This is a genomic window from Phaeobacter sp. JH20_34 (assembly GCF_048056095.1).
In the GTDB taxonomy this organism is placed as follows: domain Bacteria; phylum Pseudomonadota; class Alphaproteobacteria; order Rhodobacterales; family Rhodobacteraceae; genus Phaeobacter; species Phaeobacter bryozoorum.
In genome coordinates, this window is the sequence record NZ_JAYMWT010000021.1 from 1 (window position 1) to 57,671 (window position 57,671).

Here is a 57,671-nt window from a genome sequence, read left to right on the forward strand (position 1 = left end):
TACTGGCTGAACAGTTTTGCGACAGAAATGACCCTAGATTGCAGTAAACGATAACCACCGGTGTAGCCTTCATGAGTTTTCGGCCCAAAGCATGGATCCAGGCGCTGAACAATCGGACCTATCTTCCGACCCTGGTCGCCTTTGTGGTGATCGTGGCGGCCGGGCTGTCTGCCGAGTCCCAGAATGACACAATCTATGAACAGAAGTTGCGCGCGGATGTTCAATATGAAGCGGGGCTGATCCGCGCCCGGATCGAGGGAAACCTGTCAGCCGATATCCAGCTGGTGCGCGGGCTGCAGGCGGTCCTCTCGACCGAACCCGACATGACGCAGCGGCGCTTTGCCGAGCTGGCGTCACAACTGATTGCTGATGAAGCAAGTCTGCGCAACATCGCCGCGGCGCCGGATCTGGTGATCCGCCTGATGTATCCGATTGCGGGTAACGAGGCTGCAATTGGCTTGGACTACCGCAAGAACGAAGCCCAGCGTGCTGCGGCGCTCCGCGCACGCGACAGCGGCGACCTTGTCCTTGCCGGACCGGTCAATCTGCTGCAGGGCGGTCGCGGTATGATCGCCCGCTTTCCGATCTTCGCGGGCCCGCAAGCGACCAGATCATTCTGGGGCATTCTCTCGGCGGTGATTGATGTCGATGCCATCTATACCCAAGGGGGGCTCAACAACCCGGATCTTATGATCGACGTGGCGCTGGTCGGCAAAGACGGCAGGGGCGCCGAGGGCGAGCAGTTCTACGGTGACCCGAGCATACTGAAGGACAACCCGGTCCTGATGGACATTGTCCTGCCCGTAGGCACCTGGCAGCTGGCTGCCCGGCCCAAAGGTGGCTGGCCCGCCCATGCAGACAACCAGTGGCAACTGCGGTTCACCGTTCTGCTGGCTGGCGCCTTCATTCTGTTTCCAACCGCGCTCGCCGGTCGCCTGTCCGCAGCGCGGCGTTCGGTGATCCAGACACTCAAACGGCGCGAACGTGATCTGGAGGCGCTCTCGCGCCGTCTCGAAATGGCTGTTGAAACCTCGAAAATCGGCATCTGGGAAATAGACGAGACTTCTGACAACGCCCTCTGGGACCGCCGGATGCGTGAACTCTACGGGGACCCTGCCGAAGCCGGTGAAGTGCCTTTGTCGCTCTGGCGATCGTTTCTGCACGCCAAGGATCGCGATCGCGTTATTAGCGGCTTCCAGGAGGCGCTACGCAATGGCAACAACCACTCGGTCGATTTCTGCATCGAGCTGAAAGATGGCACTCATAAGAATATCCGGGCCATGGGCTGTTCGTTCCGTGATCGACGGGGGCGCAACCGGATGATCGGTGTCGAATGGGATGTCACCCGCGATGTTGAGTTGAACAACGAGTTGAAGCGCGCGAACCAGCAGCTGACCCATCGCAACACCCAGCTCACCCAGGCCAAACAATCCGCCGAAAAGGCCGATCAGGCAAAAACCGAATTCCTCGCCAATATGAGCCACGAGATCCGCACGCCGATGAATGGGATCATCGGCATGTCCGACATCCTCGCTGAGAGCCCGCTGTCGGAGGAACAGGAGCAATGTGTCGAAACCATCCGTGATTCCTCAGTCGCGCTGTTGAAAATCATCAACGACATCCTGGATCTGTCCCGGCTCGAGGCCGGAAAGATGGAAATCAGCACGGTCGATTTCAACCTGCGCAAATGCGTCGACGGCGCCGTCGACGTGCTCAGGCCGAAGCTGCGCGAAAAGGGGCTATCCTTTACCCTGAGCTTTGCCCATGACCTGCCCGAACAGGTCCATGGCGATGACGGTCGGCTGCGCCAGATCCTGGTCAACCTGCTGAGCAATGCGGTGAAATTCACCCACGATGGCAGTGTCGCCCTGCACGTCAGTCGCGGAGCAAAGGATCCCTATCATCTTTTTATCGACGTGGTGGACACCGGCATTGGCATCTCCGAAGATCAGGCCAAACACGTATTTGAGCGGTTTTCGCAGGCCGATGCCGCAACCACACGCCACTATGGCGGAACCGGTCTGGGGCTGACCATCTCCAATATCCTCGCACAGCGCATGGGCGGCGGTATCAGCCTGCAATCCAGCGCCGGCAACGGCGCCTGCTTCCGCTTGGAAATCCGCCTTTCAGCTGCCCGCACGGCCCCCATCGCCCCGACCCAGATCAGCCGGGAAACCTCCCAGCCGCAGCTTGGTCCGGGGGTATTGCTGCTGGCTGATGACAACCGCACCAACCGCCTGCTGATCCTGAAATTCCTGGCCGACACGCCGCTGAAGGTGATCGAAGCCGAAAATGGACGCGAAGCGGTAGATATGTGCCGCGACCATCAACCCGCCATCATCCTGATGGATATGTCGATGCCCGAGGTCGATGGCCTGACTGCAACCCGCCAGATCCGCGCCAGCGACATGGCCCAGCCCGCGATCATCGCATTGACGGCCAATGCGTTTGACAGCGATCGCCGCGCCTGCCTGGATGCCGGGATGGACCGTTTTCTGCAAAAACCGATCCGCAAGCCGCTGCTGCTGGAAACCATCGCCGCCGTGCAAGCCGAACGCGCGGCACCGCAGGATCAGACCAAGGACGGCACCAACTCCTGACGCCAGCCTCGGCTTACGCCCTCATCCAACCACTCCGCAACACCACGGCCGACGCCCTCCTGCGGCCTTGGGGTTGATAATCCATCCGGCGAATGGGCAGCAGAACGATCGGATCTAGGGGAGACCTCAACGGTCAGCCGCCTGTCGGCAGCATCTGATTTTCCAGACAGAACTCATAGAGTTCGCGATAGGCGGCCTCTTTCATCAACGCCTCAAACCGGGCGCGATGCAGCGCGATGGCCTTGCTGCGCAGGTCAAACAACCGCCCGCCCGACGCCACATCCAATGCGGCCATACCCGCCCTGATTCTATCAGCCTTGGCCGCAAGCCGTGTATCGGCCTGAACATTGTGATTGCGGCGCAGCCAGTATTTGCGATCAATCAGCCGGTTCGCCTGATGGGCACTGCCGCGGTGCGACTTCAGAACAAAACTCGCCGCATCCTTGGTGATGTAGTGGTTGATCTGGGCCAGCGCGCGCAGGCTGGGGTCCTTGGCCCTGAAATTGCGATGTTCGTAGGCGCTGCTCGGCAGGCCGGATCCATTGCAAATTCTGATCTGATCATCGGGAAGCTTCGCGCCATTTGGCCTGTGGATGCCGCACCGCTCATGGGCAGCAGGATCAAACATCGTCTTGAACGGTGTCAGATGCGTAGCAACCCGTTCGTCATCCTCGGCCAGCAAAAAGGTCTCCACCACCAGCTGCTCCGACAGGGTTGCACTGCCTGCGCTGCCAAACTTCTTCCAGTTCACCATGATCTGGTCGCAGTCCGGCACGGCATCAATGAGATCGCCGACGGTTCCCGCGCCGGTGTGAACGACGAGAAACTCGTCAAGATCAAGCGCAAGGACCCATCGCGCATCCCGGAACTCCGGCTGGCGCGCGGCACGTTTGTAGGCTTTGACCTGATGTCGCCCGCGTTCAGCCCGATTGTAGAAATAGGAAATTTCACCGAGATCACGCAGAGTTTTCAGAATTTCATCTGTAAAATCATCAGAGTCGTTCTGATAGATGATGATGTTCTGAAACCCGATCATCTTGTGGTAGGCGACCCATTCCAGGATCGAGGGCCCCTCATTCTTGGCAGTCGCAACCAGCGTAAAAGACAACTGAGGCTCCTGATCTCAAACTGAGGAAACTGGTGCGGACGGCGGGACTCGAACCCGCACGGCCATACGGCCAGGAGATTTTAAGTCTCCGGTGTCTACCATTCCACCACGTCCGCACAGCGGGCTTGGCCCGTTGCAATCACAGACCTAGCGAGGACGCCGCAGCGGCACAATGGGATATCTCACGGATCATGGAATTTTTCCCGCATCGGTGTTTCGGACGCCGCGTCATGCGAAACAGGGGTCTCAATGCCCACAGATCACAGGTCCACTTCGGGCGCCGTCGGGCCTGCCCCTTCCGGTGCCAATGGACCACCCGGCGCGACCAGATGCCGCTCCGGCAGCCAAGGATTGAGCGCCAGCGCCTGCTCCAGCGCCTGGCGCGCCTCCGTCAGGCGCGACAACCCGTAAAGCGACAGCGCCCGACCACTCAGCGCCGCAACATGACGCGGCGACAGGGCGATTGCGCGATCCAGATCCGTTAGCGCCGCGCCAAAATCCCGCCGCAGATAATGGACAAAAGCGCGCTGATTGTAGCCCTCGGCGTAATCCGGGCAGTAGGCGACCAACCTGTCAAATGCCTCCAGTGCACCGAGAAAGTCAAAGGCCGAGCGCCGGGTCATCCCCCGATCCAGCAGCGCCTGCGCCTGAGCATTGGGTGCATCTGCCCAATATTGCCAGAACTGGTTGGAAATGGCCTGCGCCGTCATCTCATCGCTTGCCGCCTGCACGCGGCGGATCAGCCCTTCGACCGCATTACGGTGATCCGGTGCGGCAGGACAGGCCCCGGCCGCCTCGGCTTCTCTCGCCTGGCCCGCCCCCTCGGCCAGAGCAAAGGGTGCAGCGGCCGCGAGGCCAAGAGCTAGAAACGGGGCAATCCAAGACTGTCGCATCCCCCTATTCTGCCGCAAAGCGATCGCCGGACAAGTCACGATTTCGCGTGGACGTCACGACTTGGGGGGTCACGGCAGCAGCGCGCTATCCTCAATTACTGCCTGCATGGCGACATAGGTGGAAGTCGACGCGACATGCGGCAGCGCCGAAATCTTCTCGCCCAGCACCGCACGATAAGCCGACATCGACCGCGTCCGCACCTTTAGCAGATAGTCGAAATGCGAGGCCATCAGATGGGCCTGTTCGATCTCGGGCACCCGCGCCAGCGCCGCATTGAATTTCGCCAGCGCCTCCTCTCGGGTATCGGTCAGCTTCACCTCGACAAAGGCGACGTGATCCAGGCCCAGCCGGATCGGATCGATCAGCGCCCGATAGCCTGTAATGAAGCCCTCGGTCTCCAACCGCCGCAGCCGCGCCTGTGTCGGCGTTTTGGACAGGCCGATCCGCCGCGCCAGATCCGCGATGGACATGCGGCCATCCTCTCCAAGCGCCTCCAGAATCGCCTGATCGAACCGATCCATGCCCGGAAAGTCTATTTGCATTGTCCTGAGATCCTTTTTTGGGCGTTATGCCTATTGATTGCACAACATAGGGCGATTGTCCCGGCAATTTCGCGATATCATATGCGGATAGACCAACCACGGCACGACCTGTGGTTCCTTCGGAGAGTTCCCTAAAATGACAGCGACCCAATCCCGGCCCACGCCCCCCCTGTCCTCCGCACAGACTGCGGACCACGCGGAGGCGCTGCGCTACCGCATCGACGCGGGCACCTATGTTGATCAGGCTCAGATGCGCGACCGGCTGTTTGCGCTGGCCGATCTCAGCGCTGCGGACCGTCGCACCATCTGCGCCAATGCCGCCGCCCTGGTGCGCGACATCCGGGGCCATTCCTCGCCCGGCCTGATGGAAGTATTTCTCGCCGAATACGGTCTTTCCACCGACGAGGGCGTTGCCCTGATGTGCCTGGCCGAGGCGCTCTTGCGGGTGCCCGACGCCGACACCATCGACGCGCTGATCGAGGATAAGATCGCGCCGTCGGAATGGGGCAAGCATCTGGGCAAATCCACCTCCTCTTTGGTCAATGCGTCGACCTGGGCCCTCATGCTGACCGGCAAGGTGCTTGACGAAAAACGCAGCCCGGTCTCGGCGCTGCGCGGCGCCATCAAACGTCTGGGCGAACCGGTGATCCGCACCGCCGTCAGCCGCGCGATGAAGGAAATGGGTCGCCAGTTCGTGCTGGGCGAGACCATTGAAGGGGCCATGAAACGCGCCGCCGGGATGGAAGCCAAAGGCTACACCTATTCCTACGACATGCTGGGAGAGGCCGCCCGCACCGAAGCGGATGCCGCCCGCTATCACCTGGCCTATTCCCGCGCGATTTCGGCCATCGCCGCCGCCTGCGACAGCGAGGATATCCGCCAGAACCCCGGTATCTCGGTCAAACTCTCGGCGCTGCATCCGCGCTACGAACTGGCGCAGGAAACCCGCGTCATGGAGGAACTGGTGCCGCGCCTGCAGGCGCTGGCGCTGCTGGCCAAGGCCGCCGGCATGGGGCTGAACGTCGACGCCGAAGAGGCCGACCGCCTGTCCCTGTCGCTTGAGGTGATCGAAGAGGTGATCTCCGATCCCGCGCTTGCTGGCTGGGATGGGTTTGGTGTGGTGGTGCAGGCCTATGGACCGCGCACCGGAGTGGCGCTGGATGCCCTCTATGATATGGCCAACCGCTATGACCGCCGCCTGATGGTCCGCCTTGTCAAAGGCGCCTATTGGGACACCGAGGTAAAGCGCGCCCAGGTCGAGGGCGTCGATGGGTTCCCCGTCTACACCCATAAATCGCTGACCGATGTGTCCTACATCGCCAACGCCCGCAAACTGTTGTCGATGACTGACCGGATCTACCCGCAGTTTGCCACCCATAACGCCCATACCGTCGCAGCCATTCTGCATATGGCCAAGGACACCGACAAAGGCGCCTATGAGTTTCAGCGCCTGCATGGCATGGGCGAGACCCTGCATCAGATGGTGCTGGAACAGAACCGCACCCACTGCCGGATCTATGCGCCGGTTGGCGCCCATCGCGACCTGCTGGCCTATCTGGTCCGCCGTCTGCTGGAGAATGGCGCCAACAGCTCCTTTGTGAACCAGATCGTTGATGAAAACGTGCCTCCCGAAGTGGTCGCCGCCGATCCCTTCGATCAGGTCGAGGATCTGACTGCGAACCTGCGCAGCGGACCGGAGCTGTTCCAGCCGGAGCGGCCGAACTCCACCGGGTTCGATCTGGGCCACGCCCCCACCCTTGCGGCGATCGACGCCGCCCGCGCGCCTTGGAAGAGCCACAGCTGGACCGCAGCGCCCCTGCTGGCCAAGGCGCCCGCGAGCCCCAGCACCACCGAAGACGCAGTACGCAACCCGGCTGATCTCACCACGGTAGGCCAGGTGCACAGCGCCGGTCAGGCCGAAATCGAGGCGGCCCTCGGCGCCGCAGCCCCGTGGCAAGCCAGCGCCGACATCCGCGCCGAAGTGCTGAACCGGGCCGCCGACCTCTACGAGGCCAATTATGGCGAACTGTTTGCGCTGCTGACGCGCGAAGCGGGCAAGACGCTGCCCGACTGTGTGGCCGAGCTGCGCGAAGCGGTGGATTTCCTGCGCTACTACGCCGCCCGCATTCCAGCAGAGCCGCCGGTCGGCGTGTTCACCTGCATCTCGCCCTGGAACTTCCCGCTGGCGATTTTCTCCGGCCAGATTGCAGCCGCCCTGGCAACCGGCAATGCAGTGCTCGCGAAACCGGCCGAGCAGACCCCGCTGATCGCCCATCGCGCCATCGCGCTGCTGCATGAGGCAGGCGTCCCGAAAGAGGCGTTGCAGCTGCTGCCCGGCGGCGGCGCTGTTGGCGGCGCGCTGACCTCAGATCCGCGCGTCGGCGGCGTCGCTTTCACCGGCTCCACTGCAACCGCACTGAAAATCCGCGCTGCCATGGCCGAGCACCTGCGTCCCGGCGCGCCGCTGATTGCCGAGACCGGTGGTCTCAACGCGATGATCGTGGACAGCACCGCGCTGCCGGAACAGGCCGTTCAGGCCGTCATCGAAAGCGCCTTTCAGTCGGCAGGTCAGCGCTGCTCGGCCCTGCGTTGCCTCTACCTCCAGGAAGATATCGCCGATAACGTGTTGAAAATGCTCAAAGGCGCGATGGATGCCCTGCGGCTTGGCGATCCCTGGCACCTGGCAACCGACAGCGGACCGGTGATCGACGAGGCCGCCCGCGCCGGTATTCTCGCCCATATCGACACCGCCCGCGCCGAGGGCCGGGTGCTGAAGGAACTGACCGCACCGCAGGGCGGCACCTTCGTGGCGCCAACCCTGATCGAAGTCTCCGGCATCAGCGCGCTGGAACAGGAGATCTTTGGCCCGGTCCTGCATGTCGCCCGCTTCAGATCGCAGGATCTCGACCGGATCATCAACGATATAAATGCCACCGGCTATGGGCTGACCTTTGGCCTGCACACGCGGATCGACGACCGGGTGCAATATGTCTGCGACCGTATTCACGCAGGCAACCTCTATGTGAACCGCAACCAGATCGGTGCCATCGTCGGCAGCCAGCCATTTGGGGGCGAAGGCCTGTCCGGCACCGGTCCCAAGGCCGGCGGCCCCTTCTACATGACGCGTTTCTGTGCGCCTGACCGTCAGCAGAGCACCGACAGCTGGCCCGCCGATACCGCAGCGATGGTGTCCCTGCCAGCACCAACAGGTCAGCCAATGCAGCAGACCACAACCAGCCTGCCCGGCCCGACCGGCGAATCGAACCGCCTGTCGCAGCAGGCCCGCCCACCGCTGCTCTGCTTGGGACCGGGACCACAGGCCGTGGCGGCCCAGGCCCGCGCCGTTCACGCGCTCGGCGGCACCGCGATCGAAGCGACCGGCCCCTGCGATATGCCCCTGCTTCTGACCGCAGAGGGCATCTCCGGGGTGATCTGGTGGGGTGATGAGGCAACCGCGCGCGAGATTGAAACTGGGCTGGCGCGACGCAACGGGCCAATCCTGCCGCTGATCCCCGGCCTGCCGGATGTGGCACGGGTACAGGCCGAACGGCATGTCTGCGTCGACACCACCGCCGCAGGCGGCAACGCAGCCCTGCTTGGCGGCATGTCCTGACCGCGAGCGTCAGGCCAATGCGCACAATATCCGGCTAAACTCTTGACGCTGGGCCATATCCGGCCCAGCGTTCCCCCATGTTTCCAATCCGTGACCACAACCCCTCCGGGCGCACGCCCTATGTGACCTATGCGCTCATGGTTGCGAATATCGCGATCTTTGCGCTGACCTACTTTGGCTATGACAGCCCGCGCCGCCTGACCGCGCTCTACAACGCCTATGCGTTGCTGCCGGCGGAGATCATGGCAGGCTATGACTGGAAAACCCTGCTCACCTCGACCTTTCTGCATGGCAGCTGGATGCACCTAGGCGGCAACATGCTGTTTTTATGGATCTTTGGCGACAACATGGAGGACGAGATGGGGCATTTCACCTTTCTCGCCTTCTACCTTGTTTCCGGTATCGGCGCCGGGCTGGTCCATGTCGCAAGTGCCCCGGACTCGCTGGTGCCGCTGGTCGGGGCCTCCGGCGCCATTGCCGGTGTCATGGGCGGCTACCTACTGCTGTTCCCACGGGCGCGCGTCGATATCCTGTTGATCCTGATCATCTATTTCCGCGTCTTCTCGATCCCTGCCTTCGTCATGCTGGGCGTCTGGCTGGGCATGCAGTTCCTCGGCGGGATTGGCTCTGACCCTCAGGCAGGCGGCGTCGCCTATTGGGCGCATGCCGGCGGTTTCGGCGTCGGGCTGGTATTGACACTACCGCTCTGGCTCAGGCGCGGCGGGCCGGTGTACTGGGGCAAGACCCACGGCCATCCACCTCATCCCGAGGTCAGCTATACCGACAGCCGCATCCCACGCGTGCAGCGCAGGCCATCCGCCCCCAACCGGCGCAACACCCCCTGGGGCAAGTAGCCGTCCAGATATCGCAATCTCAAACAAAGGGCCGCAGCAGATGTCCGCATCCACCTCCGCCACGCCGCAGAACGGCGCCCAGCCCTGGCAGGCAAGCTGTCATTGCGGCGCCGTTGTAATCAGAGCCGAGCTGCCTGACGGGCTCGCCTCAGCCAGCCGTTGCAATTGCTCCTTCTGCATCCGTCGCGGGGCCGCGGCAGTGACCGCGCGTACCGCCAGCCTGACCATTCTCAAAGGCGCCGAAAATCTCAGCCTCTACACCTGGGGCAGCCATACGGCGAAACACTATTTCTGCAAGACATGCGGCATCTACGTCTATCACCAGCGCCGTTCCGATCCGGCAGAATGCGGGATCAATCTGGGCTGCATCGACGGTGGCAACCCGCGCACCCACGCCGAAACCTATGGTGACATTCCCTGGCACGACGGGGTGAATCACCCCTCTGACCGCTAGGCAGACGCCGCAAATCAGCCGCAAAACAAAAACGCGACCCGAGGGGCCGCGTTTAAATACGTCAAATCCAGCGAAAAAACCGGGGCGGCATCAGCCCCGGATCACCTTGGCAAAGCTGTCGTAAATCGACTCATTGGCGCAGAGCACATCCCCGGAGGTAAGGATATCATCCTCGGGGTTCACCGCTTCGATAAGGCCGCCTGCCTCCTGCACGATGATCACACCCGCAGCCAGATCCCAGGCATTCAGGCGGCGCTCCCAGTAGCCCTCGTAGCGGCCCGCCGCCACATAGGCCAGATCCAGCGCAGCCGCGCCCCAGCGACGCACACCGGCGCAGGCAGGCATCAGACGCGCCAGATCCTGCAGGGTTGCAGGCAGGTCGGAACGACCGGCAAACGGCAGCCCCGTCGCAAAGATCGACTCGATCATGCGATGACGGCCCGAGACCCGGATCCGGGTGTCATTCATCCAGGCGCCAGCACCTTTTTCGGCAAAGAACATCTCGTCCTTGGCGGCATCATACACAACACCGGCGACAACCTTGCCCTTATGCTCCAGCGCGATGGAAATCGCCCAATGCGGCAGACCGTGCAGGAAGTTGGTGGTGCCATCCAGCGGGTCGACGATCCAGCGGCGGGTCGGATCTGCGCCTTCTTCTTCGCCACCCTCTTCGGCCAGCCAGCCGTAAGTGGGGCGGGCGCCCATCAGCTCTTCTTTCAGGATCTTCTCGGCAGCGATATCGGCCTTGGAGACAAAATCGCCTGCCCCCTTTCTCGACACCTGAAGGTTTTCAACTTCGCGAAAATCCTTGACCAGCGACCGCCCCGCCTTGCGGGCAGCTTTGATCATGATGTTGAGGTTTGCGCTGCCAATCATGCGAAAGACTCCTGAGCGAAAAGGGGGAGATGTCGGTCAAACCGTGCCTATACGCGCCTGATTGCCGCTTGCCAAGGCCCAATAGGGGCCTGAACGCACCAGCACGACACATGAGAGCTATGCCTCTGGCGCATGGGTATGCCCTGCTCTGCCCCCTGCGCCACCGCCAGTGTTCGCGCACTACTGCTGTTGCAGCCTGCGCGCCTCCACCTTGGCCAGTCGGATCAGCTCCTGCATATAGGGTTTTTCACGATCTTCACTGCGGATCGCCGCATAAAGCCTGCGGGTGATCCCTTTGGAAGTCAGCGGCCGGGTCACATAGTCGGAGGAATATTTGACCTCCCGCACCACCCAGTCCGGCAGCACCGAAACACCCCGGTTCGACGCCACCAAGAGCAGGATCACCGCCGTCAGCTCCACCTGCCGGATGCCGGCAGGTTCCACGCCCGCAGGCGTCAGCAGCTGGCTGAAGATATCCAGCCGTGCCTTGTCCACCGGATAGGTGATCAGGGTCTCGCCGCGAAAATCCTCGGCCTCAACATAGGGTTTCTCAGCCAGCGGATGCAGCGCCGAGGCAACAAAAACCGGTTTATAGTCAAACAACTCGATAAATTCGATTCCCGGCAGCACCTCTGGATCGGAGGACACCACCAGATCGACCTCCTCCTTTTGCAATGCAGGCAGCGCGTCAAAGGCAAGGCCGGGGCGAATATCGACATCGACATCGGCCCAGTTCTTGCGCAGCCCCTCCAGCACGGGGAACAGCCATTCAAAACAGGCGTGGCATTCGATGGCGATATACATCCGCCCGGTGTTTCCGTCACGCAGGGCCGAGAATTCCGCCTGCATCGCCTCCACCTGTGGCAGCACCTGATCCGCCAGCCGCAGCAGCCGCAGCCCCGCCGCCGACAGTTTCATCGGCTTGGAGCGGCGCAGGAACAGTTCGACCCCCGCCTGATCCTCCAGCCCCTTGATCTGATGGCTCAGCGCACTCTGAGTGATATTCAGCTGATCGGCCGCCCGCGCCAACCCGCCTTCCTGATGTATGGCCTTGATGGTGCGCAGGTGACGAAATTCGATGTGCATCTATCGTGTCGCTCATGTTGTTCTTGAGTATTATGAAATTGTTTCACAATAGACGCTATGCAACAAGAGATGAAATCATGCGGAGCGCTTTTGAAAATGACGACCCCTGACATCTCTTTTGAATTCTTCCCGCCGCAGTCGCTGGAGGCCTCTTTCCGGCTCTGGGATACGGTTCAGACACTGGCGCCGCTGGCGCCCCGCTTTGTCTCCGTCACCTATGGGGCCGGCGGCACCACCCGCGACCTGACCCGCGATGCGGTGGCAACGCTGCATAAATCCTCCGGTCTCAATGTGGCTGCGCATCTGACCTGCGTGAACGCCAGCAAATCCGAGACCATGGAGATTGCCGACCAGTTTGCCGAGGCCGGCGTGCGCGAAATCGTTGCCCTGCGTGGCGATCCGCCAAAAGGCTCCGCCGGGTTTGAACCCCACCCCGAGGGTTTTGCCAATTCGGTCGAGCTGATCTCGGCGCTGGCAGAGCGCGATCAGTTCTCGATCCGCGTCGGCGCCTATCCCGACCGCCACCCGGAGGCCACTAGCGCGCGTGCGGATGTCGACTGGCTGAAGCGCAAACTGGACGCTGGCGCCGATGAGGCGCTGACCCAGTTCTTCTTTGAAGCCGATACATTCCTGCGCTTTCGCGATGACTGCGCCAAGGCCGGGATCGACACCAGCCGCATCACGCCCGGTATCCTACCCATCGAAAACTGGAAGGGCGCGCGCAATTTTGCCAAACGCTGTGGCACCAATATTCCGGCCTGGATCGACGATGCGTTTGACAAGGCGATCCGCGATGGGCGCGAGGACCTGCTTGCCACGGCGCTGTGCACCGAGCTCTGCTCCGATCTGATGGACAACGGCGTTGACAAGCTGCATTTCTACACGCTGAACCGGCCCGAGCTGACCCGCGATGTCTGCTTTGCGCTTGGCATCACACCAACGGTCTCGCTGGAGAACGTGGCGTAGCGCTTGTCCTGCCACCGCTGTCCTCCTAGCCTTTGATCTGGTCGCCCCTGCCGCTGTCGGCGGGGGCATCGTCTTTGCCGACCGGATCAGGATTTCTGCATGACCTCACCCATAAGTTCGCCCGAAACGTCGGCCAAGACGTCCTCCACCACCGCCGCAGCCGCTTCCCCTCTGCGCCGCGCGACCGGCCCGGACGACCTGCTGCGCCCCGAGGACATCACCGGCATGTCCGGGCTGGACTTCATGCAGGGCATTCTCGCAGGTCGCCTGCCCGGTCCGCCCATTGGCGAGAGACTGGGCTACCACCTGCACAGCGTCGAGGCAGGCAAAGTCGTGTTTCGCGGCACCCCGGAATTTGCTGTGACCAATCCAATGGGCACGGTCCACGGCGGCTGGTACGGCACCCTGCTGGACAGCGCCATGGCCTGCGCAGTGATGACCCGCGTGCCGAAGGGAGCAGCCTATACCACGCTGGAATTCAAGGTAAATATCCTGCGTTCCATCCCACTCGGCACTGAAATCGAATGTATCGGGATGACCGACCATGTCGGGCGCTCGACCGGTGTCGCCCATGGTGAGTTGCGCGGGCTTGCGGATGGCCGCCTCTATGCCACCGGCTCCACCACCTGCATCGTGATGCAGATCACCGCCGGCTAAGCGCCGAAGCGCTTCCCCTCCGGTGCAGGCGCTGCTTGGAGTTCGGAAACTCCCCCAAAGATCGCTCCCAGAGGGAGCGCGCCGGGCTCTTTTGGCCAACGCATAAAAAATCAAGCCAGAACCGCTTCTCCCGCATCTGGTGCGATGAGAACGACAGCGTTCGTTGATGGAAGACGCCGCGAAAGCGGGCATTGAGACCAGACCAGCGGATGCTGGGCCTAGGCTCTGTGACAGAGCTTCGCAGCAAAGCGCCCCTTGCAACTCGGCTGCTTGACGCAACCAGCCGAGGGTTTCTGCTGCGGTGCGGCCCGCAGTTCCTGCCGTTCGCTGCGCCTGCGAGGCTATAGAGCCGGTGAGCTGACACAATGCGGACAAACCCGCCTTTTGTCCGTGCGGCCAGTGCTCATGCAGACAACCGTTGCGCTTGCGACGTGGCGTTTGCGACGGTGCAGCGGATTATCTCAAAGCAGCCGCTCACACATTGCTCAGGTTGTCAGCTGATTGGTGTCCGGATCACGAACGAGTAGGGCCAGATTTTAAGGAAGGCGTTCGGAGCTGAGCGACCCGAACTCTGTTTCTGATGATCAGGCTTGATCAGACTTTTTAAGTTGTAAGAAACTCATCGCCGCAAGAAATACAAAGAAGGCGGAGTCCGACCAGCCAAAGCCGGTAAAGACACCAATCATGGCGGCATATAGCGTTACGATAAACCCAAGCGCATTGGTTGCCATCATCCCGGTCAGCAGCCTCCGGAGGGTTGTCCCATCGGTCACATCCCGAAGCAGGAATCCGAGAATAGCAATCCCTCCAAAGAAAATGCTGTTGTGCTGGGACAGGAACCAAGCATAGCGGTCAGGACTCATAGCCAGTAAGTGACAGTTGCAGCCAAAGCGATTGCTGAGAGGAAGACCTTGGGGCAACGGTGATAGCGGGTTGCGATACGTCGCCAGCCCTTGAGCCTGCCGAACATGATCTCGATCCGGTTGCGGCGGTTGTAGCGCCGCTTGTCGTACTTGACGGGCTTTTTGCGCTGTTTTCGGCCTGGGATACATGCGCGTATCCCTTTGTCTTTCAACACATCTCTGAATCAATCAGCGTCATATCCGCGGTCCCCAAGCAGCCGGTCGGCATCAGGCAGGCTGCTCAGCGATGCCCGTGCGCCAATGTAGTCGCTGACCTGACCGGCCGTGACGAACAGGCTGAGCGGGCGCCCCTAGCTGTCGCAAATGGCATGCAGTTTGGTATTCATGCCGCCCTTGGTGCGACCGATCAGACTACCGCGCCTCCCTTTTTCGCGGCCATGCTGGTCGCAGTGCGATGCACCTTCAAATAGGTCGCGTCCACTGCCCGGCAGTTGATTACGCAGCAATCAATGAGAGGGGATCATCACGGTCTTCTGTTCGCCATCCTCGGCGGCCAGGCCGATCATCATCCGAGCGAAAATGCCTTTGTCGCTCCACCGCTTCCAACGGTTGTATAGGGTGTTCTGCGGGCCATATGCTATAGGCGCATCGCGCCAACGTAAGATACTGATATTAATGAAGATAATCCCACCCAGCACCCGCCCGTCATCAACGCGTGGTTCGCCGTGGGACTTCGGAAAATAAGGCTCACGGCGCGCCACCTGCGCGTCCCTCAGCCAGAAAAGATCAGACATGTTCACCGCTCGTTTTCGAACCGTGAACCATCCAGCCAAGCGGAAATCAATGGGGCCTGACCCTAGCTAGCGGATACCATTTGCTTCCTGCAGTTCCCGCACATAGCGGATGATGCCACTGACGTCGCCATCGGTAAGCCCCTGCTGCGGCGGCATGCTGCCAAAATCCCAGTGGTGTGCCCGCACTCCGTTGCGGACGGCGAGCAGGAAAGCAGCGTCACCATGGTGAGATGGTTCATAGATGTTATGAACCAGCGGCGGCCCAATCCCGTTTCGTCCTGCGGCATTCGTACCATGGCACTCGGCGCAGACCGCATCAAAGGCGCGTTTGCCGATTGCTGCAGTCTGGCTCAAGTCGTGCGGCAGCTGAACGTCCGTAAGGGGGGCACCGTATTCCAAAACGGAACCCTGCAGGGCCGCTTCGTTTCCGCCAGCGCTGCGAAGTACGAAATAGGTCGCTCCCGCTGAAAAGGTCGCAGCAGCAATGATCGTGGTGATTTTGTTCATGAGAAGTTCTTTCATCTTTGGAAGTCAGGCGCTGGTCTCAGTATCCCGCCGGAAAGCGCCGCGAAGGCGCGAATTTCCTGGTAGCGGATCCGCACATCCTCGCTTTGCTGGTAGAAACGGAACAGATCCTTCAGCGGTGAGGAAAACTCCTTGTGTGCCGATAGCATCGCCACAAGCGCACCCAGCGAGACGCGCTCCTGCAAAACAAAATAGCCGCCCAGGGAATAGAACAGGAACGGGGTCAAGGCTGTCAGGAAGTTGTTGATGGCCTTGGCAAGGAATTTCAGCCGGTGGATCTGCAGTCGCAGATCCTGCAGTTGGCGGAAGCTCTGCGCAACCGGCAGAACGCCGGAGCCCAACTCCCGCAGTTGCAAGTCCAGATGGCCACCAAGCAGGCGCATCTCGCGGATACGTTTGCGGGATACCGCATTTACCCGCCGCTGCAGTCGCGGCACGATGATCAGTTGCAAAGGGAGCACTGTGAGCGCAGCAGCCGCAAGGATCGGATCCTGCACGAACATGAACAGAAGGATTGTCGCGAGGGTTCCGCCTTGAAGCAGCGGGACTGCCAGCAGTTCGGAGGCAAAGCCGCCGACAGGCTCAACCTCGGGACCAAGTACTGGCATGATGGCAGCCTGGCGCTGCGCGGGGTGCTTTCGTCGCCACTGGCGGTAGACTGCAAGGCGGAGCCGGCGCACGAAGCTCTCGGCGACCCGACCCTTGCAGATGTTCAGCCAGTATTTATTGAGGCCGTTGAGCGATATAACCGCCAGATAGGCGCCGCAAAGCACAAACAGCAGCGAGATTTGCGGGAGGTCATATCCCAGGACCGCAACCGTCCCGTCTTGGCTTTCAAAAACACGGTTCACGATCTGCTTGGGCAGTTCAAGTGTCAGGTAGAGGGTGGGCATGGCGGTCAGGCTCAGCACAACCAGGACTGCCTGCTGCCGTCCGGTGGCGGTCAGGATATGGCGCGGAAGACTGGCCCGAATTCCGGCTGCCTGCCCCGGTATCGCTTCATCAGGTGACACGACGGTCCGAAGATGCCTGCGCAGCAGCAAGGCCGCCTGAACCGCCAAGGTTGCTGCCAGCAGTGCCGGGGCGAGAACCAGCACCAGATGCATCACCGGATGCAGCCAGGCCGGCGCGCTGCTGTCATAGCTGAAGCCAAGTGCCGCCGCTGCATCATGCGCTAGACTGTGAAATTTGGGCATCGAATTCTCTGCTGGAAAACACGGGAAGCGGGATGGCCCGCCTCCCGCCTAACTTAGTTCAGGGCCGTCACGGTAAGCTTGCCCTGGATCCGCTCGGCAACGAACTCGATGGCATCGCCAACCTCGAGCTGGTCCAGCATCGCGTGATCCGCTACCCGAAACACCATGGTCATCGCGGGCATCTCCAGGTTCACCAGTTCCTCATGGATGATGGTAACCTTGCCAGATTTGGTATCGAGCTTTTTTACCGTGCCCTTGGTGAAGCTATCAGCCAGCACGGCAACCGGCCCGTGCATGCCCGATTCATAATGACCAGGGATCAGGCATGCGAACTCGAATGTGCCTGCATTGGAGAAGGTCCAGATGACCTCTCCGCTTGCACCCGGATCTAGGCGCACCGAGTTCGGATCATCATGTTCCATCTCCATTTCGGCCATCATCGCCTTGTGCCGAATATTACGCTCTGCTGTATCCAGCACAAACTCATGCTCCAGCTCACCGGCGTTGGTAATCACAAATTTCACCGTCTCATTCTTAACAAAAGAAAAGCTGGAAGGCTCAAACAGCATCTCCCCGTCATCGGTTTCCATCATGGTGACGGCGACCTCGCGGTCCGTGCGGGACAGGTCGCCGGGCTTGCCAACTTCCATGCCGCCATCATGGCCGCCGCCGTGTGTTCCATCGGCAAAGACCGGAGCTGCGGGAAGTAGGCAAAGAAGGGCGGTGTAAAGAGCTTTGTTCATGTTTGTTTCCTTATTAGGTTTGGTTGAGGTCAAGGGCTGGTCAGCCCTTGACGGGTGGTTTGGGGGTAATGCGCGTCTGCGCGTCTTCGACGCGGGCAGTCTCCGGGAGCTGTCCGGTCCACTCATAGGCCTGGGTGCCGGGCGGGTTCTCGTACCAGCCGGGATCGCTGTAGTCGTCTGCGCCGATGCCCTCGCGCACCTTCACGACCGAGAACATGCCGCCCATTTCCAGCGGCCCGTAAGGCCCCCAACCGGCCATCATCGGCACGGTGTTGTCGGGCAGCGGCATCGACATCTCACCCATATCCGCCATGCCTGAGGTGCCCATCGGCATGTATTCTGGCTGCAGCTTGCGGATCTGACCGGTCAGCTTGCGCTTGTCGGCCCCGATGAAGGTCGGAATGTCGTGGCCCATGGCGTTCATCGTGTGGTGGGACTTGTGGCAGTGGATCGCCCAGTCACCCGGATGCACCGCGTCGAACTCATAGGCACGCATGGCGCCGACGGGAATGTCGATCGACACCTCCGGCCAGCGGGCGCTTTCCGGAACCCAGCCGCCGTCGGTACAAGTGACCTCAAAGTCGTAGCCGTGCATGTGGATCGGATGGTTGGTCATGGTCAGGTTGCCGGTCCTGACCCGCACCCGGTCGCCCTGATTGACCACCAGCGGGTCGATGTCCGGGAAGATCCGGCTGTTCCAGCACCACAGGTTGAAGTCTGTCATCTCCATCACCCGCGGCACATAAGAGCCGGGGTCGATGTCGAAGGCGTTCAGCATGATCAGGAAATCCCGGTCGACGGGCATGAAGGAGGGGTCCTTGGGATGCACGATGAACATCCCCATCATGCCCATCGCCATCTGCACCATCTCATCCCCGTGCGGGTGGTACATGAAGGTGCCGGATTTGATCAGGTCGAACTCATACACAAAGGTCTTGCCGGGCGGGATGCCGGGATGGCTGAGGCCGGCAACCCCGTCCATACCGGAAGGCAGGATCAGCCCGTGCCAATGTACCGTGGTATGCTCCGGCAGCTTGTTGGTGACGAAGATCCGCACCCGGTCGCCCTCCACCGCCTCGATGGTGGGACCGGTGGACTGGCCGTTGTAACCCCACAGATGGGCGGTCATGCCGTCGGCCAGCTCGCGCTCGACCGGCTCGGCCACCAGGTGGAATTCCTTCACCCCGTTGTTCATCCGGAACGGCAGCGTCCAGCCGTTCAGGGTGACCACAGGGTTGTAGTCCGGCCCGGTGGTAGGGGCCAGCGGCGGCTGGGTCGCCGCGCTGTTCATGCTGGCGGCCTCGGGCAGCCCCATGTTCGCGGTCTTGCCCCAGGCCTGGCTGGACACCAGCGCAGCCCCCGCCGCGCCGGCCCCAAGCATTTGACGTCTGTTCATCATGTCATTTGATCCTTTCAATGGCCTTCGCCGCCGCCAGCAGCGATCTCGGCGCTGCCGCCCTGCGGAGCGGACCCCGTGCCGCCGCCATAGATCGCGGCACCTACATTGGCCTGCGCCAGCCAGAAATCGCGCTTGGCGTTGGCCGCTTCCAGCGAGCCCGCCAGCTTTTCGCGCACGTCTGTCAGCAGTTCGAAGGTGCTGGTGATCATGCCGTTGTAACTCAGCAGCCCTTCCTCCTCGATTGTCCGGCGCAGCGGCAGCAGCACGTCGCGGTAGTGGCGCGCAATCTCGTAAGAGGAGTGATAGGCCAGCTCTGCGCTGCGGGCTTCTGAGCGGACAGTGACCGCCCGTTCCGCCAGCGCATTGGCCGCCTGCATGTAGGACAGCTCCGCCTTGCGCATCCGCGCCTTGCCGGTGTCGAACACCGGGATGGCGAACTCCAGTTCCAGCTGCGGCAGGGTTTCGGTGTCTGTCACCCCGTCCTCCCGCTCGCGCTCGGACTCGGCCCCAGCGATCAGTTCCAGGTCGGTGACCAGCCGGGTCCGGTCTGCCAGGCCAAAAGCCCGAGCCTGCGCTTCCAGCCCCAGCTTGGCCACCTGCAGGTCTACCCGGTTCTGCAGCGCCGCCTTTTCGATGGCCGACACTTTGCTCAGCGATTTGGGCAGCGGCGGCAGCGCGTCGGGCACATAGTAATTGGCATCGCTGCCCCACAGCCCCATCAGCCGGGTCAGCTCCTCCTTGGCGAGCTTTGCTTCCAGCTGCGCCCGGGCCACCTGCCCTGCAAGCTCCGCGTTAAAGGCGAACTCCCGCGCTTGGCTCGCCTTGTTCAGCGCGCCGGTCCTACCCAGCTGGCTGGCCAGCTCTGCCCCCGCCGCTGCTGTCTCGCCAGCCTGGCGCAGATAGCTCAGCCGCTCAAAGGCCGCCACGGCATTGATCCAGGCCAGCCGGGTCTGCCCCGCCAATGCCAGCGTATCGTTCACCGCATTCAGCTGCGCCTGCTGAAACTGCGTCTCAGCCACGGCGATGCGCTGCTTGCGGGTCTTCACGTCCAGCAGGTTCACGGCGATGGTGGATTCCAGAGCCCGGTACAGGCCCAGTTCCGGCGCGCCGATCCCCATCAGGCCGATCGAGACCACCGGGTTCTCCGGCGTCATCTGCTGCCAGGCCTCCGCCGCCGACAGCCCGACTGCGGCATAAGACGCCTGCAGGCCTTTATTGTTCAAAAGCGCCGCCTGCACCGCGGTATCGGCAGAGATTGTCTTGCCCTGCACCAACTGCCGGACTTCTTTCGCCAGCGCCTCGTTCTGGGCCTGTGTCCGCGCAAAGGCCGTGCGCTTGCCGATTGCGGCCGCGGTTTGGCTGGCGACCTCCTGAAACCCGGCCTGCGGGCTGGTGTATTTCTCCGGCACCGCCGCCGAACAGGCGGCCAGCACCAGGGGCGACGCCAAAAGAACGCGCCAAGTTTTCGCTGTCATCAGTGGTTCTCCTGCTGCTGCCCGTTGACACCGCGCCAGGACGCAGGGCCGCGGGGCGTGTGGTTTTCAAATCCCCTGAAAGGGGACTGGTAATTCAGGGACCGGTAGGGGCCGGAGGGCGCGGCGGCACGTTGCAAGTCTGCGGTATCGGGCAGCGCCGCCGGTGACTTGGCGCACGCCCCCAGCAGCAGGGCGCCCGCCCCGGCCAGTAAGAGAGATTTCATGTGTTTTTCCTGAGAAATATCTGCGCGGCTCCTGCATGGATGTGCAGGAGTGATTAGCGGCCGTTAAAAACGGTTCAGATGTTTCAGGCTTTCGGAGGACGCAGCAGGGAGTTCAGTTGCTGGGACGGCAGCTGCGAAGCTGCTTGCCGCCAGCGCACTGGGCGCTTGAGGGCGATTTCCGCCGACTCCAGGGAGATCACGCCAACCGCCATACAGGCGCCTAGGCAACAGTTTCCAGTGTCGGCAGCATTTTGCGACGCCTCCTGGGGATCATGCGCCCCGGCCGTGGAAACGTCTTGCGCAGCGGCGATCACGGCAACGTCGCCGTGGTTGCTAGCACTTTGCGCAGTCAGCGTATTGCCGTGGTGCCCCGCGACAGTATGCGCGGCGGATGGCAGCGAAAAACCCAGCACAATGATCACTGCACATGTAGCAGTCACCCTGATCAGCCGAAGAATATGTGCCATAAACGCCATGCGGTTATTTCTTCCGAAAGGACCCGACCGCGTCAAGGCGGCAATCATGCGTCGAGAGCACAAATCAGCGCTTTTAAGAGGTCTTTTCCGTCAATCCTGGGGATGGAGCCCCGAGCCTCGGAAAAAGCCACAAACCTTCCAGCGCAGGAAGGGCGCTGCAGTTCACGGTGATGATTCGGTCTCTGAATTAGTCGATAAAGTCACAATCCAGTACCCCAATGGATACTCAGCTAAGGGAAGGACACAGCCCAAAGCTGTCGTAGATAAGTGGTGCCGCGCCAATGATGCTGCTGGTGCGAAACTCCATGGTCATTTCCCCGGAAGCGGACGCTCGCCAGGGCCAAGTTGCTTCATGGGATGCTGCGGGTTGCACCGGAGGCAGCGGAGCGCAAAACCAGCCGTTCGCGAAAGGTGCTCCAGACGAACAGTTTGAGCCCAACGTGTAGGGATGCTGCGGGGCGACGAATGACAGGTTGGCCGTCGGCAGCCTAAAACATGCTAAAACCAAACGAGGTTTTGCCACAGGGTTGTGGCGCGAGATTTTCCCGAGACTTCGGGCTTCAGGCTGTGCGTGGCAAAAGGGCCGTTTCTTGCGCCTGGCGGCTTGCAGGGGGATAATGTTCAAACGCTTACCGGTTCAAACACCTTTGCCCGCGTCGAAAATCCGCGCCACATTTGCAGATGGTTGCACTCCGCGTTTCCATTGGCTCGGCGGAACGCCGGTCTCTCGTACAAATTCCCGATTGAAGTTCGATTTGGTGTTGAAACCGCTGTCCAGCATCGCATCGGTGACGGTTGCACCATCCTCGATAAGCTTGCAGGCATGACGAATGCGCCAGCTATTGATGTAGCGAGAGACATTGGCACCGGTCGCGCGGTTGACGGCCATCGAAAGGCGCTTCTCCGGCAGATGCAAGCGGCGCGAAAGCCGCGACAAGCTCAGGTTGGGATCAAGATGCATGGGCTCGCGCCTCAAAAACGTCTCAAGCACTTCCAGGATTTCGATGTCCTCTTTACTCGTCTCTCTGGGGCGTGGAGCTGGCTCATCTGGGTCTTCGCCAACCACACCCGCTGCAGAGGGGCTGCCACTGAGCAACCCCAAAAGCACAAGCACCAGAGACGAAGAGAAGGTGATCAGCCATCCAGCCCATTTTTCGTTGCCCGTCATGAAGGCGACCGCGATGAGAACGTCGCTGAGGGCGGAAGCAATCAACGCCCAGCCCAGGACCTGCCAAAGAACCTTAGGGACTCGCCCGGCGTCCAGCCGGGCAAGGGGCATGTCTGTGGCGCTGTGCAACAGATATAGGATCGCGCAGCCATAGCCAGTAAAGACTAGCGGCACGACGATATCCGTCGTCTCGGGCGCGAAGACACGACAGAACAGTGTAAATGACGGGGCCGCGCCGTGCAGCACGGTTTGACGCAGCGATATCCGGCTGATCAGGGCATCCTGCAATGTGATCCAGGCGAGCGGCGGGATGACCGTGGCACTGACTGGCAAAATGGGTCTGAGCCACGCAATATCGTAGCCCAGAACCAGAGCGACCAGAAGAGATTGAACCGCGCAGGCGGTAAGGAAGGCGACAAGCAGCGGCCTGCCCTCTGACATAAAGGTGCGAGCGGCAAGATACGCGAGGACAATGGCTGCAAAAGCAGGGATCGGGAGCATGGGCATGCCACGACTATTGTCCAAAATCCGGATTGTGACGACCTGAATCCCGAAAATAGGACGCGATAAACTGCCTTTATCCGCACATCAATTGGCATGCGTTCAAAAACGGAGGTTCCCATGAAACGCCTTGCCCTTCTCACCATGCTTGGATTGCCAATCGCGGCTCCGGTTGCGGCGGATATGCTGCCCGGTTATGACCGGTTCGATCTGACGGCCGACCACCGCGCCAGCCCCATCGCCGCCTCGATTTGGTATCCGGCAGCGAACCCCACATATCGCGCGCCTGTCGGCGATGGTCCGATCTTCGACCCGACCTTCGCGTTCATTGGCCCCGCCATTGCACAGGGAGAGCATCCGCTTGTACTTTTGTCCCATGGATCAGGCGGTAATTCCGATAGCCTGGGATGGCTGACAAGCGGCCTTGTCGCGAACGGGGCGATTGTTTTGGCGGTGAACCATCCGGGATCCACAAGCGGCGATAGTTCCCCTCGCCGATCGGTTGATCTGGGCGCGCGCGCAAATGACCTGACGGCCGCGCTCGACATGATCCTCGCTGACCCTGCTTTTGCGCCATTCATCGATCCAGATCGGATTGGCGTCGTCGGATTCTCCTTGGGCGGGACCACCGCTCTCGGAATGGCCGGCGTCCGCTTCGATGGTGCTGCGCAAGACACGAATTGCAGCACTGGTCCCGATGCTGCTGATTGCGTTTTCTTCCGCCGTGGCGGAGTACGGTTTGCCGACTACCCCGGTTTCGAAGCGGATGCACGCGACCCGCGCATCTCACGGGCCGTGATTGTCGACCCCGGCTTTGGCGGTGCCGCTGATCCAGGGACGCTCCAGGGCGCTTTGGCGGGGATTACTCTCATCAACCTGGGTGATGCAGACAGACTCGGAGCTGTTGACGTGGGACCGGATGGAAATGACCTCGCGAACAGGTTGCCCGATGCAACATACGTTGAGATTGCAGCGGCAAACCACTTCACGTTCCTCGGCACCTGCAAATCTGGTGCCGCCGCGTTGCTTGAAGAGGAGCAGGACGACCCGATCTGCACGGACCCGAAAGGCGCGGATCGCACCACTGCGCACTTGCAGCTGATTGACGCAATTACGTTTGGTCTTGAGCTCTAAGAGAGGCTCTCGCTCGATCCACCAATAAAAAAGAGTGCGGCTTCCAGTTAACAGCGCCGAAGGCAGCACTCTTTGCCAAGACTCAACAGTTTCTAACACCGGCGGAAAGGACCGGTTTTGACGCCGCTAAATCATCAAAAATGATCTTGGCGCAGCCGCAGCGGAAGCCCGTTCTATCTAATATTTTTCCATTTATATCAGTTGGTTAGGCTCGTGTCATGCGTGTGGACCGCGTTAACCAATCTGACAAGGTGGAAGCCACGGGATGGAAGCGCCGTGCTATGGGGAAAGCGCAGACATCGGTCCATAATATCGGTTAGAGTTTCGCGGTTTTTCTGAGTTTGTAGGCTCCGCGCAGGTGCCTTTGGCATGGGGTTGGTCTCGTTTATCGGCCTTACTGCGTCGGTTTGGCCCCCGTTGCGACGCATGGATTGGATTGGGGCAAAGCCTCTTTGCGACCGGCACCTGCCAGGAAGCCGTAATGGCGCATGCGATGGAACCGGTTTGGCAGGACGTGCATCAGGAAGCGGCGGATGAACTCATACGTATTGAGCCGCATTGTCTTCATGCGATCCCCACTTTTGATCCGGTAGTCTTTCCATTTGAAGGCAACGGTGTTTGCATCAGCGCTGACCAGGCGGTGGTTGGAGATGGCGATGCGGCGGGTGTAGTGGGACAGGTATGCCAGTAAGGTGAGATCACCAGAGAACCTCAGTTGTCCTGTGCGGTGCAGCGCCATCAGCCCGTCCAGAAACACCAGCCGGGACAGCCGCGACAGCAGGCGACATGCAGAAAGAATCCGGGCTTGCACGCGACCCACCGGGTGCCGTCCGGCGGCAGGCCGCCACCCGGGACGATCATGTGGATGTGGGGATGATGGGGCCACGCCGGAGGCGTGCTTTCAGCAAGACGCCGAGCCCCAGGTATGCAGCACGCTGGTCAAGCCGACACGGGCGCCGAGCGCTTCCGTGCGACGGATCTCGATGGCCGACGTGAGGCGCAGTTGGCTGCGCTGAAGGCGCGATGCAATTGCCGCGGTGAGAGCGGGTTGACCCGGGGCTTTCCGGGAAAGAGCCAGCCATCCGGTGGAGCCTCACGCCAGGAGTCACGCAGAAGGTCCAGCAATCCGGGCGACAGCATCACCTTGCGATCCTTACCGCCTTTGCCCTTCTCGACGTGGACCAACATCCGATCGCTGTCGATATCCGTGACCTTGAGATTGCAAATCTTCCCACGCGCGCACCCCTGTACCGTAGGAAATACTGAGCGCCGCTCGATACTTAAGCCGAGGGCCGGGCGCGACCCTGAGGATCTCGAACACCTCTTCGGCGCTGAACACCACCGGAAGCTTGCGCGGTTCCGTGCGAAAGTGCAGGCAATCCTTCATCTCGGGCTGTTTACACGTCGTCTCGAAAAAGAACCGCAGCCCGACAAGCCGCGCATTGTTGGTCGACGGGGTGACGTTCGTGTTCACCATATGCAGCTGGTAAGCGCGCAGGTCTTCGGGCGTTGCAGTATCCGGCGATCGGCCAATAAACTCGGCAAAATATCGAACGGCCCGGATGTGCGCCTTCTGCGAACTCTCCCCGAGCCCTTTGATCCGCATATCTTCGATCATCCGCTCTCGAAGCGGTGTCAACTTCATGTCCGCCATGGGAAACTCCTGTCTGTTGATTGAGAGACCCCAATCGTCAGACAGACACGCCCATTCCCAAAATCTCAGTCGTCAGATCATCCCGCAACGGTATCACCGAGCGCCCCTGCCGCCGTCGCGGCTTCGTCCCCGTCCCGCGCTCCGGACCGTTGCACGCTCGTGGTGAAGGGCCGGACTGGGTCCGAAATCCTGGGTGTTTGGGCGGTCGAGCCTGACGCGCTTTTCTTGAGGACGCGGAGAACGCACCGCATCTGGTCAAAGAGGCGTAACTGTCGGCATCTCTATGACTTTCGCGGCCACGCAATATGTCACAGAAAATTGCCGCAGGATATGATGAACCAGGAACATACATCTCCCTGCCCTCACACCTCCTCCAGCGCGGCGAATAACTTCAGCCGCAACCTGCCCTCAGGCCTGCCCCCTTTCGGACCAACGACTATGAGTGTTCTTCCCGCAGCCGCCAGGTTTTGCCCGCAGCTGTGTGCTCGTCATCAGCGCATCCACCATCCCGGCCCCCACAGCCGCTCACAGACAATGGCGCGCCCTACTGCGCGCCTAGCGGGCTGCCTTCGACATCTCTGATTGCCAATGCGCCAGACGTTTGTCGGTGGCATTGGCGCCAACGCTGCTGTGCAGCCTCTCGCTGCTGTCCAGCCCGACCCGCCGCTTGCCGCGCAGCAGGAAAATCTTGCCCCAGCCGCGCCAGGTCCCGACGGAGGGCGCCGTCGGATCAACCGGAAACCGCATCCGCCAGTCGCGCGGCAGCGGTAGGCCACAGTTTTCTGCCCGTTCCAGCATCCACACCAGCGAGACATTTGACAGCGGCCGCGCCGCTTCGAACCCGCCCAGCTGCCCGCCGACATCGCCATGGCTGCCGCGAAACCAGACCTGCTCAACCTTGCCGTCGTGACCATCCGGGCATTCCCAGAGAACCGGCTCAAACACCCGGCGGGTTTCGTCCAGCGCAAGCGCGTGAAAGCCGTTCTTCACATGTCGGCCCAGCTGATGGTTGTGAAATCCGTGTCGCCGCTCCGCCCAGCGCCATAGCAGCGGCAGGCGCAGACCCAGCGCCTTCACCGTATCCCAGACCCCCACCATTTCGATCTCCACATTTCGGTGGCAATACCGCTCGCTGAAGGTGGAGGCGACACAGGCTCCGGTCTGCGCCATTGCCTGCCCATGACCGGTCGCATCGGGTTCAGGGGCCGTCTCTGCGCCCGTCTCTGCCACGGGCGGCAGGCTGGTGGCGGTATGATCACGCATCCCGCTGGCCGAGGCCCCGCCGCATTGATAATGCCGGTAGGCGGTGCGGATATTGCGCACCGTGGCATGTTCGGCCTTCAGCAGCCCCACCTCGTCAATGACCCCCGCAAGGGAGCGCACCGCATAGGCCCCCCGCGAATAGCCCATCAGGTAGATCCGGTCGCCAGGACGATAGCGCGAGGCAAGATAGCCATAGGCTCGGCGGATCTGACGGTTGATGCCGCGCCCGATCATCACATCCGTCGTCTTGCGCCAGCTCTGCCATTGCACACCGGCCTCATAGAACACCGAAACCTGCGGGCCGACCTCGCGGCACAGCCGGTAGACCATGCCCGCATGGGTCTCATGTCCGGGTTCCAGCGTCGACATGGTGCCATCCAGGATGATCACATGCGCCTGCGGCCCACGCAGCTTGGTCTCGGCGGAATGCTCGGAGCGCAAAGGCCGCCCAAGCCATCCCAGGATCCTCTTACTCAGCTGCGTCAGCGACATTCCTCAATGCTTCCCATAGTCTAAGTGGTGTAAACGGCATCTCTATCTGCTGAACGCCGCGCTCCCGGACCGCGTCCTGCACCGCATTGGCAACCGCCGCCAGCGCCCCCACGGTTCCGGCCTCGCCGCAACCTTTCATACCCATCGGGTTCTGGGTCGATGGCACCGGCGCAAAGCCTACCTCAATCATCGGCACATCGGCGGCACGCGGCAAGGCATAGTCCATAAACGATGCTGTGAGCAGCTGCCCGTCGGCATCGTAGACGACACGCTCCAGAATCGCCTGCCCCAGCCCCTGCACCACCCCGCCATGAACCTGACCTTCAGCCAGCAACGGGTTGATGAGATTGCCAAAGTCATCAACCACCGTGTAGCGATCGACATGGCTCAGCCCGGTTTCCGGGTCGATCACGATCTCGGCAACATGGGCTCCGTTTGGAAACGAACGCCCCGGCAGTTTGGCCCGTGCCGCGTGACGCAGCAACTCGTGGCGGCCTTGCGCACGGGCCATCTCTGCGGCCTCCACCAGGCTTGGCCGCTGGTTGCTGCCCGGGGCAGTGAACCGTTCCCCGTCAAAGGTGACGGAGCCATGGGCGACGCCCAGCTCCTCCTCGAGGAAGGGGGTAAAGGCGGCGATCATCACATCGACGGCTGCAAGCGTGGCATTGGCCTGGGTGGTCACCGAACGCGATCCGCCGGTGCCGCCGCCCTGGGCAATCCTGTCGCTGTCGCCCTGCACCACGGTGATATCGGCGGCAGGGATTCCGGTCTGATCCGCAAGAAACTGCGCATAGACCGTTTCATGGCCCTGCCCGTTGCTCTGCGTTCCGACATAGATGCTCACCCGACCCTCCGCTTCAAAGGCGACCTCCGCGCTTTCAGAAGGATCGCCCAAAATACTTTCGATATAGTAACACAGCCCAACGCCCCGTAAATTTCCGCGTTCCGCATCAGCGGCCTTGCGCCCAGCGAATCCCGCCAGATCTGCCGCCTCTTCGGTGCGCGCCAGCAGCTGGTGGAAATCGCCGAGGTCATAGATCTCATCCGTTGCGGTCTGGTAGGGAAACTGGTCGGCGCGGATAAAATTGCGTCGCCGCAACTCCCATGGGTTGACGCCCAGCGCGTGAGCGGCGTGATCCATCACCCGCTCCAGCACATAGATCGCCTCCGGCCGACCGGCCCCGCGATAGGCATCGACCTGAGCGGTATTGGTATAGATCCCCTCAACCCGCAGCCAGGTGGCGCGGATGTCATAGACCCCGGCCAGCACCCGGCTGAACAGCTGCGTCTGCACCGGCTGGCCGAAATGTGAATTATAGGCGCCAAGGTTGCAGTGACTGTGGACCCGGTAGCCGGTAATGCGCAGATCCGCATCAAAGGCCAGCTCCGCCAGAGAGGTCAGATCGCGCCCGGCATTATCGCTCAGCATCGCCTCGGTACGGTCCGAGACCCACAGAACCGGCCGACCCAGCAACCGCGCGGCATGGGCAACCGCGAAATACTCAGGATACGGCATCGCCTTCATGCCAAAGCCGCCACCGACATCCGGTGTGGTGACATGCACCGCCTCGGGCGCCAGTCCCAGCTTCTCGCTGAGCTGCTTTTTCATCGCCCAGACGCCCTGACCGCCATAGGTGAACTGCAACCGGCCATCGGCCCAGCGCGCAAAACAGCCGCGCGGCTCCATCGTGTTGACAATGATCCGGTTGTCTTCGACCTGTAGCGCCACCCGGTGGGCGGCAGCGGCGAATGCGGCGTCCGTCGCGGCCTCATCGCCCATGCCCCAGTCAAAGGCCCGGTTGTCAGGCGCCTCCGGGTGCAGCTGCTCGCCCCCTGCGACCAGATCCAGTTTCGCGGGCAGATCGTCGATATCAAGCTCGATCATCTCACCTGCGTCGCGCGCCTGATCCAGCGTCTCGGCAATCACCACCGCAATCGGCTCACCGACAAATCGAACCCGCTCGCGCGCCAGCATTGGCCGTTCAGGCGCAGCTGCCTTGCTGCCATCGCGGTTGGTCACCACGGCACCGTCCATGCCCACGATCAGTCCAGCTGCCTCAAGATCAGCCAACGCCAGCACCGCCGCGACGCCGTCGGCCTCGCGCGCCATGTCGAGATCCAGATGGGTGATGGTGCCATGGGCGACAGGGCTGCGCAGCACCCAGGCCCTCAGCGCCCCGGCTGGCGCGATATCTTCCAGATAGCGCCCCTGCCCGGTCAGAAACCGCACATCCTCGACCCGTCTCACGGGTTGGCTCTTGCCGAATTTATCCATCACTGCCCCTGACCTGCCTTGCGTGTCGGATCGCGTTTCAGCTGCAAAACGTCCACAGCGGCGCCGGGTCCGCCCCGCGCCGCCGTGTTGATCCTGTCAAAAGCGAGACTAGCCTCAGGGGCGCGCTTGTCCAGACAGCTCGATCACTGTCGCCACGTCCGACAGCCCATAACCGTTGAACTGCGTGCTCATGGCCGAGGAATAGGCACCAAGCCCCGGAAACAGCACATAGTCACCGATCCGGGTGTCGCTTGGCAGCGGCAGCCCATCCGGCAGCCGGTCCAGGCTGTCGCAGGTCGGCCCGAAGACCACCCGCGGCTGGCAGTCCGCCACCCGGCGGGTGCCATCGGCGGCCACCACCTCGACCCGGCCCGGCAGGCCCATGTCGCGGATATCGACCAGCCCGCCATAGATCCCGTCGTTCAGGAACACCACCGCGCCCTGCTTGCGCATCCCCTTGACGCGCGCCGCCAGGGTAAAGCTTTCAGAGACCATCGCGCGCCCCGGCTCGCAGATCAGCTGCGGCCTCTCCGCACCAAAAGCCTCATCGGCGGCAGCTGAAATCGCCGCAAAAACCTTTTCCAGGTCCGGCGCCACCCCGTCACGGTTGGCAGCAAACCCCCCGCCGACATTGAGCCGGGCAATGCGGACACCGGCGGCATCCACGATCCGTTTGGCGGCATGAACATATTCGACCCAGGCGCTCTCATCCTCGCATTGGGTACCGGGGTGAAAACACAAGGCCGGGGTCCAGCCCTCAGCTGCCACCCGTTTCAGCAGCTCAATCGCTAGCTCGGGTTCGGCCCCGAATTTACTGCCGAAATCATAGGCGGCACCGGCCACCGGCAGCGCAAAGCGCACGGCGATTTCGCAGGTCTTGGGCACCTCGGCCAGCTTGTCCAGCTCGCTGGCCTCATCCACAGACCAGCTGGCAACGCCATGGGCGATCCCTGCAGCGATCTCCACCTCCGACCGCACCGGGTTGTTGTAATGCATCACCGCATCGGGGCTTGCCGCGCGCACCGCATCCATTTCCGCAGGCGACGCCACATCAAAACCGGTGATCCCCGCCGCCACCAGATTGGACAGCACAGCAGGATGCGGGTTGGCCTTCACCGCATAGGTCACCAGCCCCGGAAAGCCTTTTTGAAAGCGGTTGGCCACATCATGCAGCACCCGCGGCGAGAAGTAGAGGATCGGATGATCCGGGGTGCTGCGCGCCAGATGGGTTTCAGGGGAAAGCCAGAGGGGTGGGATCTGCTGCATGGGGAACGGCCCTAATTGGAATATTCGGTGGTGTTTTTATCAGTTTCCGCCGAAACCCCGTCGATTTCGCTCGTCACATTGACTATAGTGACGAAAATCACCGTCATATCGCAGGTCAAACATGCAAACCGACGAAACCGACCAACATCTGCTGACGCTCCTGCGCGAGAACGCCCGCCGCCCTGTGGCGGATCTGGCCCGGCGTCTGGGGCTGGCGCGCACGACGGTGCAGGCACGGATCGAGCGGCTGGAGACCTCAGGCGTGATCAGCGGCTACACGCTGCGCACCTCGTCGCAGGCGCGTCCGCCGCTTCAGGCGACGGTGCTGATCTCGATTGAACCCCGCTCCGGCCCCGAGGTGCTGGCCCGGCTGCGCGGCTTACCCGGCGTCGAGGTGGTCCATACCACCTCGGGGCGCTTTGACCTTCTGGCACAGGTGGTGGCGCAGACCACGGCGGAGCTGGACGAAACCATTGACCGCATCGGCGAGGCACGCGGCGTGCGCTCTTCCGAAAGCCTGATCCATCTCGCAACCAAACTGGACCGCACCGGCCAATAGTGTTCCAACGCGCCGCAACACGTGCCAAAGCCTCCCACCACATCCAAACCCTGGAAAACGTGAACAGTCGTGCGCCCGGCCGCCCCTGCGGTATCCGCATCAAGGGCGCCCGGGCGGCTTGAAACCATAGACATCGGCAATCAGGATCCGAGGGAGATCCCTGTGGACAAAGGCGGCTTGGAACTCCACCTCGGTGACCCGGGCGCGACATCACTCACTGTCATCTGCATCCCGATATCCCCACCACCAACCGTGCCGGATTAAGCTTAAAACGCCGTTATCACCGCGATCGTTCCAAATTAATTTTGGTTTTTCAAAAATCATCCGCCAACACCGCCCCGCCAGCACCGCCGCCTCCTATCGAGCCTTTCCCTTTCCCCCGCCATTCGCTATGGGATGAGCCGATTAGATGGATACGCAGGCAGGACATTCCGATGGCGATGGACAAGACATTTAACGCAGCCGAAGCCGAAACCCGGCTTTCCGAGGCCTGGGAAAAGGCAGGCTGTTTCCGCGCAGGTGCAAACGCCAAGCGCAGCGAAACCTACAGCGTCATGATCCCGCCCCCGAATGTCACGGGCGTCCTGCACATGGGCCATGCCTTCAACAACACGCTTCAGGACATCCTGATCCGCTGGAAACGGATGCAGGGGTATGACACGCTCTGGCAGCCCGGCACCGATCACGCGGGCATCGCCACCCAGATGGTGGTGGAGCGCATGTTGGCCCAGACCCAGCAGCCCTCCCGCGGAGAACTGGGCCGCGAGAAGTTCCTGGAAAAGATCTGGGAATGGAAAGAACAATCCGGCGGCACCATCATCAACCAGCTGAAGCGCCTTGGCGCTTCTTGTGACTATGATCGCACCGCCTTCACCATGGCCGGCGCTGCGGGCGACACCCGTACGGGCCATGAGAATTCGCCCAATTTCCACGATGCGGTGATCAAGGTCTTTGTTGAGATGTACAACAAGGGGCTGATCTACCGTGGCAAGCGGCTGGTGAACTGGGACCCGCATTTTGAGACCGCGATCTCCGACCTTGAGGTGGAGAATATCGAGGTTGCGGGCCACATGTGGCACTTCAAATACCCGCTCGCCGGTGGGGCCACCTACACCTATGTGGAGAAGGACGAGGACGGCAATGTCATCCTCGAGGAAGAGCGCGACTATATCTCCATCGCCACCACCCGTCCCGAAACCATGCTGGGCGACGGCGCGGTGGCTGTGCATCCTTCGGATGAACGCTACGCGCCTATTGTGGGCAAGCTGTGCGAAATCCCTGTCGGCCCCAAGGCGCACCGCCGCCTGATCCCGATCATCACTGATGAATACCCGGACAAGGATTTCGGCTCTGGCGCCGTAAAGATCACCGGCGCGCATGATTTCAACGACTATCAGGTCGCCAAACGCGGCGGCATTCCGATGTATAACCTGATGGATACCAAGGCGAATATGCGCAGCGACGGCGCGCCCTATGCCGAGGAAGCCGCCAAAGCACAGGCCATCGCTAATGGCGAGGCAGAGTTCACCGAAGCCAGCATCGCCGCGATGAACATGGTGCCGGAAGAATACCGTGGCCTGGACCGTTTCGAGGCACGCAAACGCGTGGTCGCTGACATCACCGCCGAAGGTCTCGCCGTGATGCAGACCACCAGCAGAACGGTAAAGGATGAGGACGGCAACGAGACCGAGGTGACCGAGACCACGCCTTATGTCGAGAACAAGCCGATCATGCAGCCCTTTGGCGACCGCTCCAAAGTGGTCATTGAACCGATGCTGACCGACCAGTGGTTTGTGGACGCCGCCAAAATCGTTGGCCCGGCGCTGGACGCCGTGAAAGACGGCACCGTCAAGATCCTGCCGGAGAGCGGCGAGAAGACCTATTACCACTGGCTGGAAAACATCGAACCCTGGTGCATCTCGCGCCAGCTCTGGTGGGGCCACCAGATCCCAGTTTGGTATGGCGCGAAGCATCTCTGCAACACGTTCGTGAAAGACCCTGACGCCGCGAAGGCATCAATGGAGAAGCACCATAAGGGCGAGTTTGCAGTGTTCTGTGGAGCCTCGGAAAGTGAAGTCTTGAGGCAAGCTCAAGAACACTACGGCCATTGGAACCAAGACGTTGTGTTTGCCGCAGACAAGGAAGAGGCCAAGAAGCTTGCTCTGGAAGGGAAAGCACCGCTCTTCCGCGACCCCGACGTGCTGGACACCTGGTTCTCCTCCGGCCTCTGGCCGATCGGCACCCTGGGCTGGCCGGAAGACACGCCCGAGATGCAGAAATACTTCCCGACTTCGACCCTCGTCACCGGTCAGGACATTCTGTTCTTCTGGGTTGCGCGGATGATGATGATGCAGCTGGCGGTTCTGGATCAGGATCTGCCGGTCGAACAGCGCATCCCCTTCGACACCGTCTACCTTCATGGCCTCGTCCGCGACGCCAAGGGCAAAAAGATGTCGAAATCCACCGGCAACGTCGTCGATCCGCTGGATATCATCGACGAATACGGCGCCGACGCGCTGCGCTTTACCAATGCGGCGATGGCCAGCCTTGGTGGCGTGCTGAAGCTCGACATGCAGCGCATCGCAGGCTACCGCAACTTTGGCACCAAACTGTGGAATGCGGTGAACTTTGCCCATTTCAACAACGTCTATGACGCCGACACCCCGGCCTATGACATCCCCGATGCCAAGGCTGCCGTGAACCAGTGGATCATCGGCGAGACCGCCAAGGTCCGCGTGGAAGTGGATGCCGCCTTGGACGCCTACCGCTTCAACGACGCGGCCCTCGGTCTCTATGCCTTTGTCTGGGGCAAGGTCTGCGACTGGTACATCGAACTCAGCAAACCACTGTTCGGCTCCGAGGATGAGGCGGTGATCGCCGAAACCCGGCAGACGCTGGGCTGGGTGCTGGATCAGTGCATGATCCTCCTGCATCCGATCATGCCCTTCATCACCGAAGAGCTGTGGGGCAATACCGCCAAGCGGTCAAACATGCTGGTGCATGAAGACTGGCCGACCTATGGCACCGAGCTGGTGAACGCCGATGCGGACGCCGAAATGAACTGGGTGATCACCGCGATCGAGAACATCCGCTCCACCCGCGCGCAGATGCACGTCCCGGCGGGCGCCAAGATCCCGATGGTGGTGACCGAATTCTCCGATCAGGCGCGCAGCGCCTGGGAGAAGAACGAGGCGATGATCCAGAAACTGGCCCGCATCACCACGCTGGAACAGGTCGACACCTTCCCCAAGGGCTGCGCCAGCGTCGCCGCCCCCGGCGCCTCCTTCGGCCTGCCGCTGGCGGATGTCATCGACGTGGACGCCGAAAAGGCGCGTCTGGAGAAGACCCTGGGCAAGCTGGCCAAGGAGCTGGGCGGCCTGCGCGGACGTCTCAACAACCCCAAATTCGCGGCCTCCGCCCCCGAAGAGGTGGTCGCCGAGGCCCGCGAAAACCTGAACCTGCGCGAGGAAGAAGAAGCCAAGGTGAAGGAAGCGCTCGCGCGCCTTGCCGAGATCGGCTGATCACAACAAACTGCGGGGCAAGCCATTGGTATTCCTACCGGCTTGCCCCGGTACGATCTCCAAAGATGAGATCCAGCGCCGCGGCAGCAACCGCCCGCGATCAGGTCATATGCCCTGCATAAACGGCGCGATCTGCCGCCCCGATTTGCACTCCTGGCTGAGCCATCCCGTCAAATCGTCCCCATAAGGGGAAAAACCACACAACGCGGTCATTGCCTTTGCTCCGGTTCTGTATCAGCCTGTGCCAACAGCTTGATATCCGCGCCAGAAAGGACCCCCCATGCCCAAAGGATACTGGGTCGCCCATGTCGACGTTGATGATATGGACCGCTACAAGGACTACGTCGCAGCCAATGCCACCGCCTTTGCCGAATATGGTGCGAAATTCCTGATCCGCGGTGGTGCCAAGGAAGTGCGCGAAGGCCAGACGCGTGCGCGCACCGTGGTCATCGAGTTCAAGGATTTCGCCACCGCCAAGGCCTGTTATGATTCTGTCGCCTACCAGCAGGCCAAGGCGCTGCGCGATCCGGTCGCAACCGGCGACATGGAAATCATCGAAGGCTACGGCGACTAGGACCCGCTTGGCCCTGGACGCACTCAACAGTAGAGTAATGCCATGCTGAAGAAACTGTTTCAGGTCTTTCGACCGCAAAAGACCCCCGCCCAGCCGGACCCGGATGCCGAGTTGGCGCTGGGTGCGCTTCTGGTGCGTGTGGCGCAATCGGATCGCGACTACCAGCTGGAAGAAATCAGCCTTATCGACCGCATTCTGGCTCGCCTTTACCAGCACGACGCGATCGAGGCGGCAAAGGTCCGTGCCGCCTGCGAAAAACTCCATGCCGCCGCGCCGGAAACCGACACATTCGGGCGTCTGATCCGCGAAACAACCGGGCTTGAGGAACGGCTCGCGGCGCTGGATGCGCTCTGGGAGGTGGTGCTGGCCGATGGTCACGAACACCCCGGCGAGATGAAAATCGTCGAAGACGCGCGCAAGGCGATGGGTCTGTCAAGGGCCGACAGCGACACCGCCCGCGCCCGCGCGCAGGGCAAATTGCTCGCCCCGGAGCCAGCCATTGCCGCAGCCCAGCGACCGCAGGCTGTGGGCACGGCCGAGGACACCCCGCCGCCGCCCATTCCAGACAGGGAACCGCAACCATGATCAAGGAACTGCTGGGACGGCTTCTGGCGCCCGCGCCCGAACCGCTGGATGACCGCGACGCCCGACTGGCGCTCTGCGCGCTGCTGGTGCGGATTGCGCGCTCCGATCACAATTACTCCGATGACGAACGGGACCGGATCGACCGGATCCTGCGCGCTCGTTACGACCTCGACATGGGCGGTGCGATCCTGCTGCGCGAACAGGCCGAGGCGCTGGAGGCCGAGGCCCCCGACACCGTCCGCTTCACCCGCGCGATCAAGGACGCGGTGCCCTATGAAAACCGCATGGCCGTGGTCGAGGCGCTGTGGCAGGTGGTGCTGGCCGATGGCAAACGCGACGACGCCGAGGATGCGCTCCTGCGGCTTTCCGCCAGCCTGCTCGGGGTCAGCGATATGGACAGCGCCCGCGCCCGCCAACGCGCCGAGGCCAGCTCATGATTGCCAGCCTGGCGATGTATGACCGCCCGGAAACCGCCGCAGCGCTTGATGCCCTGTGGCAGGCGATCCGCAGCGCTCTGGCCGATGCCTCAATCGAGGCCCCCGAAACCCTGAGCCGAGGCGGCGACCTCTGGTCGATCTGGTCCGATTCGACACTGCTGCTGGCGCAGACCTGTGGCCTGCCCTACCGCACGCGGCTCTATGAACAGGTCAATCTGGTCACCACGCTGGACCACGGCGTCGCGGATTGTCCGCCGGGCTATTACACCAGCGTCTTTGTCGCCCATCGCGACCGATCCGGCGCGGATCTTCGGACCATCGCGGGCGGCAGCTTTGCCTATAACGAAGCGCTCTCGCAATCGGGCTGGGCCGCACCGATGATGCACCTGCGCGACCTCTCGCTGCTGCCCGGCAGCCTGTTCCAATCCGGCAGCCATCGCGCATCCGCCCGCGCCGTCGCCGACGGGACCGCAGATTTCGCGGCACTTGATGCCGTCAGCTGGGCGCTGATGCAGCAGCATGACGACTGGGTGACGGAGCTTGTGGAAATCGCCCGCACCAAACCGACGCCGGGCCTGCCGCTGATCACCGCCCGGACCCGCGATCCGGTTCCGCTGCGCGCCGCCGTGGCCCAGGCTGTCGCCGAGCTGGACGAGACCCACCGTCAGGTATTGCACCTGAAGGGCGTCAGCGATATTGCCCCCGGCGCCTATCTGGCGGTCCCGACACCGCTCGGGCCGGTGCTGACGGAACAATCCATCCGCCAGCAGGCCGCAGTCTGACCCCTTGGTTCCCGCCCTCAGGGCCCGCGCTGAGCAGGCCCGGAGGGGGCGCGAGGGCCTGACAACCACGCCGCGAGCAGTCGAAGGGCCACAAACTCGCCCATTGATTACAGGCAGATCTCGCATCTGCCACAGCCTCCACATGTATGAGTACAATTTGATCAGATTACCCGCCAAAATGATAAATTCCGCACCGGCCTTATCGGTTTGCACGTTGCATCCGCTCTTTTTTTCGGTCCAATAAGGACGAATTCAACGACAATTGAACGAGAGACACCTTGACCGACACAACACCAGTTCTGGAAATCCGCGGCCTGCACAAGTCATATGGCGAGCTGGAAGTGATCAAAGGTGTTGATATCACCGCCCACCGGGGCGATGTGGTCTCTCTCATTGGATCATCCGGTTCGGGCAAATCCACCCTGCTGCGCTGCTGCAACCTCCTGGAGGACAGCCAGGAGGGTGACATCCTCTTCAAAGGCGAACCGATCCGCTGGTCAGGACGCGGTCTTGCGCGGCGTCCCGCGGACCCGAAACAGGTGCTGCGCATCCGCACCAACCTGTCGATGGTATTCCAGCAGTTCAATCTCTGGGCCCATATGACCATTCTGCAAAACGTCATGGAGGCGCCGCTGACCGTGCTCGGTCGCGACCGTGCCGAGGTCGAGGAGGCCGCGCGCAAATACCTCACCAAGGTGGGGATCGGCGACAAATGCGATGCCTATCCCGCGCAGCTCTCCGGCGGACAGCAGCAGCGCGCCGCCATTGCGCGCGCACTCTGCATGGAACCCGAGGCGCTGCTGTTTGACGAACCGACCTCTGCTCTTGATCCCGAACTGGAACAGGAAGTGGTCAGGGTGATCAAGGATCTCGCCGCCGAAGGCCGCACCATGATCATCGTGACCCATGACATGAACATGGCCGCAGATGTGTCCAGCCATATCGTCTTTCTGCACAAGGGCCTCATCGAAGAAGAAGGCTGCCCGGACGAACTCTTTGGCAACACCCGCTCCGAACGCCTGCGGGGCTTTCTTGCCTCCACGCGACACGGTAAATAATCATCATAACAACCAAACCAAACGGGAGTAACCTCATGAAATCTCTTATCCTCAGCACCGCTGCGCTGGCTCTTACGGCCGGTATCGCGATGGCCGACACCGTGCGTCTGGGCACCGAGGGCGCCTACCCTCCGTACAACTTCCTGAACGACGACGGTCAGGTTGACGGTTTTGAGCGTGAGCTGGGCGACGAGCTGTGCAAGCGCGCCGAACTGGACTGCGAATGGGTCACCAATGACTGGGATTCGATCATCCCGAACCTGCTGTCGGGCAACTACGACACCATCATCGCCGGCATGTCGATCACCGAAGAGCGCAAGGAAGTTGTGAACTTCACCACCGGCTACACCCGCCCGTCGCCCTCCGCCTATGCGGCGATGTCGGCTGATGTCGATGTGAACAGCGCCGTTGTGGCAGCACAGGCCTCCACCATTCAGGCCGCCCATGTCGCCTCCACCGGCGCCACCCTGGTCGAATTCCCCACCCCGGATGAAACCGTCGCTGCGGTGAAAGCTGGCGAAGTCGACGCGGTCATGGCCGACAAGGACTTCCTGATCCCGATCGTCGACGAAACCGAGCTGTCCTTCGTTGCAGAGGACGTGCTGCTGGGCGGTGGCATCGGCATGGCGTTCCGCAAATCCGATGATGAGCTGCGCGGCAAGTTCGACGCTGCCATCGAATCGATGAAGGCAGACGGCTCGCTGAACGCCCTGCTGGAAAAATGGGAAATCGAAGGCCGGTTCTGAGCCCTCGCATCATCCTGATATCAAGGAAGGGGGGCGGCATGGCCCCCCTTCGCCCTTGACCGGTCCCGCTCCGCTGTGGCGCCCTGACCGGTCCCTGTCCGAACGAGGCCCGCCATCTTCTCCTTTTGCACCGATCCGGCCAGCCTGGAGGGTTTCCAGTGGCTGAGCTGTTATCTCACCACCGGCAAGCATTTTGCCTTCTACGCCTCCTTCGGGACGGTTCTGCTGCTGCTGGCTGTCACTGCGCCCGCGGCGCTGGCCTTCGGCTTTGGCGGCGCCATGGCTGCCCGCGCGCAATTCGCGCCGCTCTCCTGGCTGGGCAAGGCCTATATCGCCATTGTGCGCGGCGTGCCGGATATTGCCTTTTTCCTGTTCTTCGTCATCGCTCTGGATCAGGGCATCGAATATCTGCGCCATCAGGTGAAATGCCCCGACTGGGACGCGCCGGTGCGCCAGGGCAATGACTTTGTTGTCTGCGACATCGCCAAGATGCCGCTTAGCACCTCCGAACAGTGGATCCATGAGGTCTATGGCTTCACCCTTGCGGTGGTCACCTTCGCTATCGTCTTCGGCGCCTTTGCCGCCAATGTGCTCTATGGCGCCATGCGCGCTGTGCCCCGCGCCCAGATCGAAACCGCCGAAGCCTATGGCATGAGCCACCGACAGGCCTTCTGGCGCATTCTGGTGCCGCAGATGTGGACCTATGCGCTGCCCGGTCTGTCGAACCTGTGGATGGTCCTGATCAAGGCGACGCCGCTGCTGTTCCTACTGGGGGTTGAGGATATCGTCTATTGGGCACGTGAACTCGGCGGCTCCAAGACGGCCCGCTTCACCGACTACCCCCATGGCGACTGGCGCATGTGGTATTTCCTCGGCCTTCTGGTCTTCTACCTCGCGTTCACCAAACTCTCCGAACTGGTGCTGGACCGGATCCGCGACCGGCTCTCCCACGGTCAGGCCACGCTGGCCGGCGAAGCGCAAAGGAAAGCGTCATGAGCTGTATCCAGACACTGCAAGATTACGGCCTGCGCGCCCTCGGCATCGGCGAACGCATGTTGCCGCGCAGCGATTTCACCCTCTGCGACCAGTTTGTGCTGATCGGTTCGGGGATGCTGTGGAACATCTATTTCGGCGCGATCGCCGTCATCATCGGGTTTGTCATCGCCAATGGCGTGGCGCTGGCCAAGAATTCCACCTCCACGCCGCTGCGCAAAGCTGCGGAATGGTTCATATTCATCTTCCGTGGCTCGCCGCTGTTCATCCAGTTCTTCTTTGCCTACTTCCTGTTCCTGCAACTGAAATCGGTGTCCTCCATCTTTGACCCGCTGTCGGCGGCCTGGCTCGGGGCGCTGATCGTGCTGATCCTCAACACCGCCGCCTATTCCGCCGAAATCTTCTACGGCGCGCTGCGGTCGATCCCAAAGGGCGATATCGAGGCGGCAGATGCCTATGGCCTCTCCGGCTGGACCCGGTTTCGTCGAATCATGTGGCCAACGATGATGCGGCTGGCCTGGCCCTCCTACACCAACGAAGCGATCTTTCTCTTCCACGCCACCACGCTGGTGTTCTTCTCCGGCTTTCCGGCATGGCAACAGCGCGGCGATGCGCTCTACTACGCCAGCTATTTCGCGGACAAGACCTTCAACCCCTTCGTGCCCTACCCGATCCTGGCCTTCTATTTCATCCTGCTGACGCTGGCGGTGATCACCCTCTTTGGCGCGATCAATACCCGTCTGAACGCACATCTGCCGCAGGACCGGCGGAAAAAAATTCGCTTGCGTCCTAATCTGATCCGGTAGTATCCATTATTTGATCAAATTTAGAACCTGAGTTTCTGGCAGCAGAATCCTGCGAGTTCATGGACAAATTCTAGGTTATACTGAGTTATGATCAAAAATTGGACCAGGGGTGATAAACTGCCCCGGCCCTGCTGCGCCCCATCCGGGGGCGCTGGCGGCCGGTGGTGCCCTCGAAACCGTCAGGTGATTAAATGAAGAACTGGCTCAGGAAAAACCCGCATGTGCGCACCATCCGCGTTGCGGCGGCGGACATCAACGGTCAGGCCCGGGGCAAGCGCGTCCCTGCCCGCTTTGCCGACAAGGCGGTAGAGGAAGGCACCCGGTTCCCGCTATCGGTCCTGAACCTCGACATCTGGGGCGAGGATATCGACGACAGCCCGCTGGTGTTTGAAAGCGGCGATGCCGACGGCGTGCTGAAGCCAACCGAACGTGGCTTTGTGCCGATGCCCTGGCTCGACGCGCCTTCGGCGCTGCTGCCGATCTGGATGTACCGCGAAGACGGGCGCGCCTATGAGGGCGATCCGCGCCATGCGCTGCGCGCCGTGGTGGACCGCTACAAGGCACTGGGGCTGACCCCGGTGGTCGCGGTGGAGCTTGAGTTCTTCCTGATCGACGACAGCGGCAAAAAACTGCAGGTGCCGACCTCTCCCCGCTCCGGCAAGCGCCGCAAGGCAGCAGAGACCATGTCGATCCGGGCACTGGACCAGTTCGACACCTTCTTCACCGATCTCTACGACGCCTGCGAGGACATGGACATCCCCGCCGATACTGCGATTTCCGAGGCGGGTCTGGGCCAGTTCGAAATCAACCTGATGCACGGTCCCGACGCACTGCGCGCCGCCGATGACGCCTGGCTGTTCAAGATGCTGGTCAAGGGTCTTGCCCGCCGCCACGGTTTCGCGGCCAGCTTCATGGCCAAACCCTATGACGATTACGCCGGCAACGGGTTGCATACCCATTTCTCTGTGCTGGATCAGGACGGCAACAACATCTTTGACGATGGCGGCCCCAAGGGCACCGATGCGATGCGCCACGCCGTCGGCGGCTGTCTGAAGGCCATGGGCGATTCCACCCTGGTGTTTGCGCCGCATGGCAACAGCTATGACCGGATGGTGCCGGGCGCCCATGCCCCCACCGGCATCTGCTGGGCCTATGAGAACCGCACCGCCGCCATCCGCGTGCCCTCAGGCAGCCCCAAGGCGCGCCGCATCGAGCACCGCTTTGCCGGCGGCGACGTGAACCCTTATCTGATGCTGACCGCCATCCTCGGCGCAGCGCTTTATGGGATCGAGAACAAGATCGACCCCAATGAGCCGATCACCGGCAACGCCTATGCGCTGGACCTGCCGCAGGTGCCCAATACTTGGCAAAGCGCCATCGACGCATTCGAGAGCTCCGAGATCATCCCGCAGTTCTTCTCCGCCGAGATGATCCGCAACATGGTGCTGACCAAACGCCAGGAGCTGCATTACATGGAAGAACTCACCCCGGAGGAACGGGTGGAGATCTACCTGGATACCGTCTGACGGCCTCTTGCCCGCCGTCCTGACGGCGGGCTATCGTCCCGTGCAGCGAACTCCTTTCTAACTGGTGACTTATGAAAATCGGCATTCTGCAAACCGGCCATGCGCCCGAAAACCTGATCGACAGCGCCGGCAACTATGACCAGATGTTCCGCACCCTGCTCGCCGACGGCGGGTTTGAATTCGACACCTATGCGGTGGTCGACAATGTCTTCCCCTCCGGCGCCGATGCGGCGGATGGCTGGCTGATCACGGGCTCCAGACATGGCGCCTATGAGGATCACGACTGGATCCCCCCGCTGGAGGATCTGATCCGCGAAATCCACGCCCGCAAGAAGCCTTTGGTCGGCATCTGCTTTGGCCATCAGATCATCGCTCAGGCGCTCGGCGGCAAGGTGGAGAAATTCGCAGGCGGCTGGGCCGTTGGCCCGGTGACGTATCAGATGGACGGCAAGCCCCTGCGGCTCAATGCCTGGCATCAGGATCAGGTCACCGCCCTGCCCGAAGGCGCCCGCGTGCTGGCGGGCAACGACCACTGCAAGAACGGCATCCTGGCCTATGGCGATCATATCTGGACCCTGCAACCGCACCCGGAATTCGCCAGCAGCTTTGTCGGCGGTCTGATCGACAGCCGCGGTCGCGGCGTGGTCCCCGATGAGATACTGGACGCTGCCAGCGCCGACCTGCATCACCCCGTCCAATCGGACGAAATCGCAACCTTCCTCAATGCTTTTTTCAAGAAAGAGAGGACCTGATGTCAGCCTGGCTCGACACTCTTCCCGAAGCAGCACAAGCCTATCTGGAGGGGCGTCGTCTCGACGAAGTCGAATGCGTTATCTCGGACCTGCCGGGCATCGCCCGAGGCAAGGCGGTGCCGGCATCCAAATTTGCCAAGCAGGATTATTTCCACCTGCCCGACAGCATTTTCTACCAGACCATCACCGGCGACTGGGCTGATGCTGCGGATGACGACGGCTGGATCGAAAAGGACATGACGCTGAAGCCGGACATATCCACCGCCACCGCCGCCCCCTGGACGGCGGACTGGACGCTGCAGGTGATCCACGACGCCTATGACCGGGACGGCGACCCGATCCCCTACAGCCCGCGCAACGTGCTGAAGCGGGTGGTCCAGCTGTATCACGATCAAGGCTGGGAGCCGATTGTGGCGCCGGAAATGGAATTCTTCCTGGTCGCGCGCAATCTGGACCCGGCGCATGAAATCAAGCCGATGATGGGCCGCTCCGGCCGTCCCGCCGCGGCACGGCAGGCCTATTCGATGACCGCGGTAGACGAATTCGGCCCCGTCATCGACGACATCTACGACTTTGCCGAAGCGCAGGGGTTCGAGATCGACGGCATCACCCAGGAAGGCGGCGCGGGCCAGCTGGAAATCAACCTGCGCCACGGCAACCCGGTGAAGCTCGCGGATGAGGTCTTCTACTTCAAGCGGCTGATCCGTGAGGCCGCCCTGCGCCACGACTGCTTTGCCACTTTCATGGCCAAGCCGATCGAGGATGAGCCGGGCTCTGCCATGCACATCCACCATTCGGTGATCGACATGGAGACCGGCGAGAACATCTTCTCAGGCCCGCAGGGCGGCGAGACGGATGCCTTCTTCCACTTTATCGCCGGTTTGCAGAACCACCTGCCCGCAGGCCTTGCGGTGATGGCACCCTATGTGAACTCCTACCGCCGCTACGTGAAGGACCACGCCGCGCCGATCAATCTGGAATGGGCGCGCGACAACCGCACCACCGGCATCCGCGTGCCGCTGTCCGGCCCCGAAGCGCGGCGGGTGGAGAACCGCATCGCCGGCATGGACTGCAACCCCTATCTGGGCATCGCTCTGTCGCTCGCCTGCGGGTATCTGGGCCTGATGGAGGAAAAGCGCCCGCGCAAGCAGTTCAAGGGCAACGCCTATGACGGGGATGGCGACATTCCGCAGGTCATGGGCGAGGCGCTTGACCTGTTCGAAGAGGCCACCGCCCTGCATGAGGTGCTGGGACCCGAGTTCGCCCGCGTCTACTCAATCGTGAAACGCGCCGAATATGACGAATTCCTGCAGGTGATCTCCCCCTGGGAGCGCGAGCATCTGCTGATGAACGTCTAACACTGTCGGCGCTGATCTCTCCGCCGAGGTCAGCGCCGGTGAGTATTTATGGAAAGATGACAGGCAGTTGCGCGTAACCGGACATGGGGCGGCGACTGCCGGGGACTGAGGTGTGCCATGGGGTTGAACCTGCTCTATTCCAACGACCGCAAAGGGACCTATCCCGATAGCTGGTATGCCGCAACGGCCACACCGCTGGCGCCTTTTGCGCCGTTGACGGGCGACGCCCGCGCTGATGTCTGCGTTGTCGGCGGTGGCTACACCGGGCTGTCGGCGGCGCTGCATCTGGCCGAGGCCGGGCGTTCGGTGATCCTGCTGGAGGCCAACCGCGTCGGATTTGGTGCCTCCGGTCGCAACGGCGGCCAGCTTGGCAGCGGTCAGCGTATGGAACAGGACGGGCTGGAAAACCTGCTGGGTGCGGCGGATGCCGAAAAGCTCTGGCAGCTGGCAGAGGACGCCAAGGATCTGGTGAAATCGCTGATCACGCGCCACGATATCGACTGCCATCTGAAGCCCGGCATTGCCCATGCTTGTTTCTCGAAGGGCGAGGTCGACCACGAACACCGCTATGTGGAGCATCTGCAGAACCGCTATGGCTACCAGGAGATCACCGCCCTGGATCACGATGGTTTGCAGGCGATCTGCCCCTCGCCCGCCTATGTCGGCGGCTCACTCGATATGGGGGCGGCGCATCTGCACCCGTTGAAATACGCGCTTGGCCTCGCCCGTGCCGCTGCGGCAGCCGGTGTGCGGATCTGTGAGGGCAGCGAGGTTCTGAACATCGACGAGGGCAAGCAGATCCGGCTGCGCACCGCGGCGGGAGAGGTCGTTGCCGATCAGCTGGTGCTGGCCTGCAACGGCTATCTCGGCGGGCTCAACCGCCGCGTGGCGGCGCGGGTGATGCCGATCAACAATTTCATCGCCGCGACCGCGCCGCTTGGCGCCGAAACCGCGCGGGTACTGGCCCGCGATGTGGCGGTGGCCGACAGCAAATTTGTGGTGAACTATTTCCGGCTCAGCCACGACGGCCGCCTGCTGTTCGGCGGTGGTGAAAGCTATGGCTACCGCTTCCCCAGCGATATCGCCGCCACCGTGCGCAAGCCGATGGTCCAGATCTTTCCGCATCTCCGCGATGTGAAGATCGACTACGCCTGGGGCGGCACCCTCGCGATCACTATGAAACGGATGCCCTATCTGGTGCGGCTGGCGCCCAATGTGCTCTCGGCCTCGGGGTATTCCGGCCATGGCGTCGGCACCGCCACCCATGCAGGCCAGTTGATGGCGCAGGCCATCGCCGGAGAGAGCGACGGCTTTGATACCATGGCCCGCGTACCCGCCCCCGCCTTTCCCGGCGGCACCGCCATGCGCAGCCCCCTGCTGGCGCTGGCGATGACCTGGTATGCGCTGCGCGACCGGATCGGCGTCTGATCCTGCGCGGCCCAGGCCACAGGGGATCACCCCCGCAGACCACGCCCGCAGCCAAAGCAACAGTTCTGTGAAATTTTCCGCCAAAACCTGCCGATCCCGCGGGCGAGGCTTGGCATTTTTGCGCCAAGCATTTATGTTTTTGGAAAGGTAGATTCAGGATTTTGAAATATGAGCCAGGCATCCCCGTCGCAAGTCCCGAACGTCCATCAGGCAGAACCGATCCCGGAGGCCGCCCGCGCCGCCATTGACGCCCTGATGCAGTCTGGCGATCTGTTCCGCTACACCGCGCCGCAGGATGCGCCGGTTGCCCTGCTGGAAGAGGAATTTGCCCAGCTCCTTGGCAGCAAATACGCGCTGGCGGTCTCCTCCTGCTCTGCGGCGCTGTTCCTGTCGCTGAAGGCGCTGGACCTGCCCCGCGATGCCCGGGTGCTGATCCCCGGCTTCACCTTTGCGGCCGTGCCCTCGTCGATTGTCCACGCCGATTGCGTGCCGGTCCTCTGCGAGGTGGGGGCCAACTACCGGATCGACATGGCCGATTTTGAGGCCAAGCTGGGGGATGTGCAGGCGGTGATCATCAGCCATATGCGCGGCCATACCTCCGATATGGATGCGATCATGGCGCTCTGCAGCGCGCGCGACATTCCGGTGATTGAGGATGCCGCCCATTCGCTGGGCACCACCTGGCATGGCCGCAATATCGGCACGCTGGGCGCCATCGGCTGCTTCTCGTTCCAGTCCTACAAGATGATCAACGCCGGCGAAGGCGGCATCCTGGTTACCGATGATGCCGATCTGGTCGCCCGCGCCGTGATCATGTCCGGCGCCTATGAGCACAACTGGAAAAAACACAAATCCGCCCCCGGCGACAACACCGGCGCGCTCGAGCAGGCCTTTGCCAACTGGCAGAACCAGCTGCCGCTTTATAACCTGCGGATGAGCAACCTGTCGGCCGCCGTGATCCGCCCGCAGCTGCCCGAACTGGCGCGCCGGGTGCGCGACGGGCTGAAGAACCACGACTATGTCGCAGATCAGCTCAACCGCTCGCCGCATATCGACGTGCCTGCCCCATTGCCGCCGGAACAGCGCGCGCCGGATTCGATCCAGTTCAACCTGGTCGATATGAGCAGCGAGGAGATCAACCGCTTTGCCGCCGCAGCCGAGGCGCGGGGCGTCAAGGTGCAGATCTTCGGCCTCTCCGAAGACAACGCCCGCGCTTTCTGGAACTGGCAGTTCCTGCGCGATATCCCCGAGCTGCCGCAGACCCGCGCCATGCTGATGCAGGCCTGCGATGTGCGCCTGCCGGTGCGCCTCAGCCGCGACGAACTCGATGTGATCGCCACTGTGCTGCTGTCTGCGATGGCCGACGCCATGGGGGCCGCTGCCGCCTGACTCTGCGGGCGGCGGGGTTCATCGGACACCGGGGCGCGCAGGCTGAGGCGGCGCGACTTTTTGCTGGCGGCTTAGGCCGCAAACCGGCGAATTCCCGACCGCAGCCCGCGCCGCCGCTGGACATTGCCCGCCACCCTTGCGAGGGTCTGGCAACGACCAGAAGGACAGCCCCATGAGCGCGCGCAAGATCATTATCGACACCGACCCCGGACAGGATGACGCTGTCGCCATTCTGCTGGCATTGGCCAGCCCAGAAGAGATTGATCTGCTTGGCATAACCTGTGTTGCGGGCAATGTGCCGCTGGCGCTGACCCAGACCAATGCACGCCGCGTCTGCGAAGTGGCAGGCCGCCCGGACATGGCCGTCCACGCCGGTTGCGACGCGCCCTTGGCCCGGCCGCTGATCACCGCCGAACATGTGCATGGCAAGACCGGCCTCGATGGGCCGGAACTTTGGGATCCAACCATGCCGCTGGCTGCAACACATGCTGTCGATTTCATCATCGACAGCCTGCGCCGCGAAGCTCCCGGCACCGTTACGCTCTGCCCGCTGGGGCCGCTGACCAATATTGCCACCGCCTTTCAGAAAGCCCCCGACATCGTCGCCCGCGTACAGGAGATCGTGCTGATGGGCGGCGCCTATTTCGAGGTCGGCAACATCACCCCGGCGGCGGAATTCAACATCTACGTCGACCCGGAGGCCGCCGCCGCCGTGCTCAGCTCCGGCGTGCCGGTCACCATGATGCCGCTGGATGTCACCCACAAGGCGCTGGCCACCCGCCCCCGGATCGAGGCGATCCGTGCATTGGCCACCAAAGTGGGCGATTTCACCGCCGATATGCTTGATTTCTTTGAACGCTTTGATGTCGAGAAATACGGCTCCGAAGGCGGCCCGCTGCATGATCCCTGCGTCATTGCCTATCTGATCCGGCCTGAGCTGTTCTCGGGCCGCAAGATCAACGTGGTGGTCGAAACCACCTCCGAGCTGACCCTCGGCATGACTGTGGCCGATTGGTGGGGGGTCACCGACCGGCCTGCCAATGCGCTGTTCATTGGCGATCTGGACGCCGATGGTTTCTTTGACCTGATCACCAGCCGATTGGCCACCCTATGAGCGCCGCGCTGCACCTTGCAGGCCCCGAGGATCTGACCCGTGTTCTGGATCTCGTCGCGGCCTTTCACGGCGAGATGGGCATCGCCTCAGATGAGCCGCACCGCCGCGCCGCCATTGAGCCGCTGCTGAACGGGCTGCCCTATGGCGCCGTCTATCTGATCGGCCCGACCCGCGCACCGGTGGGCTATATCGTTGTCACCTTCAGCTGGTCGGTGGAGTTTGGCGGCATGGATGGTTCTATCGACGAGCTGTTCATCCGCCCGCCCGTGCGCGGGCGCGGCATTGCCACCGAAGTGCTGTTTTCCCTGCCCCGCACCCTGGCCGAAGCCGGCATCAAAGCGCTGCATCTGGACGTCGACAGAAACAATGCGCCTGCCCGCGGGCTCTATGCCCGAGCCCGGTTCGAGCCGCGCGACACACACATGCTGATGAGCCGCAAGCTCTAGCACCGGACCACCGCGCATGCCGCCCGCTTGCGGACGCGCCCGGGCGTTCCCGGACGTGCGCGCAGGCCGCCGCACAGCGATTGCCTGTGCGCGGATGGCACGCTGTCTGGCGCCAGTTTCGCGCCCCGTGAATTATTTTTCATGACACAGGGAACCAATCTGCACGTCTGGGGTTCTCTCTCTGAACCAGCGGCGCGGGGCACCGGCCAGCGCCAGCGCGATCACAGCGCGATGGAACAGACCAATTGAACACACCGTGGAACGTGTGGGAGCGCGCCGCCAACCGATAGGCGGCGCAACGAAGACAGCGGCAGAAGCCGTGATGCACAGCCACCCACCGGGGTGGGCGCCGGGCGAACACCCGCGCGCGTAACACCGGATCCGTCACGCCTCATCACACCATGGGGCCATGGATCCGCACGACGGCGGCAGCCTTTTGGCGGTCGACCAAACCGGGGTTCAGGGGTGGGCCCCAGCAGCTGAGCGGAGCCGTCCTGGGGTGTGGCGGCTCCGGTTGGCGCCAGTCGAAGCGGGCCGGAGACGGCGTATCGCCGGGACAAGCCACAAAGATGCAGGAGCGCTCCTGCACAGCCATCACAAGCGCATCAATGACAGGAAAGGAAATCTCATGAAATCCCATATCCTCGCCGGCCTCAGCGCCGCGACGCTGGCGCTCTCCGCCTGCACCGATCTGACCCCCGAACAGCGCACAGTGGCCGGTGTCGCCGGTGGTGCCGCAGCAGGTCTGATTGCCGCCGACGCGCTCAAGGCCGATGACGACTGGCGCCTGATTGCCGCCCTTGGCGGGGCCGCCGCCGGTACGCTTGTGGCGCAGAACAACCAGTCGCGCCAATGCGCCTATTCCCGCGGTGACGGCACCTATTACACAGCGGCCTGCCCGTGATTCCAGCGCAGAGCGCGGGCGAGACCTGCGGCGTTCGCATCACGGATCGCGGATCCGACCCAACAGTCAAAGAAAGACCCTGAGAGCGGATCCGCTCTCAGGGTCTTTCCCTGTCGCCAACGGCTTGAAATTAAGCCGCGCCCCCTCTGCGCCAAGTCCCTGACATACTCAGGGCTGACAATGTCGATCCCCCTTTGGCAGGGCGCCTCAGAGCCCCCCGGCCACCATTGCGCCCTGTGTCATCGACATGCTGTGAACCGGATCAGCCACATTTGCGTCATGCCCTGTCAGCGGATAATGCCCGGGCCCCGCACAACCGGCCAGCAGGGCCACCGCAATGATGAACCCCAGCGGCAGCCAGCTTGCGGTTCCGGCCACCCTCACCGCAGGCTTCGGATAAACACTCTCCCGGGCTTTCAGATGTGCAGTCGCTCCCATGATCTTCCCCTCCTGGCCAGCGCCACCCCCGTAGCGCCTGCGACCAAGACTGCCATAGCCGCGATCACAGGTCTGTGAAGCAGGCCACAGAAGTGCGCCATCCGCACAGATTTCGATCTGAGAGGTTATCGGCGCAGATCCGGGGCCGTCCTCGCCCCGACACGCAGGCCCGGCACCCAGGCCCGGCACTCAGACGCTCAGGACAGCCGACGCATCAGCTGCAGGTCGCAGGCAGTGGCATAGCCCATGGCGCGCTTGATCCCCGGCAGCATCGCCGCCCCGTTCATCGCAAAACTCAGCTCGATCAGCCCCGCCTCGCCATAGGCCGCGCGCACGGCCTCCCGCGCCTCAGGATCGTCACTGCGCGTGCCAGCCACCGCGCCCGCCAGACGCACAACCGCCTCCAGCTCAGATTCCAGCGCGCTGCCTGTCAGGATCGACCTGATCAGCTCGGGCGACAGCCCGGCGGATTTCGCCAGGTTGATCTCCGCCTCGACACAGGACCCGCAATCCGCGCTCAGCGCCCCGGTCAGCCGCGCCGCATGATAGGCGGCGGCCGGCAGCTGACGGTTCGGATCCAGAAAACCAAACACCCGATTGTAGCGGGCCAGCAACCCCAGGTCCGTATCGGCAATGGCATGGGCATAATCGAGCGAGACGCCAATACGGCGTTCAGCCCGCCGGATCAGGAAATGGGCAACCTTCTTGAGCATGATAACCACACAACAACGGAACACAGGAACAAAAAGGCCGGAGCAACATGCCCCGGCCTCTGGTCTTACTTCAGGATCGAACGACCCGCGTATTCGGCGACTTCACCCAGCATTTCCTCGATACGGATCAGCTGGTTGTATTTCGCGAGCCGGTCAGAGCGCGCCAGCGAACCGGTCTTGATCTGGCCGCAGTTGGTGGCCACCGCCAGATCGGCAATGGTGGCATCCTCGGTCTCGCCGGAGCGGTGCGACATAACATTGGTGTAGCGCGCACGATGGGCCATATCGACCGCCTTCAGGGTCTCGGTCAGGGTGCCGATCTGGTTCACTTTCACCAGCATGGAGTTGGCGCAGCCGCGCGCAATCCCATCGGCCAGACGGGCCGGGTTGGTCACGAACAGGTCGTCGCCGACCAGCTGCACCTTGTCGCCCAGCTCTTCGGTCAGCGCTTTCCAGCCGTCCCAGTCATCCTCGCCCATGCCATCTTCGATGGAGATGATCGGATAATCCTTCACCAGTGCCGCCAGATAGGCCACATTCTCTTCCGACGACAGGGTCTTGCCTTCGCCGGAGAGCACATATTTGCCATCCTTGTAGTATTCGGTCGCCGCGCAATCGAGCGCCAGATAGATTTCCTCGCCCGGCTTGTAACCGGCCTTTTCAATCGACTTCAGCACAAAATCCAGCGCTTCGCGGGTGGAGGCGATATTGGGGGCAAAACCGCCCTCGTCACCGATCCCGGTCGACAGACCCGCCGCCGACAGCTCTTTCTTCAGGGTGTGGAACACTTCAGAGCCCATGCGCACGGCGTCGCGGATGTTGTCCGCAGCCACCGGCATGATCATGAATTCCTGAATGTCGATCGGGTTGTCGGCATGTTCGCCGCCGTTGATGATATTCATCATCGGAACCGGCAGAACCCGCGCCGAGGTGCCACCGATATAACGATACAGCGGCTGGGTGGTGAAATCCGCCGCAGCCTTGGCCACCGCCATGGAGACACCCAGAATGGCATTGGCGCCCAGACGGCCCTTGTTCTCGGTGCCATCCAGCTCGATCATCGCCATGTCCACGGCAACCTGCTCGCAGGCGTCAAAGCCGACCAGCTCTTCGGCGATCTCGCCATTGACGGCGGCAACCGCTTCCAGAACGCCTTTGCCAAGGTAACGGGACTTGTCGCCGTCGCGCTTTTCCACCGCCTCATAGGCCCCGGTTGACGCACCCGACGGTACCGCCGCGCGGCCCATTGTGCCGTCTTCCAGCATGACGTCGACTTCAACGGTCGGATTGCCCCGGCTGTCGAGAATTTCACGGGCGTGGATATCGATAATGGTGCTCATTATTCAGGTCCCTGATCTTGGCAAGTGATTGCGGCAATTGGTGCCTGCGTCATAGCATTCACAGGTCAAAAGTAAACCATGAGCGTTATCGCTAACGTCACTTATTTTACGGGGTTAGGGCTAACAGTTCGCTGTTTGCGCAATCAATCGCCACCGCCGCCAGCCCGATGTGCTCAGACAGGGACCGCCGCCTGCGCCCGCGCCGCCCGCCGCGCCAGACGCCGCTCCCGCAGAAAGGTATAAAGCCCGGAGCCGATGATCAGCGCCGATCCCGCCAGCGTCATCATATCCGGCGCCTCGGCAAAGATCACCACGCCGATCAGGGTCGAAAACACCAGCCGGGAGTAGCGAAACGGCGTGATCACGGCGGCATCGCCGATCCGGGTGGCGGTGACAATCCCGTAGTACCCCAGCACGCCAAAGATGACGCCTCCCAGCAACATGCCCCATTGGCTGCCTTCCAGGGCGACCGGCTCTCCGGGCAGGATCAGCAGCATCACCAGCCCCGCCGGGATCACCGAGCCAAAGGCCTGCGAGCTGACCACGGCAGAGGGCACCGCGCTATCCATCACCCGCGTCATCAGGTCGCGCGCCGCAACCGCCACAACCGAGATCAGCACCAGCAGCACCCCCGGCTCAAATCCGGCCAGACCGGGACGCACGATCATCAGCACCCCGGCAAAACCGACAAGGATCGCGGTCCAGCGCCGCCAGCCGACATCCTCGCCCAGAAACAGCGCCGCCCCGACAGTGACCGCAAGCGGCATCGCCTGAAACACCGCCGCAACGGTCGAGATATCCACCACCGCCAGCGCCGAGGCAAAACTGACCGCCGCCAGCGCCTCGGTCGAGGCACGCAGCACAGGTTGCCAGCGCCAGTTGCGTGGCGCCAGCACCCGGTGGCCCTGCAGCTTGGCCCAGATCACAAAGATCGTGCCACTGCCCAGCCCCAGCATCATCAGGATCTGCCCCACCGGCACCGAGGTGGCGAGCTGCTTGATGAACATATCCTCCAGCGAAAACCCCGCCATGGCGAGGATCACCAGCAATATTCCCGTGACATTGTTCATCTTGATCGTTCCATTCCAATGGGTCCGATGGCTCTGCCGAGGGGCCGTGCCCGCCGTCGCTGCATCGACTGATCCGCACAACAAATAGCCGGAAGCGGCCGCCCACTTGTCCATTTGCGACACGACTCGATATTTGCGGCGCAGCTTCATGACTTCATGTGACCGCTCCTATCACGCGCCGTGATACTGGGCCACCGCCGGGCTGCGGCACGCCCCGGAATTTTCCGGGAATATACTGACCCGTTATCCTGTCTAAGAAAACACGCCCCCGCGGGCGCATCGGCATGTGGTCAGCGGGCGCGCGCTGGCTCAGCTCTTCTTGCGCGGCACGCCATATAGTTCCAGCTTGTGGCCGCGCAGCTCATAGCCCAGCTTTTCGGCGATCTTTTCCTGCAAGGCCTCGATCTCGGGATCGCAGAATTCGATGACCGCCCCGGTGGTCATGTCGATCAGATGATCGTGATGCTCGCGGTCGGCATCCTCGTAGCGGGCACGCCCGTCGCCGAACTCAAGCCGCTCCAGAATGCCCGCTTCGTCAAACAGCTTCACCGTGCGATAGACGGTGGCCAGCGAAATCGCCCCGTCCAGCGCGCTGGCACGGGCATAGAGTTCCTCGACATCGGGGTGATCGTCGCTCTCTTGCAATACGCGCGCAATCACCCGTCGCTGGCCTGTCATCCGCAGACCTATGGCTTCGCAGCGTGCGATAATCGTCTCGCTCATGGTCATCCCTTATTCAGCGTGGCGTCCCTGTTTATACAAAGACGCCCGCGCCGCAAACCGGGTTTTAACAGTCTGTGGCGCAGAATATACAACAATTGCCCATTGACTTTATCCGCTGGCGGGGCCATCTGCCCTGTCAGGCATCCCTCCCTGCCGCGTGAGCAGAGGACGTCGGGCCGCGCCAGATCAATGCGCAGGCCAAACACCGACCCTAAGGATATGCCACCGTTCCCAATATCACGCGTGGGGCACTCGCAGCGACCAGCGGTCTGGCATGATGCCAGCCCCGCCCGAGGTCCCTGCCCCAACGACAGACCGCCCCCGTGGCGGCACCGGCCGAGCCCTGTTGGCGCGGCTGTGAAAGGACGAGACGTGACAGAATTTTCAACCATGGGGCTGCCCGAGCAGCTTCTGAAGCGCATTGCAGAACTTGGCTATACCGATCCGACCCCGATTCAGGCCCGCGCCATCCCGCATGCGCTGAACGGCAAGGACGTGCTGGGTCTGGCGCAGACCGGCACCGGCAAAACCGCCGCCTTCGGCGTGCCGCTGATTGCCCAGATGATGCAATACGGCCGCAAACCCGCCGCCAAGACCGTGCGCGGCCTGGTGCTGGCGCCGACCCGCGAACTGGCCAACCAGATCGCCGCCAACCTCAAGGGCCTGACCGAAGGCACCCCGATGAAAACCGGTCTGGTTGTCGGCGGCGTTTCCATCAACCCGCAGATCAGCCGCCTGTCGCGCGGCACCGATATCCTGATCGCCACCCCGGGCCGTCTGCTGGACATCCTTGACCGTGGCGCGCTGGATCTTGGCTCCTGCGACTTCCTCGTGCTGGATGAGGCCGACCAGATGCTGGACCTCGGCTTTATCCACGCGCTGCGCAAGATCGCCGCTCTTCTGCCGGCACAGCGCCAGACCATGCTGTTCTCGGCCACCATGCCAAAGCAGATGAACGAGATCGCCAATTCCTACCTGCAAAGCCCGGTGCGGATCGAGGTGAACCCTCCCGGCAAGGCTGCCGACAAGATCACCCAATCGGTGCATTTCATCGCCAAGGCAGAGAAGCTCTCGCTGCTGAAAGAGCTGCTGACCAAACACAAGGACGAGCGGACACTTGTCTTTGGCCGCACCAAACACGGCATGGAAAAGCTGATGAAAACGCTGTCGGCCGCCGGTTTCTCGGCCGCAGCAATTCACGGCAACAAAAGCCAGGGCCAGCGTGAACGCGCGCTTGCCTCCTTCAAATCCGGCGAGGTCAAGATCCTCGTGGCCACCGATGTTGCGGCCCGTGGTCTCGATATCCCGGATGTGAAATACGTCTATAACTACGAGCTGCCCAATGTGGCGGATGCCTATGTGCACCGGATTGGCCGGACCGCACGCGCAGGCAAGGACGGTCAGGCCGTGGCCTTCTGCGCCCCGGATGAAATGGATGAGCTGAAGGCGATCCAGAAGACCATGAACCTCAATATCCCGGTGGCCTCAGGCCGTCCGTGGGAGGTTCTGCCCGATGCCAAGGCCCCGGCGGGCCGTCGTGGCGGCGGCAAACCCGGTGGCAGCGGCAAACCCGGCGGTCATCGCCGGCGTCGCAGCGGTGGTGCCGGTGGCGGCCAGAGCGGTGCGCGCAGCGGTGGATCCGGTGCCGCCGCAGGCGCGGCTCAGGGCAAACCCGGCGGTCAGCGCCGTCGCGCCCAGTAAACCCTCACCATGCCCCTATGGGGGCACGGCTGAAAACCAGACAAAGCCGGGGATGCCTTTTGCGTCCCCGGCTTTTTCGTCCCCGGTTTTTACTTTTTCGTCATCGACTTACCGCGCCGCCACCAGATCCGCCCAGACCGGCAGGTGATCCGAGGCGATATGCGCCGGACGGGCGCGATAGACGCCGCTGTCCACCACCTCCAGCCCCCGGCTGACCGCAATCCGGTCCAGCGCGCCAATCGGGCGCAGCGACGGAAAACTGGGCCGTGGCGGCACAAACCGCAGTTTCGGAGCCAGATGATCCAGCACCGGCTGGCGGGACCATTCGTTGAAATCTCCGGCCCAGACCGTCGGCAGATCCGGGCGCTTGGCGATGATCCCCGCAAGATGATGGACCTGCTCATGGCGCGCCTTGGTGGTCAGCCCCAGATGCGCGCCCACCACCCTAAGCGGTCCCAGCGCCGTCTCGAACAGCGCCCAGACCGCCCCGCGCGGCTCCAGCCCCGGCAGCGGAATATGGCCGTGATCCTGAAGCGCAATCCCGTCGCCCCGCCAGATCACCGCATTGCCATGCCAGCCCAGCGACCCTGCCCCGCCCAGATCGACAATCTGCCATCCTGCCTCATCCAGAATGAAATGCGGCAGCGCGGCGGGTCGTGGCGGCAGCCGCTTGTCGGCCTCCTGCAACAGCACCAGATCCGCCCCGGTGCCCTCGATCACCTGCAAGGTGCGACGCGGACGCCGACGCAGATCCAGCCCCATCGACTTCTGAATATTGTAACTTGCCAGCCGCAGCCGTCCCGGCCGGGTGCCCTGTTCCTGCGTCATTCCTCTGCCTTCTTTGCCACCGCGCCTTGTCACCGATCCGGTGCGTGATACGGCCACAGCATGGCCGAAATCCGCACCGCAGGCCAGAGCGCGCCCTGTCACACCCATCGCGGCCTAAGCATCTGTTTTCCCGGCTTGACTCTCGGACCAAGCCCACCTCCTCTGGCGGCATGAGTGAGAAACGCGCAATGGACGGCATCGGGGCCGCAATGCTGATCGGCTTCAGCGGGCTGATGGGCTTTAATCAGGTGGTGATCAAGGTCTCCAACGGCGGGTTCGGCCCGGTGTTTCAGGCGGGCCTGCGCTCTCTCATCGGGCTGGCGGTCCTGCTGACATGGCTCGCCTTTCGCGGCCAGCTGAAGCGCGCCAGCACTCCTGCCCCTGCCCAGACGTCGGCGCATTGGAGCCGCTCTGTCCACTTCTGGGGGCTGGTGTCCGGGCTGTTGTTCACGGCCGAATTTGTCTGCCTCTATATCGCACTTGATCTCTCCTCGGTGTCGCGGGTCACGATCATCTTCAACTCGATGCCGGTCTGGCTGGCCCTGGCCGGCCATCTGCTCCTGCCCGGCGAGCGGCTCAACAGCCTGCGCATGTTGGGACTGATCCTGGCCATGGGCGGCGTGGTGCTGGCCGTGCTGCACCGGGGCAGCGGCGATGCCTCGCTGCTGGGCGATATTCTCGCGCTTGCGGCGACGCTGGCTTGGGCCGGGATCGCCCTCTGCGCGCGGCTGTCGCCACTGGCCCATGTCCCGCCGATCCGCCAGCTCACCTATCAGCTGGCC

At 62.3% G+C, this 57,671-nt stretch carries 50 protein-coding genes, 1 tRNA gene and 3 pseudogenes (1 of these 54 running past the window's edge); 27 read left to right on the top strand and 27 right to left on the bottom strand.

Going from position 1 to position 57,671, the window contains the following annotated elements; translation table 11 throughout:
• Window positions 1–71 precede the first annotated feature (71 nt).
• On the top strand, window positions 72–2,600 hold the full coding sequence (locus VWZ81_RS14605; protein WP_416542897.1) for an ATP-binding protein: 2,529 nt from the start codon (window positions 72–74) through the stop codon (window positions 2,598–2,600).
• A 133-nt stretch (window positions 2,601–2,733) separates the two neighbouring features.
• Here the strand turns inward: VWZ81_RS14605 and VWZ81_RS14610 are convergent, their stop codons facing one another.
• From VWZ81_RS14610 to VWZ81_RS14625, 4 genes are all read right to left on the bottom strand, one after another.
• Window positions 2,734–3,708, bottom strand: a complete 975-nt coding sequence (locus VWZ81_RS14610) for a glycosyltransferase family 2 protein (protein ID WP_416542896.1) — start codon at window positions 3,706–3,708, stop codon at window positions 2,734–2,736.
• A gap of 30 nt (window positions 3,709–3,738) precedes the next feature.
• Window positions 3,739–3,824, bottom strand: a tRNA-Leu gene (locus VWZ81_RS14615).
• Between the two features lie 144 nt (window positions 3,825–3,968).
• Window positions 3,969–4,601 carry a tetratricopeptide repeat protein gene (locus tag VWZ81_RS14620; RefSeq protein ID WP_416536268.1) on the bottom strand — a complete coding sequence of 211 codons (633 nt, stop codon included), beginning with the start codon at window positions 4,599–4,601 and terminating at the stop codon, window positions 3,969–3,971.
• 69 nt (window positions 4,602–4,670) lie between these two features.
• Window positions 4,671–5,144: an Lrp/AsnC family transcriptional regulator gene (locus VWZ81_RS14625; RefSeq protein WP_416536269.1), complete on the bottom strand. Its 474-nt coding sequence runs from the start codon at window positions 5,142–5,144 to the stop codon at window positions 4,671–4,673.
• Window positions 5,145–5,280: 136 nt separating this feature from the next.
• Between VWZ81_RS14625 and putA the strand changes: the two genes are divergently transcribed.
• The 3 genes from putA (at window position 5,281) to VWZ81_RS14640 (ending at window position 10,065) form a co-directional block, all read left to right on the top strand.
• A complete protein-coding gene (putA, locus tag VWZ81_RS14630) occupies window positions 5,281–8,757 on the top strand; it encodes a bifunctional proline dehydrogenase/L-glutamate gamma-semialdehyde dehydrogenase PutA (protein WP_416540343.1) in 3,477 nt (1,158 codons plus the stop codon).
• A 77-nt stretch (window positions 8,758–8,834) separates the two neighbouring features.
• On the top strand, window positions 8,835–9,611 hold the full coding sequence (locus VWZ81_RS14635; protein WP_340545242.1) for a rhomboid family intramembrane serine protease: 777 nt from the start codon (window positions 8,835–8,837) through the stop codon (window positions 9,609–9,611).
• A gap of 40 nt (window positions 9,612–9,651) precedes the next feature.
• Window positions 9,652–10,065 carry a GFA family protein gene (locus tag VWZ81_RS14640; protein WP_416536271.1) on the top strand — a complete coding sequence of 138 codons (414 nt, stop codon included), beginning with the start codon at window positions 9,652–9,654 and terminating at the stop codon, window positions 10,063–10,065.
• Window positions 10,066–10,155: 90 nt separating this feature from the next.
• Here VWZ81_RS14640 and VWZ81_RS14645 read toward each other — a convergent pair whose 3' ends face one another.
• A complete protein-coding gene (locus tag VWZ81_RS14645; RefSeq protein ID WP_340545240.1) occupies window positions 10,156–10,941 on the bottom strand; it encodes an inositol monophosphatase family protein in 786 nt (261 codons plus the stop codon).
• Between the two features lie 180 nt (window positions 10,942–11,121).
• Complete coding sequence (locus tag VWZ81_RS14650; RefSeq protein ID WP_260087555.1) at window positions 11,122–12,027, bottom strand: LysR family transcriptional regulator; 906 nt, start codon at window positions 12,025–12,027, stop codon at window positions 11,122–11,124.
• 96 nt (window positions 12,028–12,123) lie between these two features.
• On the opposite strand from VWZ81_RS14650, the gene metF reads away from it, so the two are divergent.
• Window positions 12,124–12,993, top strand: a complete 870-nt coding sequence (metF, locus tag VWZ81_RS14655; protein WP_260087554.1) for a methylenetetrahydrofolate reductase [NAD(P)H] — start codon at window positions 12,124–12,126, stop codon at window positions 12,991–12,993.
• 99 nt (window positions 12,994–13,092) lie between these two features.
• Window positions 13,093–13,650: a PaaI family thioesterase gene (locus VWZ81_RS14660; RefSeq protein ID WP_374015305.1), complete on the top strand. Its 558-nt coding sequence runs from the start codon at window positions 13,093–13,095 to the stop codon at window positions 13,648–13,650.
• A gap of 584 nt (window positions 13,651–14,234) precedes the next feature.
• On the opposite strand, the gene VWZ81_RS14665 is transcribed toward VWZ81_RS14660, so the two are convergent.
• The 10 genes and pseudogenes from VWZ81_RS14665 to VWZ81_RS14710 all read right to left on the bottom strand — a co-directional run bounded on the left by VWZ81_RS14665 (window position 14,235) and on the right by VWZ81_RS14710 (window position 23,020).
• Window positions 14,235–14,570 (bottom strand): hypothetical protein, encoded by a 336-nt coding sequence (locus VWZ81_RS14665; RefSeq protein WP_340545239.1) that lies wholly within the window; start codon window positions 14,568–14,570, stop codon window positions 14,235–14,237.
• Window positions 14,510–15,307 (bottom strand): annotated as a pseudogene (locus tag VWZ81_RS14670) (IS5 family transposase). Before VWZ81_RS14670 ends, VWZ81_RS14665 begins: the two are co-directional and overlap by 61 nt.
• A gap of 66 nt (window positions 15,308–15,373) precedes the next feature.
• Window positions 15,374–15,814 (bottom strand): c-type cytochrome, encoded by a 441-nt coding sequence (locus tag VWZ81_RS14675; RefSeq protein WP_416536276.1) that lies wholly within the window; start codon window positions 15,812–15,814, stop codon window positions 15,374–15,376.
• Between the two features lie 11 nt (window positions 15,815–15,825).
• Entirely contained in the window at window positions 15,826–17,028 is a 1,203-nt protein-coding gene (locus VWZ81_RS14680) for an ABC transporter ATP-binding protein (protein WP_260088069.1), read from the bottom strand.
• Window positions 17,029–17,081: 53 nt separating this feature from the next.
• Complete coding sequence (locus tag VWZ81_RS14685; protein WP_416542895.1) at window positions 17,082–17,771, bottom strand: copper-binding protein; 690 nt, start codon at window positions 17,769–17,771, stop codon at window positions 17,082–17,084.
• Between the two features lie 40 nt (window positions 17,772–17,811).
• Window positions 17,812–19,170, bottom strand: coding sequence for a multicopper oxidase family protein (locus tag VWZ81_RS14690; RefSeq protein WP_416542894.1), 1,359 nt, complete (start codon window positions 19,168–19,170; stop codon window positions 17,812–17,814).
• A 14-nt stretch (window positions 19,171–19,184) separates the two neighbouring features.
• Window positions 19,185–20,645: a TolC family protein gene (locus VWZ81_RS14695; protein ID WP_416542893.1), complete on the bottom strand. Its 1,461-nt coding sequence runs from the start codon at window positions 20,643–20,645 to the stop codon at window positions 19,185–19,187.
• A complete protein-coding gene (locus tag VWZ81_RS14700) occupies window positions 20,645–20,869 on the bottom strand; it encodes a hypothetical protein (RefSeq protein WP_260084249.1) in 225 nt (74 codons plus the stop codon). The genes VWZ81_RS14695 and VWZ81_RS14700 overlap by 1 nt, the downstream gene beginning before the upstream one ends.
• An 83-nt stretch (window positions 20,870–20,952) precedes the next feature.
• Complete coding sequence (locus VWZ81_RS14705; protein ID WP_260108715.1) at window positions 20,953–21,345, bottom strand: hypothetical protein; 393 nt, start codon at window positions 21,343–21,345, stop codon at window positions 20,953–20,955.
• Between the two features lie 637 nt (window positions 21,346–21,982).
• Window positions 21,983–23,020 carry a helix-turn-helix domain-containing protein gene (locus tag VWZ81_RS14710; protein ID WP_416542892.1) on the bottom strand — a complete coding sequence of 346 codons (1,038 nt, stop codon included), beginning with the start codon at window positions 23,018–23,020 and terminating at the stop codon, window positions 21,983–21,985.
• Window positions 23,021–23,134: 114 nt separating this feature from the next.
• Between VWZ81_RS14710 and VWZ81_RS14715 the strand changes: the two genes are divergently transcribed.
• Window positions 23,135–24,148: a hypothetical protein gene (locus VWZ81_RS14715; protein WP_340545232.1), complete on the top strand. Its 1,014-nt coding sequence runs from the start codon at window positions 23,135–23,137 to the stop codon at window positions 24,146–24,148.
• A gap of 517 nt (window positions 24,149–24,665) precedes the next feature.
• Here the strand turns inward: VWZ81_RS14715 and VWZ81_RS14720 are convergent.
• The 5 genes and pseudogenes from VWZ81_RS14720 to VWZ81_RS14740 form a co-directional block, all read right to left on the bottom strand.
• Window positions 24,666–25,109, bottom strand: a pseudogene (locus tag VWZ81_RS14720) (transposase); the annotation flags it as partial.
• Window positions 25,110–25,153: 44 nt separating this feature from the next.
• A pseudogene (locus VWZ81_RS14725) lies at window positions 25,154–25,802 on the bottom strand (tyrosine-type recombinase/integrase); the annotation flags it as partial.
• Window positions 25,803–26,357: 555 nt separating this feature from the next.
• On the bottom strand, window positions 26,358–27,557 hold the full coding sequence (locus VWZ81_RS14730; protein WP_416542891.1) for a DUF2235 domain-containing protein: 1,200 nt from the start codon (window positions 27,555–27,557) through the stop codon (window positions 26,358–26,360).
• Complete coding sequence (locus tag VWZ81_RS14735; protein WP_416542890.1) at window positions 27,535–29,832, bottom strand: xanthine dehydrogenase family protein molybdopterin-binding subunit; 2,298 nt, start codon at window positions 29,830–29,832, stop codon at window positions 27,535–27,537. Before VWZ81_RS14735 ends, VWZ81_RS14730 begins: the two co-directional genes overlap by 23 nt.
• A 114-nt stretch (window positions 29,833–29,946) precedes the next feature.
• Entirely contained in the window at window positions 29,947–31,098 is a 1,152-nt protein-coding gene (locus VWZ81_RS14740) for a type III PLP-dependent enzyme (RefSeq protein ID WP_416536286.1), read from the bottom strand.
• A 121-nt stretch (window positions 31,099–31,219) separates the two neighbouring features.
• Here VWZ81_RS14740 and VWZ81_RS14745 point away from each other — a divergent pair, with 121 nt between their 5' ends.
• The 18 genes from VWZ81_RS14745 to VWZ81_RS14830 all read left to right on the top strand — a co-directional run bounded on the left by VWZ81_RS14745 (window position 31,220) and on the right by VWZ81_RS14830 (window position 50,076).
• Window positions 31,220–31,657, top strand: coding sequence for an Lrp/AsnC family transcriptional regulator (locus tag VWZ81_RS14745; protein WP_340545227.1), 438 nt, complete (start codon window positions 31,220–31,222; stop codon window positions 31,655–31,657).
• Between the two features lie 434 nt (window positions 31,658–32,091).
• A complete protein-coding gene (locus VWZ81_RS14750; protein WP_416542889.1) occupies window positions 32,092–35,178 on the top strand; it encodes a valine--tRNA ligase in 3,087 nt (1,028 codons plus the stop codon).
• 280 nt (window positions 35,179–35,458) lie between these two features.
• Window positions 35,459–35,752 (top strand): DUF1330 domain-containing protein, encoded by a 294-nt coding sequence (locus tag VWZ81_RS14755; RefSeq protein ID WP_340545225.1) that lies wholly within the window; start codon window positions 35,459–35,461, stop codon window positions 35,750–35,752.
• A 42-nt stretch (window positions 35,753–35,794) separates the two neighbouring features.
• The gene (locus VWZ81_RS14760) at window positions 35,795–36,337 is read left to right on the top strand and encodes a TerB family tellurite resistance protein (RefSeq protein WP_340545224.1); all 543 of its coding nucleotides are present in this window, start codon (window positions 35,795–35,797) and stop codon (window positions 36,335–36,337) included.
• On the top strand, window positions 36,334–36,774 hold the full coding sequence (locus VWZ81_RS14765) for a TerB family tellurite resistance protein (RefSeq protein ID WP_340545223.1): 441 nt from the start codon (window positions 36,334–36,336) through the stop codon (window positions 36,772–36,774). The genes VWZ81_RS14760 and VWZ81_RS14765 overlap by 4 nt, the downstream gene beginning before the upstream one ends.
• The gene (locus VWZ81_RS14770; protein ID WP_416542888.1) at window positions 36,771–37,556 is read left to right on the top strand and encodes a phosphate/phosphite/phosphonate ABC transporter substrate-binding protein; all 786 of its coding nucleotides are present in this window, start codon (window positions 36,771–36,773) and stop codon (window positions 37,554–37,556) included. The genes VWZ81_RS14765 and VWZ81_RS14770 overlap by 4 nt, the downstream gene beginning before the upstream one ends.
• A gap of 278 nt (window positions 37,557–37,834) precedes the next feature.
• Entirely contained in the window at window positions 37,835–38,614 is a 780-nt protein-coding gene (locus VWZ81_RS14775) for an ABC transporter ATP-binding protein (protein ID WP_340545221.1), read from the top strand.
• Window positions 38,615–38,649: 35 nt separating this feature from the next.
• Complete coding sequence (locus tag VWZ81_RS14780) at window positions 38,650–39,360, top strand: transporter substrate-binding domain-containing protein (RefSeq protein ID WP_340545220.1); 711 nt, start codon at window positions 38,650–38,652, stop codon at window positions 39,358–39,360.
• Between the two features lie 114 nt (window positions 39,361–39,474).
• Window positions 39,475–40,356 (top strand): ABC transporter permease, encoded by an 882-nt coding sequence (locus VWZ81_RS14785; protein ID WP_416542900.1) that lies wholly within the window; start codon window positions 39,475–39,477, stop codon window positions 40,354–40,356.
• On the top strand, window positions 40,353–41,159 hold the full coding sequence (locus VWZ81_RS14790; RefSeq protein WP_340545219.1) for an ABC transporter permease: 807 nt from the start codon (window positions 40,353–40,355) through the stop codon (window positions 41,157–41,159). Before VWZ81_RS14785 ends, VWZ81_RS14790 begins: the two co-directional genes overlap by 4 nt.
• 191 nt (window positions 41,160–41,350) lie before the next feature.
• The gene (locus tag VWZ81_RS14795; RefSeq protein ID WP_340545218.1) at window positions 41,351–42,685 is read left to right on the top strand and encodes a glutamine synthetase family protein; all 1,335 of its coding nucleotides are present in this window, start codon (window positions 41,351–41,353) and stop codon (window positions 42,683–42,685) included.
• Window positions 42,686–42,756: 71 nt separating this feature from the next.
• On the top strand, window positions 42,757–43,437 hold the full coding sequence (locus VWZ81_RS14800) for a type 1 glutamine amidotransferase (protein WP_416537342.1): 681 nt from the start codon (window positions 42,757–42,759) through the stop codon (window positions 43,435–43,437).
• The gene (locus VWZ81_RS14805; RefSeq protein WP_340545216.1) at window positions 43,437–44,795 is read left to right on the top strand and encodes a glutamine synthetase family protein; all 1,359 of its coding nucleotides are present in this window, start codon (window positions 43,437–43,439) and stop codon (window positions 44,793–44,795) included. The genes VWZ81_RS14800 and VWZ81_RS14805 overlap by 1 nt, the downstream gene beginning before the upstream one ends.
• 117 nt (window positions 44,796–44,912) lie before the next feature.
• Window positions 44,913–46,223 (top strand): NAD(P)/FAD-dependent oxidoreductase, encoded by a 1,311-nt coding sequence (locus VWZ81_RS14810; RefSeq protein ID WP_416542887.1) that lies wholly within the window; start codon window positions 44,913–44,915, stop codon window positions 46,221–46,223.
• A gap of 168 nt (window positions 46,224–46,391) precedes the next feature.
• Complete coding sequence (locus VWZ81_RS14815) at window positions 46,392–47,612, top strand: DegT/DnrJ/EryC1/StrS family aminotransferase (RefSeq protein WP_416542886.1); 1,221 nt, start codon at window positions 46,392–46,394, stop codon at window positions 47,610–47,612.
• A 172-nt stretch (window positions 47,613–47,784) separates the two neighbouring features.
• Window positions 47,785–48,726 carry a nucleoside hydrolase gene (locus tag VWZ81_RS14820; RefSeq protein ID WP_416542885.1) on the top strand — a complete coding sequence of 314 codons (942 nt, stop codon included), beginning with the start codon at window positions 47,785–47,787 and terminating at the stop codon, window positions 48,724–48,726.
• Window positions 48,723–49,172, top strand: a complete 450-nt coding sequence (locus VWZ81_RS14825; RefSeq protein ID WP_340545212.1) for a GNAT family N-acetyltransferase — start codon at window positions 48,723–48,725, stop codon at window positions 49,170–49,172. Before VWZ81_RS14820 ends, VWZ81_RS14825 begins: the two co-directional genes overlap by 4 nt.
• A gap of 628 nt (window positions 49,173–49,800) precedes the next feature.
• A complete protein-coding gene (locus VWZ81_RS14830) occupies window positions 49,801–50,076 on the top strand; it encodes a glycine zipper 2TM domain-containing protein (protein WP_340545211.1) in 276 nt (91 codons plus the stop codon).
• Between the two features lie 207 nt (window positions 50,077–50,283).
• Here VWZ81_RS14830 and VWZ81_RS14835 read toward each other — a convergent pair whose 3' ends face one another.
• The 5 genes from VWZ81_RS14835 to VWZ81_RS14855 form a co-directional block, all read right to left on the bottom strand.
• Entirely contained in the window at window positions 50,284–50,514 is a 231-nt protein-coding gene (locus VWZ81_RS14835; protein ID WP_416536293.1) for a hypothetical protein, read from the bottom strand.
• Window positions 50,515–50,711: 197 nt separating this feature from the next.
• A complete protein-coding gene (locus VWZ81_RS14840; protein WP_416542884.1) occupies window positions 50,712–51,227 on the bottom strand; it encodes a hypothetical protein in 516 nt (171 codons plus the stop codon).
• 65 nt (window positions 51,228–51,292) lie between these two features.
• Window positions 51,293–52,567, bottom strand: a complete 1,275-nt coding sequence (eno, locus tag VWZ81_RS14845) for a phosphopyruvate hydratase (RefSeq protein WP_260105794.1) — start codon at window positions 52,565–52,567, stop codon at window positions 51,293–51,295.
• Between the two features lie 173 nt (window positions 52,568–52,740).
• Window positions 52,741–53,637 (bottom strand): DMT family transporter, encoded by an 897-nt coding sequence (locus VWZ81_RS14850; RefSeq protein WP_416542883.1) that lies wholly within the window; start codon window positions 53,635–53,637, stop codon window positions 52,741–52,743.
• A gap of 309 nt (window positions 53,638–53,946) precedes the next feature.
• Window positions 53,947–54,360 carry a Fur family transcriptional regulator gene (locus VWZ81_RS14855; RefSeq protein WP_340545206.1) on the bottom strand — a complete coding sequence of 138 codons (414 nt, stop codon included), beginning with the start codon at window positions 54,358–54,360 and terminating at the stop codon, window positions 53,947–53,949.
• A gap of 372 nt (window positions 54,361–54,732) precedes the next feature.
• Here VWZ81_RS14855 and VWZ81_RS14860 point away from each other — a divergent pair, with 372 nt between their 5' ends.
• Window positions 54,733–56,061 (top strand): DEAD/DEAH box helicase, encoded by a 1,329-nt coding sequence (locus tag VWZ81_RS14860; protein ID WP_340545205.1) that lies wholly within the window; start codon window positions 54,733–54,735, stop codon window positions 56,059–56,061.
• 108 nt (window positions 56,062–56,169) lie between these two features.
• On the opposite strand, the gene VWZ81_RS14865 is transcribed toward VWZ81_RS14860, so the two are convergent.
• Entirely contained in the window at window positions 56,170–56,889 is a 720-nt protein-coding gene (locus VWZ81_RS14865) for an endonuclease/exonuclease/phosphatase family protein (protein ID WP_340545204.1), read from the bottom strand.
• Window positions 56,890–57,059: 170 nt separating this feature from the next.
• Between VWZ81_RS14865 and VWZ81_RS14870 the strand changes: the two genes are divergently transcribed.
• A protein-coding gene (locus tag VWZ81_RS14870; RefSeq protein ID WP_416549236.1) for a DMT family transporter crosses the window boundary here: on the top strand, window positions 57,060–57,671 show its 5' portion. It continues 300 nt past the right edge of the window; the window shows 612 of its 912 coding nt (coding positions 1–612); the start codon lies at window positions 57,060–57,062; its stop codon lies off the right edge, out of view.

Bases quoted from the DNA above. Each gene is read 5' to 3' on its own strand.
- VWZ81_RS14605 (WP_416542897.1), top strand. From the start codon at position 72: ATGAGTTTTCGGCCCAAAGCATGGATCCAGGCGCTGAACAATCGGACC.
- VWZ81_RS14620 (WP_416536268.1), bottom strand. From the start codon at position 4,601: ATGCGACAGTCTTGGATTGCCCCGTTTCTAGCTCTTGGCCTCGCGGCC.
- VWZ81_RS14625 (WP_416536269.1), bottom strand. From the start codon at position 5,144: ATGCAAATAGACTTTCCGGGCATGGATCGGTTCGATCAGGCGATTCTG.
- putA (WP_416540343.1), top strand. From the start codon at position 5,281: ATGACAGCGACCCAATCCCGGCCCACGCCCCCCCTGTCCTCCGCACAG.
- VWZ81_RS14635 (WP_340545242.1), top strand. From the start codon at position 8,835: ATGTTTCCAATCCGTGACCACAACCCCTCCGGGCGCACGCCCTATGTG.
- VWZ81_RS14640 (WP_416536271.1), top strand. From the start codon at position 9,652: ATGTCCGCATCCACCTCCGCCACGCCGCAGAACGGCGCCCAGCCCTGG.
- VWZ81_RS14645 (WP_340545240.1), bottom strand. From the start codon at position 10,941: ATGATTGGCAGCGCAAACCTCAACATCATGATCAAAGCTGCCCGCAAG.
- VWZ81_RS14650 (WP_260087555.1), bottom strand. From the start codon at position 12,027: ATGCACATCGAATTTCGTCACCTGCGCACCATCAAGGCCATACATCAG.
- metF (WP_260087554.1), top strand. From the start codon at position 12,124: ATGACGACCCCTGACATCTCTTTTGAATTCTTCCCGCCGCAGTCGCTG.
- VWZ81_RS14660 (WP_374015305.1), top strand. From the start codon at position 13,093: ATGACCTCACCCATAAGTTCGCCCGAAACGTCGGCCAAGACGTCCTCC.
- VWZ81_RS14675 (WP_416536276.1), bottom strand. From the start codon at position 15,814: ATGAACAAAATCACCACGATCATTGCTGCTGCGACCTTTTCAGCGGGA.
- VWZ81_RS14680 (WP_260088069.1), bottom strand. From the start codon at position 17,028: ATGCCCAAATTTCACAGTCTAGCGCATGATGCAGCGGCGGCACTTGGC.
- VWZ81_RS14685 (WP_416542895.1), bottom strand. From the start codon at position 17,771: ATGAACAAAGCTCTTTACACCGCCCTTCTTTGCCTACTTCCCGCAGCT.
- VWZ81_RS14690 (WP_416542894.1), bottom strand. From the start codon at position 19,170: ATGATGAACAGACGTCAAATGCTTGGGGCCGGCGCGGCGGGGGCTGCG.
- VWZ81_RS14695 (WP_416542893.1), bottom strand. From the start codon at position 20,645: ATGACAGCGAAAACTTGGCGCGTTCTTTTGGCGTCGCCCCTGGTGCTG.
- VWZ81_RS14700 (WP_260084249.1), bottom strand. From the start codon at position 20,869: ATGAAATCTCTCTTACTGGCCGGGGCGGGCGCCCTGCTGCTGGGGGCG.
- VWZ81_RS14705 (WP_260108715.1), bottom strand. From the start codon at position 21,345: ATGGCGTTTATGGCACATATTCTTCGGCTGATCAGGGTGACTGCTACA.
- VWZ81_RS14710 (WP_416542892.1), bottom strand. From the start codon at position 23,020: ATGCCCATGCTCCCGATCCCTGCTTTTGCAGCCATTGTCCTCGCGTAT.
- VWZ81_RS14715 (WP_340545232.1), top strand. From the start codon at position 23,135: ATGAAACGCCTTGCCCTTCTCACCATGCTTGGATTGCCAATCGCGGCT.
- VWZ81_RS14730 (WP_416542891.1), bottom strand. From the start codon at position 27,557: ATGTCGCTGACGCAGCTGAGTAAGAGGATCCTGGGATGGCTTGGGCGG.
- VWZ81_RS14735 (WP_416542890.1), bottom strand. From the start codon at position 29,832: ATGGATAAATTCGGCAAGAGCCAACCCGTGAGACGGGTCGAGGATGTG.
- VWZ81_RS14740 (WP_416536286.1), bottom strand. From the start codon at position 31,098: ATGCAGCAGATCCCACCCCTCTGGCTTTCCCCTGAAACCCATCTGGCG.
- VWZ81_RS14745 (WP_340545227.1), top strand. From the start codon at position 31,220: ATGCAAACCGACGAAACCGACCAACATCTGCTGACGCTCCTGCGCGAG.
- VWZ81_RS14750 (WP_416542889.1), top strand. From the start codon at position 32,092: ATGGCGATGGACAAGACATTTAACGCAGCCGAAGCCGAAACCCGGCTT.
- VWZ81_RS14755 (WP_340545225.1), top strand. From the start codon at position 35,459: ATGCCCAAAGGATACTGGGTCGCCCATGTCGACGTTGATGATATGGAC.
- VWZ81_RS14760 (WP_340545224.1), top strand. From the start codon at position 35,795: ATGCTGAAGAAACTGTTTCAGGTCTTTCGACCGCAAAAGACCCCCGCC.
- VWZ81_RS14765 (WP_340545223.1), top strand. From the start codon at position 36,334: ATGATCAAGGAACTGCTGGGACGGCTTCTGGCGCCCGCGCCCGAACCG.
- VWZ81_RS14770 (WP_416542888.1), top strand. From the start codon at position 36,771: ATGATTGCCAGCCTGGCGATGTATGACCGCCCGGAAACCGCCGCAGCG.
- VWZ81_RS14780 (WP_340545220.1), top strand. From the start codon at position 38,650: ATGAAATCTCTTATCCTCAGCACCGCTGCGCTGGCTCTTACGGCCGGT.
- VWZ81_RS14790 (WP_340545219.1), top strand. From the start codon at position 40,353: ATGAGCTGTATCCAGACACTGCAAGATTACGGCCTGCGCGCCCTCGGC.
- VWZ81_RS14795 (WP_340545218.1), top strand. From the start codon at position 41,351: ATGAAGAACTGGCTCAGGAAAAACCCGCATGTGCGCACCATCCGCGTT.
- VWZ81_RS14800 (WP_416537342.1), top strand. From the start codon at position 42,757: ATGAAAATCGGCATTCTGCAAACCGGCCATGCGCCCGAAAACCTGATC.
- VWZ81_RS14805 (WP_340545216.1), top strand. From the start codon at position 43,437: ATGTCAGCCTGGCTCGACACTCTTCCCGAAGCAGCACAAGCCTATCTG.
- VWZ81_RS14810 (WP_416542887.1), top strand. From the start codon at position 44,913: ATGGGGTTGAACCTGCTCTATTCCAACGACCGCAAAGGGACCTATCCC.
- VWZ81_RS14815 (WP_416542886.1), top strand. From the start codon at position 46,392: ATGAGCCAGGCATCCCCGTCGCAAGTCCCGAACGTCCATCAGGCAGAA.
- VWZ81_RS14820 (WP_416542885.1), top strand. From the start codon at position 47,785: ATGAGCGCGCGCAAGATCATTATCGACACCGACCCCGGACAGGATGAC.
- VWZ81_RS14825 (WP_340545212.1), top strand. From the start codon at position 48,723: ATGAGCGCCGCGCTGCACCTTGCAGGCCCCGAGGATCTGACCCGTGTT.
- VWZ81_RS14830 (WP_340545211.1), top strand. From the start codon at position 49,801: ATGAAATCCCATATCCTCGCCGGCCTCAGCGCCGCGACGCTGGCGCTC.
- VWZ81_RS14835 (WP_416536293.1), bottom strand. From the start codon at position 50,514: ATGGGAGCGACTGCACATCTGAAAGCCCGGGAGAGTGTTTATCCGAAG.
- VWZ81_RS14840 (WP_416542884.1), bottom strand. From the start codon at position 51,227: ATGCTCAAGAAGGTTGCCCATTTCCTGATCCGGCGGGCTGAACGCCGT.
- eno (WP_260105794.1), bottom strand. From the start codon at position 52,567: ATGAGCACCATTATCGATATCCACGCCCGTGAAATTCTCGACAGCCGG.
- VWZ81_RS14850 (WP_416542883.1), bottom strand. From the start codon at position 53,637: ATGAACAATGTCACGGGAATATTGCTGGTGATCCTCGCCATGGCGGGG.
- VWZ81_RS14855 (WP_340545206.1), bottom strand. From the start codon at position 54,360: ATGAGCGAGACGATTATCGCACGCTGCGAAGCCATAGGTCTGCGGATG.
- VWZ81_RS14865 (WP_340545204.1), bottom strand. From the start codon at position 56,889: ATGACGCAGGAACAGGGCACCCGGCCGGGACGGCTGCGGCTGGCAAGT.